Here is a 57,671-nt window from a genome sequence, read left to right as displayed (position 1 = left end):
GTCCCCACCACATGAGGCAGATTTATGAAGGTGTTTGACATGCCTCCGCCTTTGTAATCAATTAGCATAAAGGCCAGATCATGAGGATGGAACTCTGCCGCAAGCGAAGCTACGATGGATTGAAGGACTTCACTCTTACCCGATCCGGTCGTACCAGCGATCAGACCATGCGGACCATGACCTTGTCTCTCAATCTTGTCGTGCAGGTTGATCATTACAGGCTTGCCGCCAGCTCTGACTCCCATTGGCACTGGCAGCGTATCTGGATGTCTGGTCTCCTGCCAACGCTCCAGCACACTCAGCTCCTCCACTCTAACAACACCAAGCATATCGAATAGCGGCAAAATCGCTGGAATGTCCGAGGCGGAGGAACGCTTGAGGCGGATGGGTGCCATGAAGCGGGCAGCTGCTTCTGCCTCTTCTAATGAGAAGCGATCCAGTGCGAACTTTTGCTGCACTACAGCAGCAGAGTCAGATTTGAGCGTCGACACGCCCGATTCAGAATCCACCTCTACGATCAGTTGACACTGCATCGGGAGCGCCTCCTTACGTGAGGCGAGAACAATGGTACAGGAGTCGATGGCATCTGCTTCCTCCAGCAGCAAGGGCAGTAATGGCTCTTCTTCAATAATCTGACCGTCAGACAGCAGCGTAATGTAGCATGGAAGCTCCATCTTGCGATTGCTTCGTTCTGAACGATTGCCCTTGCGACGATTCAGCACAGCAAACAGGCTGTCTGCCAACTGGTGTGCACTGCTGCTGCGATCAGACAGCATTCGCTGCGAACGCTCATCATCCCACACATGGGGCATCCAACGCATCCAGCTCCATTCCTGCTGCTCGCGCTCCTCGTAGAAGGCAGCGATCTTCACCTCATCTGGTGAGTGCCGCACAGTCACCTGGGCAATCATAACGCGCAATGCGGCAAGCACATGCTTGCGCTCGCCAACGATGCCGATGACCTTGGATTTGAACAACGGTAGTGTAATGGAAGCCTTGGATACCGTCTGAAAATCATGGGCCAGCTCATGTGCTGCCTCAATAAGCGGCTCCTTTTCGTAACCGTCGGCCCTTGGAACCTGCACCTGAATATGAAAAGGAACCTCCCCGGTTCCAATTCTTACATCGAGAAAATCTTCGTCCTCGGGAGACCGTTCCCACAAAGAACTGCTGCGGCTTTTGACAACCTGGGCGCACAGCTGAGGATCACCATGTATATCATACAGGATTCGTACCTGCTCCTGTCGCTTCTCTTCCAGTTCTGCGCGATGCTTGTCCAGCTGCTCACGATACATCCGTTCACGCTCCTCTAGTCGCTGCCGATATTCCTTCTTATTATGAAGGTATACGAAGAAGGGAATGGTGTAGGAGCTAAGCATCATGAAAATAGTCACCATCTGAAACATTAAATAGTTGCTGTTAGCCATTTTACCGGTTCTGCTCATATAAATGTAGAAGCCGACAGTTACAGCCGTCATAATTACTGGGATAATAATAGAAATAATCGAAAAGGTTGGTTTGCTTGGCTCGGACGGCGGCCGCAGAATCTCCAGTTTCTCATCCTTTAGAGCAGGGCGAAGACGCGGGGATCGTTGATAAAGTGCATTCACGCCAAAAGTCCCCTTTCTATAAACTGATCAATTTGACCTCGTTTGAAGTCACTAGATATGGGTGTATTTACCCATTTTTTTGTTTTTGAAACAGAGTCCTTCGTCCATAAATCGGAGCCTCATCCTCTGTCGTAGAGAAGGTCCGTTGAATCCGGATCGTACAGCCCTCTCGCAGGCCTGCGTCCATCAGCAATTGCCTGTCATCCACCAGGAACCACAGACCATCCGGAAACTTGGCTTCCATCATATATTGCATCCCCTCACTCGGGGCCTCTCCAAATATTCGAATTCCGAGCATCAGCTTCAAATGCTGCACAGAATACTCATCATCGACATCAATATCGAACCAGTCACTTTCCTCTCTTCCTGAGAGTACGGTCAAAATCATCCCATGGCCTCCGCATCTGTTAAGGATTGTGTATGGGGTCTGGAGGAACTCCATCTATTTATTTAATTGCATTCTACTATTACCTATTATATAGAAGCTCCACATTCATGGATTAGCAGCAGTCCCATATAACTGATTGGCAGCTAATCCAGTCAAGAGCTATGTGATCATTAGCATGTTAGATTAAATCTTGTGGCTTCCTTATAAGCTATACCTGCAAAATCAGTCTGGATTATATGTGCTTTCTATTATATATACTGTATGAACGTTAATCTGTTGCGCAAAGACTTGGACAGCCTCTAAATCCCGTCTTTTCCCACTCACTCCAGTTGCCTGGCAGCTCTCAGCCTGAACAATTAAGTGTAATACCACCTGAAGAACCCGCTAAAACGCTAATGTAACTGTACCCTAGCCCTATGAATCTGTCAATTTGTTACAAAATACCCATAGACCCTTATAAAATGAGTCTCAGGTAGTCTTTTTTATCCGGGAGAAGTGTCTAGCGATGCGATTAATCACACTTCGTTTGTAGGAGATAGATTGCTCTTTGCTTGTTCAACGAACGCGCTTTACTTGTAGTTCAAGGAGTCGTGAGCGCAATCGACAAAAGTCCCCTAACAGATAGTTGATTGTGATTTCATTCAATTGTGAACAATTTGAAAACTTTTAATAGCTTTATGTTTTTATAAGGTGCTTTTAAGGTAATTTTAAGCAACGGCTTTTAGAATAAATACCATGAAATAACTCTAGCGAGGTGATTTCTTATGAAAACATTAATTACATTCCAAGACAAAAAAATCCCTGTGTACTTTACTCAAGAAAATAAACAGCCTATGCAAAAAACCTTAAAGCTTCTCTCCAATACATTGGAGAATAAAATTAGCACTGGCAAACGTACTCTGCAAAAGTATTTGAATTCCTTGATCAGTATCGAAATTGTAGGTAGCGAAGCTATTCTGCACAGCATTAATGAGAATGATTCGCTCGCATTGTCCCTCTACTAATCTTAATCAGTAATCGAACATGCACGCAGTGACATAGACCACCCCCTAACTTCGCTGAAGTCTAGGGGGTGGTCTTATTGAATACATTATTGGTCATTATTGATATATTAGCTTCATATAGATTATAAATTCAATCTGATCAATTTACCATTGTACATCCGCTGCATTAGTTAGAGCAATCCTAGATTTGATAAGCATAAATGCTCAGCTCCTGATCATCCAGGGTGTAACCTGTACCTGTGTGACTCCACCCCGTTCTCTCATAGTAGCCCTCAAGATCTGTGCACAGGAACAACCGTGAATAGCCCATCTCGCGCGCTTCTTTCACAGCATGATTTTGTAGTAAATCTCCAATTCTTCTGCCTCGATGTGAAGATTCCACATGAAGACAGGCCATCCATGGAGATAAATCCTGTCTACTATTAAGATCACTTCTGAGTAATGCATACGAACCAATAATCTGTTCATCCTCCATCGCTAGATAAAATCTGGGTACTTCACTATCCGTACTGCAGGACTGAATAATACAATCTTTATAAAAGTTAAAATTAGATCCCGTTCCCCAATGCGTCCAGAAATATTGAACAGCCTGCTCAAGCAAGTCAGCATGATTACGAACATTAACGATTGCAATCATCTTGATCTCCTTTGCATATAAGTTTCGTCTATAGAATAGCACAATATGAAAATAGAGACCCGGATGGGTCTCTTCAAAAAGTTGTTGTTGTTACATACCCTACAGCTTTCCTTACACTTTCCCCTTCATATGTCTGTGTGAGGACTGCACCTTGGCTCGCTCAATGCGAATCCTGAACAGCTGCAGCAGATTATGTCTAGTGTGCACATCCCGGCAGTTGTCCAGTTTTCGCAAGATAAACCGATCAATGGACATTAGACTCGATGCTCCTTTACAGCGTTCTCTGCCGCTCAGGTAAGTACAACCATCTGCGGTAATTATACCTTACCCAATATATGCCATTCCAAACCGTGTCTACAGTCAAGAACCCGTGCTGTCAACATCCAAGGAACACTTACGTAAGAGAGTCCGTTTCCGGATTGAGCATCGTACAATCCAAAGCCATCGGCCTTCTCTTTCGATTCTGAGCTTAAGCAAATCCATGAACAAGAACTGCCCTGGAGGTCAGGGGCGGATTGTCACCGAGGTTCCAATGGGTACTAGCCCCGCGAGTTCAACTACATCGTCGTTGTACATTCTTATGCAGCCATGTGATACAGCCTGCCCAATCAGCCAAGGCTCGTTGGTACCATGAATGCCGTAATGCGGCTTAGATAGTCCCATCCAGAACGCACCGTAAGGTCCGCCTGGGTTGGCCTGTTTGTTCACAATGGTAAATTGCCCGTGAGGAGTCTGTGTTGCCAATTTTCCAACCCCAATGGGATAACCTCTGACGACCTTGCCATCCTGAATGAGATACAAGCGGAAGTCGGATAGGTCAATAATAATGCTGTACATATATCGCATCCCTCCTGCTAATCAATGTATGCAGATGAGGTTCACGATATCGCAAAGCACGGTATACAGAACTCCACGCTGGCAGCGACTACACTACCAGCCCAAATCCCGACGCCAGCCCGTCTCCCTGCGACTAGCCGCAGAGCCACCACTTTGTCTCTTGCGCTCCTTTTGCGCCTCCTTACGTGCCTGGTACTCCAGCTCCCGGCGCATTTTCTTGAAGCTCTCTATTCTCTGCTGAGGGATCTGACCATTCTGTACTGCTTCTTTCACTGCACAGCCTGCTTCATTCTCATGACGGCAATCCCGATAGCGACAATTCCCTGCCACTTCATCAATATCTTCAAATGCTGCCGTTACGTCCGCACCATCGTCCCACAGCGTAAGCTCCCGCATCCCAGGAGTATCGATCAGCACAGCCCGGCTGGCAAGTGGTAGCAGATGCCGATGTGTGGTCGTATGTCGCCCTTTGCTATCATCCTCACGAATGCCCTGAGTCACCTGCTGCTCGGAGCCTGTTAGCCAATTGGCCATGGTTGATTTGCCACAACCTGACGAGCCGACCAGAGCAATCGTGTGCCCAGGCTGAAGGTAGCTTTCCAACTCCTCCATACCTTGCTCCATTTTGGCACTGATCACGGCTACTGGCACACCAATGGCGACACTACTAATCTCGGCCACGAACGGAGTGGGATCCTCGCATAGATCACTTTTGCTCAGTACTACTACGGGATTCGTGCCGCTATTCCATGCCATAGTCAGATACCGCTCCATTCTGCGCACATTATAGTCTCCATTCAGAGCCTGCACCAGAAAGAGTGTATCGACGTTCGCTGCAATCAGCTGTTCCTTCGTCTCCATCCCCGCTGCCTGCCTGGATATTCGGCTTCGACGCGGGAGCACCTGATGAATTACGGCATCATCCACAAGACCAGTGCGGGTGATCATTACCCAATCGCCAACAGCAGGAAAATCAGACTGGCGTTCTGTCTGATGCCTGAATTTGCCGGAGACCCCGCCCCAACACTCTCCTTCCTTGGTTACTAGCTTTAATTTTTGACCGAAATCCGCAATCACTCTGGCAGGCTGTGAGTTCTCCTTGAATTCCGCCGCCTGTCTTTCAGACGCTTCTGCTTGCGCTAGCAGCATCCCATTCCATACTTCTTTCCAGTCTTCTGTCCAACCATATTGGCTAAGATCTGTTACTTGATTATTCATTATTGTTCATGCTCCTAATCGTGTATTTAAATGTGTACTCTACCCATAACGACGACCATACGTAATTTGCCAGCCCGGAGAAGCCTGAAGCCTTGATCTTTTACCGAAAATTGTGCTTTCAAGCTTCATTCGCGAGCTGCCTCCCGCTGCGGAACAACGCAAAAAATCCGCAGGGATATCCCTGCGGAGACTGCGCTGTGTATTGTACATACACGGCAACCAGAACCAATGCGTTCCACTTCAAACCTCATCAGGATAGACGACGCTTGGGACACAGTAATTCCAGTTATTACAAAATCGGAGACTCTTTAAAGAGACCTCCCCAATTCTGTAATGCAAAAACCGCAGGGAATTCTCCCTGCGGCTCAGCATTATAAACAGCTCAGACTGCCAATATTACAGTCTTACTGCTCGCTACTATTCCGTACGGGAGGCGATATTTACAATCTGAGCAATTCTATTCAGCTTCATCATAGTTACCGCCTCCTTCTTAAATTTAACTGGATTATACTTGTAATTGAACTGCTTTGTCAACCATGAACTTCCAAATACAGACCACAGATCCGCTTCCCCTTATATTCGTCCGTACTGATCACCGCTATAGAAGATGAGACAGCACTAATGGACCTGCTCCCAATTGGTCCACATTTCTGGCGGATTCAACTCATAGACATCATTCTCCCGATACATGAATTGATGCATAATGAATTCCCGTCTGATCGTGGCAAAGTCATCATGGAAGTGCTTGATCCAGACATTCAACTCTCGCTCCTCGTATTTGCGCCCAGGCTCCAGCTGCTCGGCAAGCAGCTTCAGCACGATTAACTTTTTCTTATATTGAGCCGGGATCTGGCGAAGTCGTCCATCCTTTGCAAAAAAATTACGTTTCACAGAAGCCTCCATCCCCTCATTCACCTCCGGGTTCATCGCTGTATCATCCCCTTTTCCAAAAATAAACTGCACCGTTGCGGCCGCATGCTGCTTGATCAGTTCGGCATCTAAGCGAAAGTACACTGTATTTCGTTCCCTACGTTCCTTAATCAGCCCAGCTACTCTGAGCTTAGCAGCGTGATGCGTTACTGTAGGCTGAGATAAGTTGAGCTTCTCTGCCAAAGTCTGTCCATTCAGCTCCCCCTGTGAGAGCATAAGCAGCATTCTCATTCGAGTAGGATCAGCTAGCGCTTTATGGTAATTGATCATTTTATCCAGCTGCACTAATTTCACAACCTTTTAATTAGATATATATCTAATATATAAACATTGCTTCTCTCTTGTCAATTCTCGCTCCGAAAATTCATTCCTCGAGAAGCCAACAACTGCTCTTCCGCTGCAATCTCAGCTTAACTAGTAGCCTCCTCACGCAAATTCGGGGTAAACCCGGAGTTTTTTGGGAGCTTCGCTGGAAATCCGGCCATGATTGCGGTAGGATGGTAATGCTCTGGTATGAATAAAATAGTCTGTATATCAGGAGGTTGTACCCATCATGCAAGACATTATCATTATTGGCGGTGGACCATGTGGTCTATCCGCAGCTATAGAATGTGGCCGTAGAGGCCTGAAGTCACTCATTATTGAAAAGCATAACATTGTTCAGTCCATCTATCTGTACCCCACTAATATGCAATTCTTTAGTACAGCAGAGCTGCTAGAGATCGGAGACATTCCATTCAGCTCATCTAATGAGAAGCCCTTCCGTCACGAAGCATTGGCTTATTACCGTAAGGTCGCAGAGCATTATGATCTACTAGTGAAGCCATATGAGGAAGCACATACCATCGAGAAGCAACCAGACGGCACATTCGTAGTACATACACTGAATCGACGCGGCGAAGCGCAAGCTTACGCTACACGATATGTGGTCGTAGCAACAGGCTACTTCGATCATCCCAACTATCTGGGTATTCCTGGCGAGGATCTGGACAAGGTTACCCACTATTTCCGTGAAGCGCACCCTTATACCAGAACACGGACAGCCATTATCGGCGGGAGTAATTCAGCTGTAGATGCTGCCATGGAATTGGTGCGTGTAGGCGCTGAGATTGATATGGTCTATCGCGGAGACGAGCTCTCCACTCACATCAAGCCGTGGGTACGCCCGTTATTCGAAAGTCTTGTGAACAAGGGAAAGGTGCGACTCTATCTGGCCTCCCGTGTCACTGATATTCGTCCCCAAGAAATTACGGTCACTCCGACTCAGGGGGAGCCATTCGTTCTGCCTAATGATTTTGTACTGGCTATGACAGGCTTCCGTCCGGATCGCAAGCTCTTGGAATCAGCAGGTGTACAGATGAATGATGACCTGAACAAGCCTGTCCTGAATCCCGAGACGATGGAGACGAATGTACCAGGCGTTTACGTGGCAGGGGTTATTGCTTCTGGAAGTAATGCTAACGAGGTGTTCATCGAGACAGGCCGCTGGCACGGAAAACTTATTGCTGAGCATATTATAGGCTAGTCGCAGGGAACTCTAGACTACAGATGTGCCCTATTGCTCTACCAGACTACTCACGAAAAATAGTTCTGCTAGAGAACCAAGTATTTAAATCACGTTACTAACTTGAAATTGGAGGGTGAACTGCTATGGATATCACCTCATTGCTGCTCCTCCTACTCGCTGCGTTAGGCATCCTGAGCGGGAATGCAACAGTCACAATCCCGATGCTCATCTTGTTGCTGCTGCGAATAGCCCATGTGAATCAGGCCTTCCCCTGGCTGGAGAAATACGGGCTGACTATAGGCATCATTATTCTGACGATTGGCGTGATGACTCCACTCGCTAGTGGGAAGATCAGCATGAATCAAGTGCTCGAATCCTTCACACACTGGAAATCACTACTTGCGATCGTGATCGGCATACTTGTTGCATATTTGGGGGGACGGGGAGCTTCTCTTATGTCAAGTCAGCCTACAATCGTGACCGGGCTGCTGATCGGTACCGTTATCGGCGTCGCGCTCTTCAAGGGCGTTCCCGTCGGCCCACTTATTGCTGCAGGGTTGTTGTCACTGTTGATCGGAAAAGTGTAGTTTGAAGCTACACCCCTATGATGCTATACTGCTCAGATTCACTTGCCCGGCTTATACTTATTTATACACAACAAGGGTCCTCGCGCAGCCTATTACAGGATGCCGAGGACCCTTGTCTTACAGATCTGTCTCATCTGTCCATAGCTAGTGTGTATGTTCTGGAAGCTGCTGGATATTGTACAGCCGGGCGTAATCTCCCTCACGCTGCAGTAACTGCTCATGTGTACCCTCTTCGGTGATCCTCCCCTCCTGAATGACAATGATCCGGTCTGCATGGGTAATCGTGGACAGACGATGTGCAACGATGATCGTCGTCCTCCCTTCAGAGAGGCGTAATAGTGATTCCTGAATCTGATGCTCCGCTTCCAGATCCAATGCGGAGGTAGCCTCATCCAGGATGAGTACAGCAGGATTCTTCAGAAATACACGTGCAATCGCAATTCGCTGCTTCTGTCCACCCGACAGCTTGACTCCGCGTTCACCAATTTCGGTCTCGTAGCCTTGAGGCAATTGCTCGATGAAGACATCTGCGTTGGCTGCTCGAGCGGCAGCTCGCACCGCTTCCTCATCTGCGTCAGGGTTGCCAACTCGGATGTTATCATGGACCGATCCGCTGAACAGGAAATGATCCTGCAGCACCATTCCCATTTGGGAACGCAGACTGCTGAGTGTCCACTCTCGCACATCCAGTCCATTCACCAGCACGGCACCTTCCTGCACATCATAGAATCTCGGCAGCAGACTGATCAAGGAGGATTTGCCGCCCCCACTCATTCCCACCAATGCTATGGTCTCGCCACTACGGATATGTAGCTGAATATTCTGCAAAATCCATGAACTGGATGTCTCATACTTGAAGGAGACCTGCCGTAATTCTATGTCCTGGATCGGTTCCTTGAGTTCCTTGGCCTGCGGAGCATCACGAATATCGTAAGGCTCCTCCATAAGCTCCATGACTCTTTCCAGCGAAGCGGAAGCCTGTGTCAATACCGTTGAAGCATTCACCAGGCGCCTTAGCGGATTATACATTCGTTCCAGATAGCCGAAGAATGCCACGAACGTTCCCAGCGTCACCTCACCCTGAATAACAGCGTAGCCGCCATAGCCAATGACCAGCAAGGGCGCAATGTCAGTCAAAGTATTGATAATCGCGAAGGTCATGGCATTCCAGCGTGTCTGGCTCAGTGCCTTTTGCAGAAATTGCTGATTGACCTGACCAAATTGCTCACGCTCATAGCGTTCAAGTGTGAAGCTGCGAATGACAGCAATGCCCTGAATACGTTCAGTCAAATAGGCCTGAATTCCGGCTAGCGCCTTTGAGCGATCCTTCGTAAGCTGCTTCAGTCGTTTATACAGTATTTTCACAGAGATCGCATACAGAGGCAGGACAACAAAAGCCGCAATCGTCAGCTTGAAATCCATATAAATCATGAATCCCAATGCCAGCAGTAGGGAGAAAAGATCCAGCCAGACGTTCATCATGCCGACCTCGACGATGTTTTTGGTCTGCTCGACATCGTTGATGAACCGTGAGATCGTGTCGCCCGTCTTCCGGTTATGATAGAAACGCAGTGACAATCGCTGTAGATGATCGTACATGCGATTGCGTATATCGAACAACACGCTGCTCGTAATCCATTGTGCAAGGTACTGCCGTGCAAATTCCACTGGGCCTCGCAGCACAACGAATACCACGGCAGCCCCGCCAAGCAGCCAGAATAATTGGCTGATCTTCTTCTCCGCACTTATGCTATCCTCCAGCAACAGATGATCCACCGTATACTGGATCAATAGCGGCAATAGTAGCGGAATGCTGAACTTGATAACACCAATGGATAATGCTGCTACAATACGTAGTCGATAGGGCTTGATAAAGCCCAAATACCATTTCAAATCCTTCATGCTTCCCCCTTCTTATCCATTCCTTGCTCGGGCGGCAATCTCCAAGGCATATTTATCCAGCCGCGCTGCCATCAGGGTAGTGGTCATCGGAAGCCCCAAATCAAGCCAGCCCTTGTGCACCTCTAGCGGGTCTGTTACAAAGTCAGTGAGCGCATTCATATCCCAATAGGGATGGCTTGCTTCCTGCAATCCCCCAGCGTTAAGGTAGCTATTCATGAAGGAATCTGCTATCATTTCCCCTCCAAGAATGGCGAGATTCACCCGGCAGTGGCCTGTATCCGCTCCAGCAGGTCCCATACAAGCGTTCACCCAATCAACGACCCCACTAATTTTCCCTTGATCCCAGAGCAGGTTGCCAGGATGGTAATCACGGTGGATGAATACAGGCTGATAAGCAGGCGACCCCTGCTGTACATGATCAATAATGAACTGCCAAGCCTCAGGCTCACGGCTCCAGCTCGGTACCCGAAGCTCTGCGGCTGGCGTATACCTGGAATAGCTCCAGGCTAGGCTGGCGCTAGAGGCGTGTAACAACGCTAATACTCTCCCCATCTCTCCAACCCACAAATGGCAAGGCAACTCTGGCGGAGCAGGCTGAACATAAGGCTTTCCTGGCAAAAAGGACATAAGCACAGCTGGCATTCCAGCTATACTACCATCTGTATCTCGTGCGATCGCAAAAGGTACAGGAAGTCCTGTAGTCGCCGCCGCTCGTAGTGCTTCACTCTCGTGAACGGGCAGATCAGGCTCCTGCTGCAGCCACGCCGCGTCTGTAAAAAGCCTCATTACCACCGCCTGATATGCCGGTCGCCTGTTCGCATCAACAGTAGAATCCGAGATATTGTCAGGTCGAGGACCCGCATACTGTGTCAGATCGCTTGGGCCAACGCTCCATTTCAGCATTTGTGCCGAGGCACCACCCTTCAGTTCTCTGGACTGCAGTGGGACCCCAACATCTATCTCCAGCACTTGTCGCAGCCAGTTCGTGGCAAGACCACCAGTTGGCCGTGTTCGTTCATAATCTCGCTCCAAAGGATATCCCCCTTGCTCTCAGGAACAGAATGTCCGCACCTGCCAAGCTGTATTTCAAGCGTGAGTATGTTATACTCAAGTCGATTTACACCGTTAGCAGGAGGAAATGCTATGTCCCGACAGTTTGTAACCGAGGCCGTAATGCTCGCCATCTACGGTCAGTTGCTCTCAGCAGCCGAGCCTGTAGAATATATTGTACCCTATACCTCGTTTTTGGAATTATATGAGCTGCAGGAGACGTCCGATCCCCTGATGGACAATACCGCGGATGATGAGTATGTGAAGAAGAAGATCCGGGAGCTGGTCGGATACCTGGAGGAACCGCTGAATCAGAAAAAAATCAGGCGTGCTCTGCTGATGCCCTGGGGCGTCAGCGCTCCGATCCTGGTCGGTGATACTACCGCAGTGACGATTGTCAATGCCGTGGATGCTGCACAATTCGGGGATGATTTTGATCCGATCGAGACCGAGCTTGTGCTTACGGCCCAGCGCAGACAGCTCCCTCTGTTGACAGACCAGATTGAATGGATTCAGCGCCTGCTGGAGCATACCATTCCCGTGCAGGTCTATGATATCGAAGATTTCGAATTCGCGCTGGAGGACCCGATGTTGCATCAGCCTTAGGAGATTATGTACTTCCCTTGAGACCCAAAAGCGGCGCAAGGTGCACGGAGTAGGTCTTCCGTGGCCCTGCAGCCGCTCTTTTTGCATGTAATCTGAATCAATTTCACAATACCTTTAGCTCCTTCAAGCAGGACTACTACAGTCACAAAAATCAACTTGAATGAGCTCTGTCATTGATTCGCTCTAATTAACCCTCGGATTCCTCCGCGTAGTTGTACACAATGTCGTCATGCTCTTGCAGATAATTCACTTCCACCCGGTGTCCCTTCAAATACCAAGAGTCCTGATCCTCCATATAGAAAGTAAGCCCCCCGGCGGTATTCTCCATGACAGGACGCTGTGGGGATTCCACTGATATACCCAGTGAAAATCCGGGATGCAGGCCACCACCTGAGCTGTAGCGGGCAAATAAACGAATGCTATCTCCATCCTTCAGCCCCAGCTCCTTCTTGTACCAAGCTGCTGCCTGTTCAGTCACATGGATACTCATATGCTGCCGTTCATCTCCTTATCCTATCTCTAATGCTTAATTTGATTGCATACTCGTATTCTATCATAACACCGCTTCGACGATTAGACCAACCAGTTGATAAACGGAAGTACGAGAAGCGCACTTGAATTTTTTGTGAAAAAGGTTTGACAGTCGCCAAAGCCTAGTGATAAGATTCAACCATAACGAGATCAAATTCAAATTTATGACAGCATCGAATCATCCGTTCGGGGATAATGCTCTGGACACCGATGGTCAAGATGACTGACAAGAAAGGGGAATCCGGTAATGATGATTGTATTTACATTTACTACTCAACCAGCAGGTCATTCATTACAATTGCATACCGGAGTAACCGAACTGTCGTCGTCAGAGGAGTCCTGCCAGTAGGTCTGATCCTTTAGCGTACATAATTGCGTCAGGTAGTTAACGGTTACTCACGTCTACACCTGAGCACGCCATATGACATGCATCCAAGGCATATCGTTTGCACACGGTATGTCTTTTTTGTTGTCTTTTAAGCATGATTTCTCATGGCGACAGGTTCACTTTTCGTGAAAGGAAGCGATTTTACATGTTCTCAGTATTAAAGAATTTGGGATGGTTTTTCAGGCAAGAGAAAAAACGCTATACCGTTGGCCTCATCTTCCTCATTGTCGTTGGCGTATTGGAGCTCATCCCCCCACGTCTGCTCGGCACCACAATTGACGAGATCAGCAACGGCTCGGTCACCTGGAATTCATTAACTCAGACAATCCTGCTCATTCTAGGCATGCTCGTATTAATCTACTACATCACCTACATATGGATGCATAGATTATTCGGTGGTGCCAATCTGGTTGAGAGCTTACTGCGCAGCCGCTTCATGCGACACCTGCTCAGCATGACCCCGCCCTTCTTCGAGAAGAATCGGACAGGAGATCTCATGGCGCGAGCCACGAACGATCTACGTTCAGTAGCAGCTACAGCCGGATTCGGCATGTTGACCCTGACGGACTCCACAGTCTATTTGGCCACTGTACTGATTGCCATGTGTACTTTGATCAGTTGGAAGCTTACACTTGCGGCCATTATTCCCCTGCCATTCATCGCCCTCGCCATGAGCATATATGGCAAGGCCATCCATCAGCGTTATACGCTGGCGCAGGACGCCTTCGGAGATATGAACGATCAGGTACTGGAATCGGTCGCTGGGATTCGGGTCATTCGAGCCTATGTGCAGGAGCGGCATGATGAGCGCAGATTTGCCCATATTACAGACGATGTCTACCAGAAAAACTTGGCCGTCGCCCGCATGGATGCACTGTTCGAGCCGACCATTCGTCTATGTGTAGGACTCAGTTACGTCATCGGGCTTGGCTATGGGATTCATCTTGTATTTCGCAATGAAATCACACTGGGTGATCTGGTCTCCTTCAACATGTATCTCGGGATGATGATCTGGCCTATGTTCGCCATCGGCGAGCTCATCAATCTGATGCAGCGCGGCAATGCTTCTCTCGATCGCGTCAACGAGACGACCTCTTATCAGCCTGATGTCAAGGATGCTAAACATCCCGTTCAGGTCAGCCATCCCGAATCCATTGTGATGAAGGACGTGACCTTCCGTTACCCATCGTCAACGATGGATAACCTCAAGGATGTCCAGCTTAGGCTGAAGCGTGGGGAGACACTTGGCGTAGTAGGCCGTACAGGTAGTGGCAAGACGACGCTGCTGAAGCAGCTTCTACATGAATATCCTACAGGCAAGGGTGAGATTCTGATCTCGGATACACCTATGGAGAGTATTGCAGTAGATCAGCTTCATAGCTGGCTTGGCTACGTGCCGCAGGAGCAGATTTTGTTCTCCAAATCCGTCCGTGACAATATTCGGTTCGGTAAGCCTGGTGCAACGGATGATGACATTATGGAAGCCATTCGCACCGCCGCCTTTGAGCGTGATATTGTGAATTTAACAGACGGACTGGATACGCTTGTAGGGGAAAAAGGCATTGCACTATCCGGCGGGCAGAAGCAGCGTGTATCCCTAGCGCGAGCCTTCATCGCGGACCCTGAAATTCTCATCCTTGATGACGCCTTGTCTGCAGTAGATGCCCGTACCGAGGCTCGCATTATTGAGAATATTCGAAGCAAGCGCGCCGGTAAAACAACGCTGATCTCCACACACCGTCTGTCCGCTGTAGAGCACGCAGACCATATTGTAGTGCTGGAGCAAGGCCGAATTATTGAGGAAGGAACACACGAGGAGCTGCTGCGTGAGCAAGGCTGGTATCATGAGCAATATTTACGCCAGCAGCTGGAATCGGACCTTTCCTCCAAGGAGGTTAAGTAATTGAAGCAGAACATAGGCAGGAGATTATTCCAATACGCCTTGACGACTAAATATACATTCATTGTAGCCCTCATCGCCCTGGCGATCGGTGTGGCTGCCGAGCTGGCGGGGCCATTCCTTGCCAAGTCCATGATTGACAATCATATGCTGGCTATCGAGAAGCCTTTTTATCAGACCAACGATACCCATGAAGCAGCCTCCTACAAGGGAGAACATTTCAAACGAAGTGATCGCTTTACACCGGAAGAGCCTCGCGGCCGCGAGGTACGTATTCTACAGGCTGGCTCTTCCTTCGTATTCGTCAATGAGGTTGTATCCATCGCGGAGGGCGAGCGCAGCTTCAGCGACGGGATATTAACGATTACCCGTGGCGGCGAGACATTCCGTTACCCAGCTCAGTTGCTATCCACAGGCGAGTTGTATGCTTTTTACCAACCGGAATTGCCGGGAATCTACCAATTGATTATGTGGTACTTCGTATTCCTCGTTATCTCTATTTTCGCTGAATTCGGCAAGACCTACTGGCTTCAATCCGGTGCAAATCGGGTAATCCAGAAGCTTCGACTCGATCTGTATGCGCAGATTCAGCGTTTGCCAGTGAACTTTTTTGACAACCTGCCTGCAGGGAAGGTCGTATCCAGAGTTACCAATGATACCGAAGCGATCAAGGACCTGTTCGTAGCGGTGCTGGCGAATTTCAGTTCAGGCATCGTGACCATCGCAGGAATCTATGTGGCACTGTTCATTCTGGATCTTCGTCTCGGATTGATCTGTCTCTTCCTTGTGCCGATTCTCGTCCTGTGGGTGGTGCTATACCGCAAAGTGGCTACACGCTACAATACCATCATCCGCTCCCGACTAAGTGAGATTAATGCCATTATTAATGAGTCCATTCAGGGGATGTCTATCATCCGAATTTTCCGTCGGCAGCAGCAAACGCTGGATGAATTCGAGACGCTGAATAAAGATTACATGAAGCATCAGAATAAGATGCTGAATCTGAATGCGCTCACCTCCCACAATCTGGTGAATGTGCTGCGGAATTTCTCGTTTGCCATTGTACTGTGGTACTTCGGCGCAGGAACACTGACTGGCTCCTCGGCGATCTCGCTCGGTGTACTCTATGCGTTCGTAGACGTACTAAGTCGGCTATTCCATCCGATTACAGGCATGATGAACCAACTTGCGGCTCTGGATACATCCATTGTATCTGCCGGGAGGGTATTCAAGCTTATGGATGAAGACGGAGAGCCTGTCACAGATGGCTCCATGCCACGCTATAAGGGACATGTGGAGTTCAAGGATGTGTCCTTCGCCTACAAGAATGACTATGTACTAAAGAACATCTCCTTCACTGCCAAGCAGGGGCAGACAGTCGCTCTCGTCGGACATACCGGCTCTGGCAAAAGCTCGATCATCAACCTGCTCTTTCGCTTCTACGATCCGCAGAAGGGAAGCATCACGATTGATGGTCAGAATATACGAGAGCTTCCCAGACAGTGGGTGCGAAGCCACATGGGAATCGTGCTGCAGGACCCTTACCTGTTCACAGGAACAATTGCCTCCAATATCAGTCTGGACGATGAACGGATTACCCGTGAGCAGATCGAGAAGGCTCTGCAGGATGTAGGCGCAAGCAAGCTCTTGCAGCATTTGCCGCAGGGCTTCGATGAACCTGTCCTGGAGAAGGGGAGTACGCTATCCGCAGGGGAGCGTCAATTGATCTCCTTCGCCAGAGCGCTCGCCTTCGACCCAGCCATTCTCATTCTGGATGAAGCGACCGCGAACATTGATACCGAGACCGAAGCCATCATCCAGGCAGCACTTGAGGTGCTGAAGAAGGGGCGTACGACCTTCATCATCGCTCACAGACTCTCTACCATTCGGAATGCAGATCAGATTCTGGTCCTGCATCAAGGTGAAATTGTGGAGCAAGGTACTCATGATGAGCTGCTTGCCGGTCAAGGTCGCTATCGCCAAATGTATGAGCTGCAACAAGGAAATGTAGGCGGTACAGTCCAAGATGTGAACCCGTCAGCTCTTGAAGCTGACGGCACTCATACGAAGGAGCAGCAAAGCGAGAAAGTTACCGCTGGAGCTATCCAGGGCTCTGGTGGGCTGAGACCCTCGACCTCAGGCGGCACAGCCTGAGCTGCAGTGAATGCAGAGTGACTCGAAGCAAAGTTCAGATTCAGTAACTGCTGGCTGATTAAGGCGGAAATGTAAATCTAACCGTTTAGTAGTGATATCCCCTTCTAGTAGACATGAGAAAAAAGACATCTGGTAAGATGGATTTAATCTTGTTGAACGGAGGGGATTTTTGTATGAATAAGAGCTTACTTTGCGGGAATACGCCTTTCAGGAAAAGACTAGACTTAACTGCGTTGCTAGCGCTGTGTTGCTCCTGTACCCATCCATTATTCCATTATTCCATCCTTCCATCCTTCTGCGGCAGCAATGCTTTGATTCGGAATGCCATGCGAAGACGCAACGTTTCCTCCGGGTCCTTCAGGCTGCGACCGATAATTTCCTCACATTTTTCCAACCTATAGATCACTGTATTCCGATGAATGTACAGTCTCTTTGCCGTCTCGGCAAGTTGGCAATGGGCCTCCAAATAAACGGATAGCGTCTGGATTAACATATGATGATCCTTGAGCGTCTCATCCTCGAAGCCCTGCATCGTATCGGCGTAAAATTTCCGTAGGTGCTCAAGAGGGATCATACGCAAAATCTCCGGCACTTCCTTCGGATGATACATCTCGATAAACCGAGTCTTACCTGCCATGCCGCCGAAGTAAAGGGCTTCGTTCGCCTCTTTGTAGGAGACAGGGATCTGGGCGAGTGGCTGTGCATAGCTGCTGAAGCCAAACGACAACTCCGAACCGAAATACGTAGCAATTTTCCCCTGAAGGTGTTCCAGCAGCGCAAAAAAAGAAGGTTTGAGTGTTTTCCATTCCTCGACCATTGGCATGAGCAATACGTAGGCGCGATCGTGAGTGAACAGATGTAGCGGATAGCGAAAATGGACCAACTCCCCTTCCAGATGCTCAGCGATCCGGTCTTGTTCGGCTTTATACTGCATAAATGAGCTCGTTTTATCTCTGCCGTCGAGTTTGCCGACTGCACAAAGATAGCGGTGTTCAATGGATAGACCGAATTCCCTTCCTCGGCTGGCGATCTCCTCGCTGCTTGAAAATGCCCCTCCGATAAAATTGGTAAAGAACTCATTCTGGATACGCCGGCGATTTTGCTTGAGCGCATTGTCCTTCATCAGCTCGAAAGCAATCACGTTGGTTGCCTGTTCAATAGTCAGAATACTAGAACGTTCCGCTGGCGAAACAAATCCTTCAATACAGAGGTAGTGTAGTTGTCTGTGGGTATAGACGGGAAATAACGTCAGTGTCTCCCCTTCTCCGCCCAGCAGGGAAAAAGCAGTGAAATTGGATGTCTCCACATGAAAACGACCGCCGGCCGATAACAACGCTTCGAGCCGCGTGGCGGTGGAGGCGGTGCAACGACCAGATATCCGTTGAAGGTAAGGACCCAGTAAAAGGACAGGTAATCTCAACAAGGAGGACAACTGATCCAATAGCTTCGGGATGCCCTGGCCGCTCATGATATGCTGGGTGAACTGTCGGTGTGTCTGCATAGCGTTGTGCAGCTCGGTTGTCCGCACATCAAGGATATGGCTCAGCGACTTGTTGACAATATCGCCGAGCGAAGGCTCGACGGGCAGCTCCATTAACGGTAGGTCTAACTGGTCAGCAAGCGTGATCGCCGATTCGGGAATGCTGCCGAGGAACCGCTTGCTTTTGATGCCTAAAGCCGCGCAGTTCTGGCGGCTCATCTCCCGAATCAATTCCAACAGCGCTGGCAGATCATCCTTTAAGTGAAAAGCGGTCGTAATGAGTAATTCATTGCTTTTAAGGTATGGAATGATATCTGGGGCGTCCATCATATTGACCGTGTGAACTTCCCGATTCAAGCCCTTTGCTCCCGCGACGATCGTTGTTCCGTCAAATACGGGTAATTTCAGCAGATCATCCATTTTCATCATTCTCACGCCCCCTTTAGTTAACATGACCAACAATTACTCTGATTCTTCTACATTTTCGTGAATGATTTCCCTTTTGTTTTATTTTACGATTAATGAATAGCATTGCCAAGTTAAACAATATAACATCGATTGGAAAGCTTGGGCTGCCAGATTGGGGGAGATTACATTGATGATCAAACAACCGAAGCCGTCCGCCTTATTCGAACAGGTCGAACATATGATTGAATGGCTGGCTTCGCATGGGGAAGAACAAAGTGGCGGAGTAACACGGTTGCTGTATGACCCGGCTTGGAGCGCGGCCCAGCGGGCGATCGAGGGAAAAATGAAAGAAATTGGACTAACCACACACTACGACGATGCCGGGAACCTGTTTGGACGTGTCTCTGGACGTGATCCAAAAGCGCAGGTCGTACTGACAGGATCGCATGTAGATACAGTGACCGGAGGCGGAAAATACGACGGAGCCTATGGCATCGTCGCTGCACTAATCGCCGTGCAATATTTGCTTACACATTACGGCCAGCCACTCAAGCCAATTGAGGTTGTGTCCCTATGCGAAGAAGAAGGAAGCCGCTTCCCGATGACCTACTGGGGTTCCGGTAATATTACGGGGGCGAAGAGCCGCGAGGCGGTTCACAACATCAAGGACGCAAAAGGCGTATCGTTCGAACAGGCGATGCGCGATGCCGGGTTCGGAACAGGTCAACACCCGAAGCCAAAGCGCAAAGACCTGGAATGCTTTATCGAATTGCATATTGAGCAAGGCCAAGTGCTGGAACGGGAAGGCAAGTCGATCGGCGTCGTCAGCCACATCGTTGGACAACGCCGTTATGATATTACAGTCCATGGCGAGAGCAATCATGCCGGCACGACTCCAATGCAGTGGCGCCGAGATGCCATGGCTACGGCTGCCGAGCTAATTCGAATACTAACGCATCGAGCCAAAGCAGATGAGAGCGGACTCGTGGCTACCGTGGGTCGAATGGACGTTCACCCCAATGTCGGTAATGTCATTGCACGCGAGGTCACCTTTAGCCTGGACGTGCGCCACAGGGATGCAGAGACGATTCGGAACTTCTGCGAGGAATGCTTCAGGGAATTCGAAATGGTTGCGGCCGAACAAGGAACTCGCGTCGTGTGCTACAAATGGATGGATGAGCCTCCGGTAGCAATGGATCCTGCTCTAAACGCGACTGCTGAGGACATTTTAAAGCGTGAAGGCATTTCGTACAAAACAATGACTAGCGGGGCGGGACACGATTCGCAGATATTCGGAACGTATTGTCCAACCGCACTGTTCTTTGTACCAAGTCGGGACGGCATTAGCCACTCACCCGCAGAATTTACGGATACGGAAGATTTGCAGCGCGGCGTGCGCTTGCTGATCGACATGCTGCACAAGTTGGCTTATTGAAGAACACTGAGGAGGCGGTTACGAGATGACGAAGTACCGGGAAATTCATGCACCTTTGAGAACAATCATGACACCAGGGCCAGTTGAGGTCGACCCTAGAGTTCTGCGAGCAATGGCAACGCCGATTCTAGGCCAATTTGATCCGGAATTCACGCGAATGATGAACGAAACTATGGAAATGTTAAGACAAACATTCCAGACGACGAACCAGTGGGCCTTCCCTGTCGACGGTACTTCTCGCTCTGGCTTGGAAGCGGTACTGTGCAGTCTGATCGAACCGGGTGACAAAGTACTAGTGCCCATCTTCGGCCGCTTCGGCCATCTGCTGACCGAGATTGCCGAACGCCATGGTGCAGAGCTTCATCTAATGGAATGTCCTTGGGGAGAAGTATTCGACCAACAGGCGGTCATCAACGAGATTGAGCGAGTACAGCCGAAAATCCTGGCGATTGTGCATGGGGAGACTTCGACGGGCTGTATGCAGCCGTTGGACAAGATCGGCCCGGCCTGCCGCAAGCTCGGCGTATTGACGGTGGTCGATGCCGTCGCTTCAATCGGTGGCACCCCAGTCAAAGTGGATGAATGGCAGCTTGATGCGGTTATCGGCGGTACACAGAAGTGCATTTCCGTACCTTCTGGCATGGCACCCATCACATACAACGAGCGGGTTGAGCGCATTCTGGCGAGCCGAAAAAAAGTCGAGCGCGGTGTCGCAATTGAAAGCGACCATCGGGACGTGGCGCAGCCGATTCGCAGCAACTACTTTGATCTAAGCCAGCTACAGGATTACTGGGGGCCGCGTCGTCTGAACCATCATACGGAAGCAACGTCTATGCTGTATGCGTTGCGCGAAGGCCTGCGCATCCTGCTTGACGAAGGGCTTGAAGAACGCTTCGAACGGCACAAGTTGCATGAAAAGGCGCTGATGTCCGGTATCCGTGGTATGGGGCTAGAGCTATTCAACGATGTGGCATGGAAGCTGCCAGTCGTGACGTGCGTGAAGATTCCGGAAGGTGTTGACGGCGAGTCCGTACGAACAATGCTTCTGAATCAGTTCGGTATCGAGATCGCAAGCTCATTCGGCCCGCTACATGGGCAGATTTGGCGAATCGGCACGATGGGCTACAGTTGTCGCAAGGAGAACGTGCTATTCGTTCTGTCCGCGCTGGAAGCTGTGCTGATCCGACATCATGCCCCGATCGTGATTGGGCGCGGAGTGCAAGAGGCACTGGACGTGTATGAGCAGGCCTAATCAGGTACGGCCGTTCTCGCCCAAGTGTGACCATGGTGTAGAAGATGTAGCCCAAAGGCCTCTTGCTGTCGCACTTGTATTTTAGGGAAAGATAAGGATTCCGGGAATTTCCGGAATCCTTTTGTATAAACTCAGCTTTGTTCAAGGAACCCCGGGTGCGTAATAAATCTGCTCGGATACCATCTCAACGAAGCTCCAAGCGGAGTGTGAAATATGAACAAAATCAACTGGCTGCGCTCAGGACTCGCAGGGCTGCAGTGGCTTTTCTTCTTATTTACCAACACGGTAGTCATTCCAATCACGGTCGGAGCAGCGTTCGGGCTACCGCAGGAGAAGATTCAATTTCTAATTCAATGCTCGTTTGTCCTAACAGGGCTCGCTTGCGTAATTCAGGCAGGACTCGGACATAAAAGAGCCGTCATGGAAGGACAGTCTGGCTTGTGGTGGGGTGTCATTCTAAGCCTTAGTGCGGCTGCACCGTCACTGGGCATTTCGCTGACGGAACTGGGCGGTAGCCTGGCCGTTGGAATCTTGATCTCGGGTGTGGTCACCATTCTGATCGGTGTCTGCGGCCTAGCTGCTCCATTGTCGAAACTATTTACGCCGGGAGTGATGGCTGTGTTCATGTTCCTGCTCGGCTGCAGGCTGAACATGATTTTTCTCGAAGGCATGCTCGGCATTTCATCTGGGTCATCGTCTGAAGCCACAGCAATTCAGCCAGCCGTGTTCCTGTTGGCTGCTGCCGTTGCCTTTTTTGCCGCAGTCTTGTCAGTAAAAGCCCGGCCCGCGATCGGGCAGTATGCACTGCTGATTGGTATTTTGGGCGGATGGGCGCTATATGCGCTTAGCTTCGGCAGAGACGACGGAGCATCCAATGTTGGAAGTATAGACATGGGCTGGTTTCCGCTCGGTGGGCCTACAGACGGACTGAACGCCGGTGTGGTAGCGATTGCCGTTATCGCCGGGCTCATCAACGCCTCCAATACGTTCGGCGCACTGAAAGGAACGGATAGTATTTACGAGCAGGAAGCATCAGGAAGGCAATACAGACGCTCCTTCACGATCAGCGGTGCGCTCGCAGTTGCCTCGGGATTACTGGGACTTGTCCCCTACGCTCCCTACGTTTCCTCTGTAGGCTTCCTCCAGCAGACTCGTATCCGGGATCGGCTTCCGTTTGTAATCGGTGGTCTTTTGTTCGCGGGCATCGGCCTAATTAAGGCGATCAGCGGCGTATTGACGCAACTCCCGCTCAGCATCGGAAGCGCTGTGCTTCTCGTGACGTATCTGCGATTGCTAGGCTCCTCCCTGCAATATTTCGGGCAAATTCGTATGGATGCCGCCAACCTGTACCGAACAGCAGCACCTTTATTCGTAGGGATCATCATTATGGGATTGCCTTCCGAATCGTTCACTTCACTGCCCGCCCTACTGCGGCCGCTACTTGGAAACGGTCTGCTGGTCGGCATTTTACTCGCATTACTATTAGACCGGCTTCGGATCAGCTCTCCCCCACAAGATCAGGCGACTACCTTGAGGAAGGTTCAAATCCCTGATACGGTAAAGTCTCATCGTTCCCGTAGCACGCTTACTACGAATTTGAAACCGAAAGGAGAACAGCAATGAGTACGAAAAATGCGAATCAAACGGAGGGATTCCAACTCCACACAAAGTCGAAGATGGTGTCACCCATGTCCGACCAATGGAGAGCTTTCGTAGATACTTCCATGAAGCGACCTGCCAACGGAACAGGCTTACTCACTGGACTAACGTTCGCAGTGAAGGACGTCTTCGATATCAAGGGCGCTACAAGCGGAGCCGGCAACCCGGATTGGCTTCGCACGCATGAGCCTTCGGAATCTACAGCTCCTTCAATATTGGCATTACTAGCAAACGGCGCGAGGTTTGAAGGCACGACGCAGACGGACGAATTGATGTACAGCCTGAACGGAGAAAACGCCCATTACGGCACGCCGATTAACCCCCACGCACCAGATCGAATTCCCGGGGGCTCGTCAAGCGGCTCGGCCGTAGCTGCTGCTGCAGGACTGGTCGATTTCGCCGTAGGAACGGACACAGGCGGTTCGGTGCGCATTCCATCATCGTATTGTGGCCTATACGGCTTCCGTCCGACGCATGGAGCCATATCTGCGGAAGGGGTCATTCCGCTGGCGCGAAGTTTCGATACGGTTGGCTGGATGAGTCGGTCTGCAAAAATCTTGCTCGACGTGGGCAGGGTCCTGCTGGAACATAATTCAGCTAATTCTGATGGTGAGTCGAGCTTAAGCGTCGAGAGTGAACACGACATAGATCACCTATTCAATATCAGTACATCCCCATTCACCCGCTTTCTCACGGCGGAAGAAGCCTGGAGCCTGCCCGAACCGGATGACCGTTCGATCCTCCTTGCGAAGCTACATGGTCTCGGCGACTGGGAGGATAACCACACGGCTATCCGATTAACTGAGCCTGAAGAGAGCCTGGCAGACTGGTCGGCGGCGTTCCGTGTTCTTCAAGGGCTAGAGATCGCACGTGAACATAGCGAATGGATCGCAAAAGAACATCCGACATTTGGGCCGGGCATTGCGGAACGCTTCGAATGGGCCTGTACACTGGAGGAATCCGCAAGCGCGGTTGAAGCAGCTTTACGTGCTCGTGTACAGCGCGCGCTTGTGGAACTACTAGGTGAAGGCGGAATTCTGGCCATACCCACTGCACCTGGCCCAGCTCCGCTGTTAGGATTACAAGGTCCAAAAGCTGAGGAATACCGAGCGAAAACAATGCAGCTCTCCTGTATTGCAGGACTTTCCGGTCTGCCTCAGGTTACCGTGCCAGTAATCCGTCAGGACGGACTACCGATCGGACTATCTTTTATCGGCGGTTTGAATACGGATCTCCAGTTGCTGTATTGGGTGACTAAACATTTTACAGAAGAGGTGCATGGATGAAACTCGTGACGATTGCGCACAAGGGACGGGAGCAAGTTGCTTTTTTGACGGATCGGGGCATGATCCCCCTGGCTTGGCTGAATGAACAGGAAGGCACGGCTTGGAACACAGACCTCTTCACGCTACTGCAACAAGAACGACTGAATTCGCTGCGCCACTGGTATATCAGCGGTGGTCAGGAGCACCTCGACAGGGCCCCTGCCCTGCTCGCAGGCGAAGTTTCTTACCGCGCACTTTACAGACAGCCGGGCAAAATCATCGGCGTCGGCATGAACTATCTGGCAAAGGCGATAGAGCTGTCCGGGCGTCCTCCTGAGGATGAGCCAGTTATTTTCCTCAAGCCGGATACATTACTGATTGGCCCTGGTGAAGCGATCCATCTCCCCACTGGAGCCGGACAGATCACCGCAGAAGCGGAGCTAGCCATCGTCATCGGACACACGTGCAAGAAGCTCCGTGAAGAGGAAGCGATGAGCGTCGTAGCTGGATATACGACAGCACTCGATATGACCGCCAAGGATATCCACGCTCGCAATCCTCGGTTTATGCAGCGTGCCAAAAGCTTTGACACGTTCCTGAGCCTTGGCTCCTCCCTATCCACACCTGACGAATATGACGATCTACCTAATCTTGAGATCGAGACCATACTCAACGGCCAAGTCACTCACAGCAATTCTGTTAGCCGAATGATCTTTTCCCCCGCATACCTGATCTCCTTCCTGTCACATGTGATGACGCTGCAACCGGGAGATGTCATTTTGACGGGGACACCGGGGTCGGTCGTTATTGAGCCAGGAGACGAGGTAGGATGTCGGATTGCAGGGCTGGAGACGCTGAACAATTCGGTAGAGCCAACTCCACCTCTGTAATTTTCATTCAAAAGATTGTTCCAAAAACAATAACTAACATATATATAACATTATATGAAATATTTTTTTGTTCAAATCCAACAAAAAACCTGATTATAATTTACGTTTTTGTCAATGCATTGTGAAACCAAGGTGATAAAATAAGAATCAGTAATCACGAGATAGAATACATTACATATTAAAGTTATGTTATCTAACGATGATTCAATCACCTGTGGTGTATGCAAGGAACTGGCAGAACGACTTAAGTAATCTTGAAGGCGATCAGTTCAGCCTGCGCACCCCATAAAAAAGAGGGAGTGGAGCCGAATATGTCTATGAATTTGACAAGTCGTGTGTTGGAGGAGACACCATTGCAAGAAAATATCAGTGTGGACGACTCCCTAAAACCAAAGCGGGAGAGCGACAGAACGATTGGATCGGTCTCTTACATGTTTATGTGGATTGGGGACGGTGTAAATCTCGGTAACATGACACTCGGCGCGAGCCTGATTGCTGCTGGCATCGCAACGCTTAATCTCTTCCAGACTGTTGTAGCAGCGATCATTGCAATTGGCATCATTTCCGTGCTCTTCGCCTTGAACGACCGCTTCGGCTACCGGACGGGTATACCTTATGTGGTCCAGTTACGGATGTCTTTCGGCATTAAAGGGTCCATCATCTCCTCGTTCCTGCGCGGTGTCCCTGCTATCGTCTGGTATGGCTTCCAAAGTTGGGTCGGAGCAACTGCACTGAACGAGATCGTCAAGGTGCTGAGTAGCGGAAGCTTCGATAGCATCCCGATTTGTTTCGTGGTATTGCAGGCGGCTCAGATTGTCCTTTCGCTTTATGGCTTTCATGCGATCAAGTGGGTGGAGACGCTTGCCTCTGTCGTCATCATGCTAGCACTTGTCTATGTATTCGGCATACTACTCAATTCCCACAGTGCCGCGATTACCGAAAATTGGGTAAATGCACAAGGGACATGGGGACTCCCGTTCTTCGCCTTCATCATGGTGTTCCTCGGCAACTATGCAGCGATCTTCCTGAGTGCAGGTGACTATTCCCGTGAGCTCAAGAGCGGTATTAGCAACAAAAAACGCAGCATGCTGTATTTCTTCCCCATCATTATTGCTTATGGCTTCGTCCTGACCATCGGAGTCATGATGGCTGCTGCGACAGGCATCTCAAATCCGGTCAAAGCATTTGCGGTCATCGTCGACAATCCTTATATCACCGTCGGTGTATCGGCCTTCATCGTCATTGGTGCAGTTGCCGTCAACATGGTCGCCAACATCGTGCCGCCAGCTTACGTTATTTCACTCGTCACTAAGCTTAAATACAAAGCTTCTGTCATTGTAACCGGATTGCTTGCACTCTGCTCCTTCCCGTGGGTTCTCGTGCAGGATTCCTCCGCTAAAGGCTTGAATACATTCATCCTGATTTACTCTGCTTTCTTAGGCCCGATTGTCGCCATTATGTTGGTCGAATACTACATCCTTCGCAAACAGAAGATCGACACGACAGAGCTGTACCTAGAGAATGGCTCCTTCAAAGGCTACAATCCAAGCGCCATGCTAGCCATGCTCATCGGAGCTGGTGCGGCCTTCCTGCTGGTCGACATCGGCTGGATCATCGGATTTACCGTTGCAGGTATCGCATATCTTTTGCTAAGCAAGCTAGCATTCAAAGGCTCATCTTTCAAGAAGGGTACGATTTTTGAAGAATCTGTCTGAACAATACATTAACACCACCTAATGAGGAGAGATGTGCATGGAACGTTATGATCTGATCGTACGTGGCGGCAGCGTGGTGCTGCCGGATGGCGTCACGAAAGTTGATGTCGGCGTCAAAGACGGAAAAATTGCAGCGATTGCCGCCAAGCTAGTGGGCGAAACGGAGCACGAGTGGGACGCAACTGGATTCCATGTACTTCCTGGTATGATCGATGTGCACGTCCATTTCAGCGAACCAGGCCGTGAGCACTGGGAAGGCTTCACGACTGGATCAGCCATGATGGCTGCCGGGGGCTGCACCACGTTCTTCGACATGCCTCTAAACGGTATTCCATCAACGGTAGATCAGGAGGCGCTGCTCGACAAGGCACGTCTTGGAAACGAAAAGTCGCTCGTCGATTTCGGTCTGTGGGGTGGACTCGTGCCAGGCAACGAAGACGATCTGCAGCCATTGACGGAATCCGGTGTAATCGGATTCAAAGCGTTCCTGTCCACGACCGGCAACAAGGAATTTGAAGCGGTCGACGATATAACACTGCTGACTGGCATGAAAAAGATTGCAGCACTCGGCAAGGTACTGGCCCTGCATTCCGAGAGCGCAGCAATCACCAACTGGCTGAAAGCAGAAAAAGAAGCAGCGGGACTCGTGAGCGCCGACGACTATCTAGAGACACGCCCGATCCTGGCCGAAGTTGAAGCCGTGGAACGCGCACTCTACTATTCAGAGATAACTGGTTGCGCGCTGCACTTTGTTCATATCAGCTCGGCAGCGGCTGTAGGTAAAATCGAGGCGGCTAAGGCTCGCGGCATGAATGTAACGGTTGAGACATGCCCGCATTATCTGCTCTTTAACCACGACAGCCTACGCGAAAAAGGTAGCCTCGCCAAGTGCGCACCTCCCCTGCGAGAAGCAGACGAACAACAACGGCTGATTTCCCTGCTAGCGGAAGGAAAATTCGATATGCTATCGTCAGACCATTCGCCGTGCCCATACGATATGAAGGACCCGAAGGACTATAATCTCTTCCAGGCATGGGGCGGCATTAGCGGCGGTCAGTTCACATTATTGTCAGCGCTGGAACTGGCACAAGCACAAGACATTCCGCTGGAGCAGGTCGCCGCTTGGACAGCTTCGAATCCGGCGGAGCGCTTCGGTCTTGCAGAGCGCAAAGGTCGTATCGCCATCGGAATGGATGCGGATTTCGCCATCGTTGACCTGAACCAAGCGTTTACTGTAACGGAAGAGAACTATTATGCTAAGCATAAACAGAGCCTGTATATCGGACATACATTCCCGTGTAGTGTAATGGGCACGATCGTTCGTGGTCATATCATCGTTCGCGGCGGCGAAGTGGCGACTGCTACGGCGAAAGGTAGGTGGCAAAAGCCAGTCTAGGCGAACATCAAGAGACCTGAATTTATCATTTCGCTCCTGAAAAATAGACAGCATAAAAACTCCCATCATGCGTAGCCATAGAAGTTTTTGCTTCTTCTACTTCTACTATGATGGGAGTATCCTTGGGCCTTCAGAACAGCCCAGCCTTAGTAACGTACGGTACCCAGGCTCGGTTGAGGTAGCTTGGTTCCTGCTACTGGCTTGATGGTTACTTTATACTTACTGTCCACCAGCGTGCTGGTTTGTGTATCGGTGATGACCTGGATATTCATCTCCCCAGGCTTCGGACTCAGCAGCTTGTAGTAGACCACAGCCTCTGTATCATTCACATACTCGATATGATCAACTGCAATCCCATAGCCTGGGTTCGGTGCATCCTTACGTGTCAAAATGACCTTATTCTGCTGATCGTTTTGCTTCTCGATACTCAGCTCAACTCGCTCCTGAATGACTGGCTCTTCAGGCTCAGGCTGTGGCTGTGGCTCATTCTCTACAGGCTGGTTCATTCGATCTACGAATTCTATCGCATTATAGACCATTTGAGCAGCTTCCATACGAGTGACTCGCTGCTGTGGCAGGAAGTTCTGGTTCTCATCCAGACTGGTAATCTTCGTCAGCAACAGGAATTGAATTGCCTCCATACTGTTCGGGTTCATTTGCTTCTCGTCAGCAGCCTGGATGTACATTTTAATCGTTGGATACTGTCCAGTTGCATTGATCCCCTCATATAGAGCCTTGGCAAATTGCTCCTTGGTCAGCACTGTAGCAGGCTTCGCATCGGACAACGCAATACCATTCGCCTTGGCGATCTCATAAGCATCCGCATACCATGTCTTGTCATTCTTAGCAACGATAGCTTGGTCAGTCCCCTCTACCTGCAGCTTCAGAGCATTCACGATCATTTGTAGCCCCTGAGCCGCTGTCAACGAGCCCGAAGGGGCAAATTGCTGTTCATTCACACCGGATACAACTCCTTGCTGTTGGAGTGCTTGGACAATTTTTGCGTTTTGCGGGTTGCTAATATCGCTGAATGCCGCCGCCGCTGTGGCAGCTGTTAATGAGCAAGTAACCACCAGGGCCATTACCGTTTTTTTTGTATGCTTCATATTCATACCTCCAGATCTTCTCTTTATTATGGATAGATTTCTCAAAATGATGTTCTCTATTCTTACAGACGACATGGAAGACGAATATGTTTCAGTTCATTCGCAAAAGCATCTGCTCCCTCCAACGGCTAGAGGAATAGCAGCCTAGCACCACCCACAACTGTACTCGGTCAAAGTACCACTAATCCAAGCCACTACATCCGCTCAGGTGCCTGAATACCTAGCAGCTTCAACGTACGGGACAGCAACATTGCAGTCACACTCGTCAATTCCCTTCTCCAGACCCCACCACCATCTATTCGCTCCTGGTGGTAGAAGCGGTTGAAGGCCTGAGCCGTATCAAGCGCGAATCTCGCTAGCTGCGAGGGCTCCAGCCGTACAGCAGCCCGCTCAAGCGCGGCCTGATAGGTAGCTAATTGCTTCAGCAAGCTCCATCCAGCCTCACCTAATGTCGGAGCTGATTCCTGTGCATCATTGTTACCCATGCTTGCATTTGCAAGGCCATCTCCACTCGAATCAGAAGCTCGTGCAGACTCTGCCGCTGCAGCTTCAAGCTTGCGAAGAACACTTTGTGTACGAGCGTACGTGTATTGGAGATACGGACCCGTCTCCCCATCGAACTGAACCGCTTCCTCAAGCGAGAAATCAATCTCATTAGTCCGATGATGCTTCAGATCACCGAATATAATAGCTCCTACTCCGACTGCTTCTGCGATAAGCTCGCGCTCAGGTAGCTGAGGGCTCTTTTCTTCAATCACCGCAAGCGCCCGCGCAGCCGCTTCATTCAGAACCTCCTCCAGCTTGAGCACCTTACCACGCCGAGTGGACATTTTCTTACCTTCCATCTTCATCAAGCCAAAAGGTACATGCTCGCAAGCCTGTGCCCAATCATATCCCATTCGCTCCAGAACGGTGAATACTTGACGGAAATGCAGCTGCTGCTCGGCGCCCACCACATACAGCAGGCGATCAGCCTCCATGTTATCATGTCGGTATATAGCGGTCGCCAGGTCCCTTGTTGGATAGATGGTCGTTCCATCCTTCTTCAGAATCAGGCACGGTGGCAGCTCCAGATCATCGAGCCGGACCACCAGCGCCCCGTCGCTTTCCTCCAACAGACCTTTCTCCTTGAGGGCCTCGACTACAGCACCCATCTTGTCATTATAGAAGCTCTCGCCGAGCACATGGTCAAAGGTAATACCAAGGCGGTCATACATCCGATTGAATTCCTTCATACTAATGGTCACAAAATAGTGCCACAGCCGCTGTGCCTCAGGATCACCCTGCTCCAGACGTCGGAACCAGTCCCGGGCCTCGTCTTCTAGCTCAGGCTGATGCTCCACTTCCTCATGAAAGCGAACATATAGCTGCAGGGAAGCACCGATCGGATCAGCTTCCAGCAGTTCATCAACCCCCCACCGCTTATAGGCTACAATCTGCTTGCCGAACTGGGTGCCCCAATCCCCCAGATGATTGACACTAACGGTCTCATACCCGACAGCTCGCAAAATGCGATAGAGGGCTGCACCGATAACTGTCGATCTCAGGTGTCCGATCCCGAAGGGCTTGGCAATATTGGGCGAGGACATGTCAATAACGACTCGCTGACCTTTACCCAGTTGAAGGGACCCATAGCTTTCCTGAGACATCTGCTCCAGTAGCTTAGGAATATAGGCACTCCGCTCAAATGTCAGATTAAGATAAGCTCCTTCAGCCGAGGCGGATAATCCCCCTTCATTCTCTTCCTCGTTCAGTCTTTCGGCCAGCTCCGCTGCGATCCGCTGTGGCGCAAGCCGCAGCCTCTTCGCGAATCGAAAACATGGCAAGGACACGTCGCCCCATTCCGGGCGAGGGGGCGTCTCCAGCAGGTGGATCAATTCCTCCTGCGACTCCTCTACGTACTTGGATAACAGTTGTGCAGCAGCTTGTATCAACATGACAGGTTCCCCCTTTTTTTTATAAAAGCAAATTTATTGCTTCGCAACCAAAAAAGCCCTCGTCTCTATAAAAGAGACGAGAGCCTAAGTTCCCGCGGTACCACTCTTCGTGAAGAACGAATGCACAGAATCGTTCCTTCCACTCAAACAACGCATAACGTGCGCCAACCGTTCAGACCTGCCTGTATGACGACACTCCATCCCAAATGCGGCATAGACGACGAGCATACACTGAATCTGACGTCTCCCAAGTGCGCTTCACCATGTTTCCCATACCGGCTCCCACCTTCCCGGCTCGCTACAATGGGGATTCACCTGGCTACTCTCCCGTTCCCAGACGTTGGATATTCATATAATGACTCACATTATAGAACAGTTCTGTTGCCAAAAGCAACCTCTAAATTGCTATTAACGAGAGGCCGGTAGCTATCGGCCATCCATACCACCAATGTCATAAGTTGACATGGAGTCGAAGAATCAAGCAACGCTCATGATGCGGCAGGCTTCGGCACAACGGAGGCAAGCTTCAGCGCATGCCTGGCAATGCTCGTGATTATGCTTACCGCACTCCCTGGCACAGGCCTCACAAGCCTTGGCACACAGCTCGCAAATCTCTGCCGCGAATTCCGTTCCACGACCAAGAGACTGTGCGGCAAATGAACAAATATCGGCGCATTCTCTTGTCAGTCGCAGGCAGTCCCGCAGCAAGGCCAGATCGTATTCCTTCAGACTCGATACATAGCAGAGATTGCATGCGTTCATGGCTTCCAGACATGCCTCAATGCTTTTATGATAAGAATGATTCATTACACTACCTCCTGGTCGATAAAATACTGTATACCTTTTTACCCATCAGGTACAGAGACTAATCACCCCTTCGGGCTTTCATTCCTGATACTATGCAATTCATAACAGCTTATCAATGTGCACGCGATCCGGCATGTACGCTATCATGATTTCTCCATATACCCACTTACCCCGTGCCCCGATTGCCGTCACACCAGTCGCTTCAAGCTCTGCACTAGCTGCTCCTTATCAAAATGCTCACCAATAAATACAGCAACGTCTCTGATTTGTCCCTGCGGCTCGACCTTCATAAAATCAGATTCTCGGTAAGCGTACTGGAACATGAACCGTCCACTCGTGTCACTAAAGGTCAGAATCCCCTTGGCTCTATAGATATCTCGCGGCAGATTGCGCAGCAGCTCCTCAAAATGCACGCTATTCACCGACTTATCAAAATAATGCGTATACACCATCACATGCTCATGCGATTGGTGGCTATGCTCGGATAATGGCTGGGCATGCTCATGCTTTTGTCCATGCTGATGTCCATGCTGATGTCCATGCTTATGATTATCGTCATGATTGTGCTTAGGCTCAAGATCATGTGTATGCACATCATTATGCGAGTGATCCTCGTGCTCGTGCATATCCTCCTGATGCAGCTCAGCATTCGACTCCTCCGAAGAAGGCGTATGGAAGAGAATTGCTGGGGAGACTTCGCAATGCTGGGCCGGAACGATCAGAGCATGCGCATTCCACTGCCTTAGTAGCCTTTCCAGTTGTTCCTGCACCGAAGCGTCAATGCGGTCCGTCTTATTCAAGATTAGAAGGGATGCGCAGCGAATCTGCTCCTGCATCAATCTGTAGGTTCTGCCTTTCTGCTGTTCGTACAGATCGTGTAAATGGATAGCGTCCACTACAGTAATAAGCTGTTGTAGGGCCAGTGGCGTGTATAGCGAGACCTCAGCCACTGCATCCAGAATCTCCATCGGATTTGCTGCTCCGGTAGCCTCGATAATGATCAGCTCAGGGGACTCCGTACTGACCAGACTAGCCAACTGAGTCGTCAAATCATTGCGATAAGAGCAGCAGATACAGCCGCCCAGAATCTCTGCCATTGGGATGTCGCTTGCAATCGTTTGTCCATCCAGGTTCACATCCCCAAGCTCATTCATTACGACTGCTGGACGCTTACCTTCACGCTGAGCCTCCGTCAGCATCCGGGCAAGCAGTGTTGTCTTGCCGCTACCCAGAAATCCGGATAGGACGTATACAGGTATTGATTGTGTCATCATGTTCCTCCAACATATCTAATATGCAATTTGTATGTTTCTATTTATATTGAAGCAAAAAAACAACCTGGATACGAGGGTCCAGGCTGCTACCTATGCAACCTATTCAACCATTAATGGTGTAAAGTATGTGACATCTGTTCCCATTTTAGCATGAGAGAATGTAAAATGAAACATAACATCTCAAGCTCAAACACTATCATACCTGAAAGGGAGATTATTCAAATGGCTGACCTATCACCATCCCAACCCACAACACGCTCTGTCGATGAGCATCGCGCAGAAGCACCGCAGCAAGTAGCCTGCATGGTCATTACCGTATCAGACACGCGCACGGAAGAGACGGATACAGGCGGACAGCTAATGATGCAGCTGCTACGTGAGCATGGCTATGCGATTAGTAAGTATACCATCGTCAAGGACGAACCGGAGGTTATTCGCCAGTTGCTGGTAGACGCTGCAGCTGATCCTTCCATCGAGGCAGTTCTTCTCACGGGCGGAACCGGCATCGCTCCTCGTGATGGCACCTATGAAGCCGTAGCTTCCCTGCTTGAGAAGACACTACCAGGCTTCGGCGAGATCTTCCGCATGATCAGCTATCAAGAGGACATCGGACCTGCAGCGATGCTTAGTCGAGCAATCGCTGGAAGCATCGGCACAACGGCCATCTTTTCCATGCCAGGCTCCAGAGGGGCCGTCAAGCTGGCGATGGAACGCCTCATTTTGCCTGAATTAAGGCATGTTATGCGCGAGCTGTACAAGAAATAAAGGAACGCCGGCACTTGTAGCTTGTCTAAATCTGTTCGAATTTGCTACTTCCTGCGCTTTCCCGAGAAATAATTACTTGTTGATACACACAAGCATACATGAGGAACAAGCCATTGATGCAGATAAGGGCCTGCCCCATTTCATGCGGAGCAGGCCCTTATCTTGTGCTATCATACTCGATTCATTTTCAATGCCTATCCATATCCTAATGCTCGTCGTTCTCTGTGGACATATAGCTGTCAATCATCTTCTGCTTCATCTCCCAGATCTTCTCGCTCAGATTGACCCGGTAAATCTCAGGATTCAGCTTCCGCAAATACTGCGGCCAGAAGAGCTGCAGCTGCTCACGATGGTAATCACGAATTCCCTCCAGAGATGGCAGCTCATATACCTGCTTGCCTTCTACGAAGATCGGCTCCAACATAGGAATCGCCTCATAATGCTCTACATATTTCTTAAGGTAAGAATGCACAGGATTGAACAGTTTGAGTCGTTTGCCGTTACGAGGGCGCTCCTCATCCGGGAAAAAGATGTAATCAGCGATCGCCTTCTTCTGCTTCGGATCGACGATCCGGTATACTTCCTTCTTGCCTGGGGTTGATACCTTCTCCGGGTTGCTGGAGATTTTGATCGTCGGCACCATCACACCTTCAACCTCTCGCTCTACCAGCTTATATACGCCTCCTAGAGACGGCTGGTCTGAAGCGGTAATGAGCTGAGTGCCCACGCCCCAGGTATCAATGCGCGCTCCCTGAGCCTTCAGATTAAAGATCGTATTCTCGTCCAGATCATTCGAAGCGACAATCTGCACATAATCCAGACCAGCAGCATCCAGCATCTCGCGTGCCTGAATGGACAAATATGCTAAGTCGCCGCTGTCCAGACGAATCGCATTCATCCGCTTGCCCTGCGACTCCAGCCATTTGGCTGTCTGAATCGCATGCGGGATGCCGCTTTCCAGTGTATCGAACGTATCGACCAGCAGAGTCACCTGATCTGGCAACACTTTGGCATAGATATCGAAGGCCTCCTGCTCGGACATAAAAGTCTGTACCCAGGAATGCGCGTGCGTACCTTTGGTCGGGATGCCGAACCGTTCACCCGCCAGCATGTTGGAGGTCGCGTCGAATCCAGCAATGTAGGCTGCGCGTGCTCCCCATACTGCCGCATCTGCCTCCTGCGCTCTGCGAGTACCGAACTCAAGCAGGATATCCCCTTTGGCCACTTGCTTAATGCGAGAAGCCTTGGTCGCGATGAGGGTCTGATAGTTCATGAAGTTAAGCAATGCGGTCTCCACCAGCTGTGCCTCCATGATGGTCCCTTCTACCCGGACAAGCGGCTCATTCGGGAACACCAATGCCCCTTCCTTCATCGAGTACAGATCGCCGCGGAATGAGAAATGACGAAGCTCCTCCAGGAAGCGGGGATCGTAATTCTCCTCCTGCTTGGCCAAATACTGAATATCCTGTTCTTCAAATCGAAGGCTCGCAATATAATTCACAATCCGTTCCAGACCTGCGAACACAGCATAGCCGTTACCGAAAGGAAGCTTCCGAAAGTAGGCCTCAAACACCGCCTTGCGTTGGTGCGTTCCATTCGCCCAATGGGCATACATCATATTAATCTGGTATTTGTCCGTATGTAGCGCGAGACTACTTTGCATCGTAATCATCCTTTCTGCCATGCCGCTTCGGCATCCGTTCACCATGAACCATGAACTTGAGTCTGTAGGAGTGGAGCCACGTTGCGGTTCCACTCGTTTATTGCTGTATGTCGATAGCCACTTAGAGCCCTGTGATGTAAACGTCCCAGTAAGTCTTTATACTACGTATAATGGTACGTCGTATACCAGCTACACCGTGAAGATTATGTTGCCAGGACAGTATCCTCAGCGCGCTCTACCTTAGCCCCTAAGCTACCACTGAAGTGTCCGAGCGCCCACTGGTGCCCCGCCTCATTAAAGCTGGCGACCGCATCCTCGTATACGGTGATGGCAAAGCCCTTATTGTAAGCATCTACCGCTGTATGCAGCACACAGATGTCTGTGCACACGCCAACCAGATGCACCTCTGTAATGCCCCGCTCACGCAGCTTCAGCTCCAGATTCGTGCCACTGAAGGCGCTGTACCTTGTTTTGTCCATCCAATAGATACCGTGCCCCAGTTCCATGTACACCGTCGCCAGCTCGCCATACAGCTCACGACCTGCCGTCCCACGAACATTATGAGGCGGGAACAGTGTCGTTTCTGGATGATAGGCATCCTCTCGCTCATGCAGGTCTACCGCCATGACGACGAAATCCCCTTGCGCCACGAAAGCCCGGGTCACAGCAGCAATACGCTCATTCAGGTCGACGGCTGGCTGGCCGACGGGCAGGCTTCCGGTTACAAAATCTTGAGTGTAGTCAATGACAATCAGAGCCTTCATACTCCCATCTCCTTTACGATATCTCAGGTATAGATCGACAAACGCGGAATGCGGTCACTAAAACGATATAGCTGTGCAGGCCGCTGCGAATACTGATTCGAGCTAAGAGGTGTGCCGTCCTCATCCCGAACCTCCTCCAGAATCCCCTGCCTGCTGCGTGTAGACGTTATTTTGCGGATAAAATTAGGCTCCTCAAAGTCAGGCACGACCGTCTGAATAACCTGATATAGCTCACCTAGCGTGAAGTGTGGCGGCAAAAATTGCTTCGCTATCGTTGTCTGCAGCATCTGAATCTGAATCTGGCGATAAGCGTCTGTGATGATCTCCTTGTGGTCGAAGGCAAGCTCCAGCTCCTCCAGAGCCTCCTGCACCGTGAACAGTCCAACCTCGGATGCATCATCTGCAGCCTGCCGCTCCTCCAGCATCCATTCCTCTACAAGCGCAAAGAAGGCATGTGATATAATCCATCCGCGTGGATCACGACCAGGCTTACTGTATACTCCAAGGTACTCCAGATGACCGCCGTCGACCCCAGTCTCCTCCATCAGCTCACGCTTGGCCGCATCATACATGGATTCCTCCTCCTGACAGAATCCCCCTGGTAAGGCCCATCCGCCTTCATAAGGCCAGCGACGACGCTTGATCAGCATCACCTTCAGCTCACGTAGCGGCAAGGTCTTGGTTACGGTCTTGCGCTCACGCTTCGTTAACGTAAACATGACGATATCGGCGGGCGCTCCGTCAGGTGTACGGTATTTCTTTACATCGTAAGCATCCTTCTGTCTCTGTTCATGATCATGATTCTTATTTGAACTCATTCTCATCACCATATTATATCATTTTGATATTTTCATTATGACAAGATTACAGGAAAAGTCAACCCTTCTCCTGCAATCTGCTCTGTGGGATCGACCGGAAAGTTGCTGTAGCAATGGCTCCCACGGTGTCGGCACTGTCCCTGATCTCTGCTTCCGTTGTTAGTGTCCGTCCCCCTTCATGCACGACACGAGCCGTTATAATGAGCTCGCCCTCCTTCATGGCAGAGAGAAAATGAACATTCAGATTGGTCGTTACACAGGCCCCCTGTGGACGCAGGGCAAGTGCTGCCATCCCCATCGCCTGATCCATCAAGGATGTCAGTACACCTCCATGAATTATGCCCATCGAATTCGTATGCTGGAGCCCAGCCTTCATGGCCAGACGCACACGTTCACCGTCATACCCAAGAAATTTACAGCCCAGCAGACCCCAAAATCGGTGGTCTCCATCTTCAATCATGTTGCGTAGAACCTCTTCCATGCCGGAAACCCCCTTCTCTTGCTAAATAGTCGATATTGCACACAACCTGAGTCCAAAAAAAGTACGGAAGCAGCCTCGCTTCCGCACTTGCCTGTTACCTGTACTGCTCTATCCTTTAATCGCCGCAGCTGGATGGAGGAGCTTCGCTCCCCGTCTCAACATGAACCTTCTCGGATACCGTGTCCCGAATGGCCGACATCACCGATTGGAGAATATCATTAATCTCGACCTGACTCTGCTGGAACTCCGTCACGATCGGAATGTTGTCCAATTGTTCCTGCAGCTCCTCCAGCTCCTGCTCGATCTTGGCGACCATCGTCTGATTCCGCAGTGATTCAAAGGCAACAATCTCCTTTTGCTTCTTCTTCATGGCAGAGATCAGCTGCTGAATCTGTGGATGCTTCTGCACCTTCTCTTCGGCCTGACGGAAATGCTGGACCTCCTCGCTGCTCTGCAGCAAGCGTGCAATCTCCCCAGCCTTTTTCAATATATCTTCACGAACGACAGGGTGCGCCTGGCCGTTTGAGTTCTGATGAGGCTCTTCCGCCCCATGCTCCAACCGTTCTTCTGACACAGTCGATCGCTCCTTTACGATGTATTAGCTAATATTGTTCTGCTGAAATGCATAGACCTGCTGGTAGACACCATTATAGCGCTACAGGTGTTGCTACAAGATTACCCTTGATGTACCAAGTCAGTGCATCTGTAATCTCCACTTGCACGAAGGTACCGATCAGATCGGCGGCTCCTTCAAAATGCACCAGCTTATTCGTGCGTGTCCGGCCTGCCAGAACCTGTGCATTATTCTTGCTCTCGCCTTCGACCAGTACCTCTACGATCTGCCCCCGCATCTTGTCATTGCTATCTTTGCTATATTCCTTGATGGTATCGTTCAGGCGCTGCAGGCGTTCCTTCTTGATCTCCATCGGTACATTATCCTCCATGATCGCCGCAGGCGTACCCTCACGTGGAGAATAAATATACGTATATGCCATGTCATATCCGACCTCTCGTACCAGTGACAGTGTATCCTCGAATTGCTCATCTGTCTCCCCGGGGAAGCCCACAATGATGTCTGTGGTCAGGACGACATTCGGTATAGCCTGCTTGATTTTGTACGCCAGCTCCAGATAATGTTCTCTAGTGTATTTGCGGCTCATCTTCTTCAGTACGGCACTGCTGCCAGACTGCACAGGCAGATGGATATGCTCCACCAGATTTCCGCCTTTAGCAAGGACATGGATCAGATGATCGTCGAAGTCTCGCGGATGCGACGTCATAAAACGAATACGCGGAATATTGATCTTACGCATATCATCCATCAGATCCCCGAAGGTGTATGCCATATCCGTAAAATCCTTACCGTAGGCATTGACATTTTGACCAAGCAACGTAATTTCCTTGAAGCCTTGACGGGCCAGCTCCCGCACCTCCGCAATGACATCCTCGGGGCGACGACTTCGCTCTTTCCCCCGTGTAAATGGTACAATACAATACGTACAGAACTTGTCGCAGCCGTACATGATATTCACCCATGCCCGCATGCCTTCCCGCTTCTTGGGCAGGTTCTCGATGATATCGCCTTCCTTCGACCATACCTCGACGACCATTTCCTTGCTAAATAAGGAGTCCTTGATCAACTGCGGCAGACGGTGGATGTTATGTGTACCGAAGATCATGTCCACGAAGGCATGCTTCTGAAGAATACGATTCACAACGTTCTCTTCCTGCGACATGCAGCCACAGACGCCCAACAGCATATCTGGCTTTTCCAGCTTCAGATGCTTCAGATGTCCCAGCTCTCCGAATACCTTATCCTCTGCATTCTCACGAATAGCACAAGTATTCAGCAGAATAATGTCGGCAAGCTTGCGATCCTCGGTTGGTTGATAGCCCATTTGCTCCAAGAGACCCTTGATCGTCTCTGTATCATGCTCATTCATCTGACATCCATAAGTATAGACCAGATAATGCTTATCCTTACCGAGGTGCTTCAGTTCATCAGGCACTGCATTCTCATACAGGACCCGAACGTCCTCCTTGCCCCGCTTTTTCTCATCTCTATGATTGGGTGTAGCATTGATCTGTATGTTACGTCCCTTGATTCGATAGGTTGTTTTGCCGTCAGTCTCACTGATGACCTTGGCATCGGAGAAATCAAAATATTTGGAATAGTCCTTCGTATGGTCAGACATAGATATCTCACTTCCTTTTCTTTCAGGGTACCTTTTTTTAGCCTATATTCGAAGAACACGATCGTATTGACTACAATAAAGCTCTAATCAAAAATTATAGCACAAACCCCTTGACTATTCCATGAATGCCCGCATAAACGAAGCTTTATACAGTAATACCAGCTCTCTTTCTACTGCACGCATCTTACCTCCTACATACTTTTCACTCTGCATTTAAATACACAGGCTTCATCTGTACTTTTGTACTATTAATGTAGGCCTCAGATAAGGTAGCCTCAGATGGAATTCCATACTTGAACCGTGAAAAAGCCGCCCCCAACGATACCTTTGGGTGACGGCTGCAGCCTAAGCTAGCTGTATTCTAATTATAAATAATTTTCTCCGAGCGAGAAGTACGCACCTTCAGGTAATATAAGAACACTTAGGTGCCCTAGGCACCTGGAGGTTCCTTGGGAGTTATTGAAGCTATTGAAGCTATTGAAGCTATTGGAGCTATTGGAGTCCTTGGGGTCATTTGAGTTTTGGAGTTTTTGGGCTTGGGGTTGGCAAAAAAAAGAACGAGCGAGCTGCGCCGCAGTATTCCTGATATAACGCAAAAGGTGCTCACCTAGCAATTACGGGATCTTGAAAAAGACGGCATCATACATCGTATCATTTATCAGCAAATCTCTCCCCAGGTGGAGTATGAGATTCGCGAGTATGGCATGACACTGCATGGGCTGCTTAACAGCATCTGCGAATGGGGAAAGCAACATTTGGATCGCATGTATGGGGATAAACGCAAGGTCTTGGCCTATCGTTTCAACAGTGAGGATATGTATCTATAGCACCAAGGGGCGATCTCGACAAGCTCAAGCTTGCGGAATCGCCCCTTAGTACACCTGCGGCTACTCTCCACAGGCAGCTCACCTGTATAAATGACAGTGAGCATGGTTCATTTAATTATTATTCTACGATCTCAGCAGTATCACCGTTGTTAATGCCTGCTGCATTCGCTTCATCTGTATCAATGTGCATGTCCAATGCAAAATCAGGAGATACACGAGCAATGACATTCTCGAATACTACACCACGCTCACCGTTAAATCGTACCTTCAACAGCTGCTTGTCTTGAATGCCCCAATTCTCTGCAACTGAAGTATGGAAATGGATATGGCGAGCAGCAATGATTACGCCCTCCTCCAGATCTACTTCTCCAGCAGGTCCTTTTACTTTGACCCCTGGTGTGCCGTCAATCTTACCCGATTCACGGACAGGCGCTTTTACACCGATCGCAAAGGAATCTGTACGGGAAATTTCAAGCTGGGAAGCTGGACGTGCTGGTCCCAAAATACGAACCTTCTCGAAGGAACCTTTTGAGCCAATTACAGCTACAGTTTCATTAGCTGCAAATTGTCCTGGTTGGGACAATGGTTTGAATTCTGTGAGTTGATATCCTGCTCCGAACAGAGCCTCGATATGCTCTTGAGTCAGGTGAATATGACGTGCGGATACGCCGACTGGTACGATTTTGCTCATCGTAAAGGTCACTCCTTCTTCTCTATACACGCTTATGCGTCATGGACCATTATACTCCTATTTGTAAGGGAATGAAAACCTTCCTGTCGGATGTTCGTAAAAATGTCGAAAACAACGCGTTAAAATGGCAGTCACCATAGCTTAATCTGCTGACCTGACCATTGAACACCAAATATGCATTGTATACTTAGACGATCATACCCGTAATACACAGACTAAAATACATTGCAGCACACTGGCATGGACCGACACGGCATCGGCCACATCCCACATTTCTTACACCTTCGTGCTCGATATCGGTGCTTGAGGTAAATGCTTGGCCAGATATCCAAGAGCATTGCCAGCGAGCCAGCCACGAACGAGACCCTCCGGGTAGTGCTTGAGCAACAGCCCTGCCCAGGCTGGATAATCTCCCGGATGCGACAGTCCACGGACATGCTGGTCCATCCCGTCAAAGTCCGAGCCCAGCATAATCTGTCCAGCTCCCCCTAGTGAACATATATGCTCGATATGCGGCAACAAATCCTCAGCACGTACATCTGCTCCATCCTTTACGAATGGTGGATAGAACACAAGCCCAATACGTCCATCTCTCGCAATCAGGGCACGAATTTGCTCATCAAGCAGGTTCCTTACATGATCCTGAACATGCCGTGCGTTCGAATGAGAAGCGACCGGCGGTGTATCACTTTGCTCCATGACCTCCCAAAAGCCGGACTCACTCAGATGTGACACATCCAGCAACATCCCCAGCTTATTGCAGTACCGGATCATTTCCCGCCCCTTGTTGGTCAATCCAGCATTACGCTGCTCCAGCACACCATCACCTGCCCAATTGGCATAATTCCAGGTGATTCCGATGAGACGAATACCCAGCTCATAGCTCAAGCGGATATATTCCAGGTTCCCCTCCAGTGCGTCAGCCCCTTCCAGTGACAAGAGACCCCACGCTGGGGCTTCCACGACTGCTTTTTGCAGCTTCGCCCCATCCTTCTCTGGTGTAATACCAGCTTGCCTGAACAACTGCGCTGCCTCTTCACGCCACCGTAGCGTGCTGAGCCCACCATCCGGATAAGCAATATGCTCACGGAACAACTCGACCTGTCTGACAATATGCTCGAACCGCTGACTCCCCACTTGCTGCGGAATGAAGATGGCGAAGGTCTGGAGGCCTACTCCTCCCTCCTTCATTCGGCTACGGGTCACATCCAGCGCCGAATCCTCGAAGCTCAGCGCGTGCCCCAGATGCATTTTGTATAGTACGTCACAATGGAAGTCGATTACAGGCCAGTTCGGTTGCACTGACGTCATTTTATCCCTCCTGTCCTCAAATGCAAGAAATGCAAAAAGACCCGTTTACCGAATGTAAACAGGTCTATGCTATTTAAGTGCTTTATCTTTTATCCCTCACCTGGGCTCCACAATCAGCTTAATAGCTGTGCGGTCCTCGCCGTCAATAACAATATCCGTGAAAGCTGGAATGCAAATCAAATCCACGCCGCTTGGCGCTACAAATCCCCGGGCAATGGCTACAGCTTTGATAGCTTGGTTCAATGCACCTGCTCCAATCGCCTGCAATTCAGCTGCTCCGCGTTCACGCAGAACTCCGGCCAAAGCGCCGGCAACAGAATTGGGATTGGATTTTGCTGATACTTTTAATACTTCCATAGTAAGTACCTCCCCTGGGAATAAGTAATGGCTTGATTCTCCACTAGTAGATGTTATTCGAGGATGGGCAAAAAATTCCTGCTTTTTGGTAATATTATTATTTCAAATCTCAACAATTGAAGCTTACTCCATTGTCCATTCGTCCTCACGCAGCCGAATCTTCTGGATTCGTTCTGCCCGGCCCGTCTGATCATTCAGCTCGACAACAACCGCATGGAAGTGCCACTTGCCCGTATCCACCTGGAACCGAACAGGAAGCTGCGTCTTGAACTTCCGCAGAACAGCCTCTCGTTCCATACCGAGTATGCCTTCCCGCGGTCCTACCATGCCCACATCCGTCATGTAAGCCGTGCCTTGCGGCAGAATGATGTCATCATTACTCTGAACATGGGTATGAGTTCCAACGACGATAGAGGCTCTACCGTCCAAGTGCCAGCCCATAGCGATCTTCTCGGAGGTTGCTTCTGCATGGAAGTCCACCAGAATATGCTTCACCTTCTTGCGCATGCTGTCCACAATATCATCCGCAGCCCGGAATGGACAATCGATCGGGGGGAGAAAGGTTCTCCCTTGCAAATTGACGATACCCAGCTCCTTACCGTTCGCCTTGATGATGGTATGTCCACGTCCCGGAGTATCTGGCGGAAAATTCGCCGGGCGAATCATACGCTGCTCATCATCAATGAAATCGAAAATTTCTTTGTTATCCCACGTATGATTCCCCATTGTAATGCCATGCACGCCCAGATCAAACAGGTCTTTTACGATCGGCGCCGTAATCCCTCTACCTGAAGCTGCATTTTCTCCATTTGCAATGATGATGTGGGGGTTATGCTTACGCTTGAGCTCTGGCAGATTGTGCTGTATAGCTTTTCTGCCGACACTCCCGACAATATCGCCAATAAATAAAACCTTGATATGAATTCCTCCTAAATTACCGTGCTCTACCTTTAGCATAATACACTCTACCCGATATTACAAAAAGGCTGCTCGTTTGTACATCGGGTCAAGCCATATCATGATATTGTATGAATTAACTTGGTTTCCAAATGGCTCCTATGCTTTCTTAAGTCTTACGGCATTCTATAAACTGAATGAAAAATGGCCCCTTCGCAGGTGGCCACTTTTCATTGATCATTCTATTGTGTATGCACAACCGATATACCTAAGCGGTAAATCTACTTCGCATACTCGACAGCTCGCGTCTCCCTAATGACAGTTACTTTGATGTGTCCAGGATAATCAAGCTCATTCTCGATCGTTTTGGTAATATCGCGTGCCAAGCGGAAAGCATCTGCATCATCAATCTTCTCAGGCTGCACCATGACACGAATTTCGCGTCCGGCTTGAATCGCATAGGATTTCTCTACACCCTCGAAGGATTCCGATATCGCTTCCAGCTTTTCCAGACGCTTGATGTAAGTCTCCAGCGTCTCTCTGCGAGCTCCCGGTCTAGCTGCTGATAATGCATCTGCAGCTCCTACCAGCATTGCAATTACAGAGGTCGCCTCGCAATCGCCGTGGTGAGAAGCAATACTGTTAATGACAACAGGATGCTCCTTGTATTTCTTCGCCAGCTCCACGCCAATTTCGACGTGTGATCCTTCCACTTCATGATCCAGCGCTTTACCAATGTCATGCAGCAAGCCTGCGCGCCGTGCCAAAACTACATCTTCACCCAGTTCTCCGGCCATGAGTCCAGCCAGATAAGCAACTTCCATGGAATGCTTCAGTACATTTTGACCATAGCTGGTACGGAATTTGAGTCGACCCAGTATCTTGATGAGATCCGGGTGCAGACCGTGTACGCCCACTTCAAAGGTAGCTTGCTCTCCATATTCACGGATACGCTCATCTACTTCGCGACGGGATTTCTCTACCATCTCTTCAATCCGTGCTGGGTGAATTCGGCCATCTGCCACTAGCTTCTCTAGAGCAGTACGAGCGATTTCACGACGGATCGGATCGAAGCCGGACAAGATAACAGCTTCCGGTGTATCATCGATAATGAGATCAATCCCTGTCAGGGTCTCCAGTGCACGGATATTACGACCTTCACGTCCAATAATCCGGCCCTTCATTTCCTCGTTAGGCAGAGTTACTACAGATACCGTAGTCTCAGCCACGTGATCGGCGGCACAGCGTTGGATCGCTAGCGTAATGATTTCACGGGATTTCTTATCCGCTTCCTCCTTCGCCTGTTGCTCGATATCCTTGATCATCTGAGCCGTCTCGTGTCGAACCTCCTGCTCTACATTAGAGAGGATAATACTTCTTGCATCTTCCATAGTCAGATTGGAGATACGCTCCAGTTCCGTAACCTGACTCTTGTAGATCGATTCAATTTGTTGCTGGGTTTCATCAATTCGTTTCTCTTTGTTAGCCACTTGTTCTTCTTTACGTTCCAGCGATTCTATTTTTTTATCCAGTGACTCTTCCTTTTGCAGCAATCGTCGTTCCTGCCGTTGAATTTCATTCCGACGTTCACGAGTTTCTTTTTCAGCCTCGTTACGGATGCGGTGGACTTCGTCCTTCGCTTCCAGTACCGTTTCTTTTTTCAGTGCCTCTGCCTCTTTTTTAGCGTTTTCTACAATTTGAGCGGCAGCGTGTTCTGCACTGGAAATCTTAGCTTCTGCAAGAGATTTCCGAATAAAATAACCGATCACGAACCCAAAGAATAATGCGGCTACAACGAGAATGATCGACAAGATCGTAGTAGGATCCATACTGTTCACCTCCTCGTTGGTTCCTCCAAGGCATTCCTTGGGATTTGCAGTTGTCAGTTTTGCTCATCAATCATTAAGCAAGAATAACGGCAGCATGCCGTTTCATTTCAGATGTACACGTGTACAGATGTCCACTTGTACAGGACCGCTCCAGCGGCATCACTTATGAATAGCAGTGAATCAGACCGTCGTGACACTTTTTTGGAAGGAAAAAGCGATCATCTGGCAGTACAGATTCATGTCCATTTTATTATTTGGCAATTGTCATTGTCAAGAGAATGACATATTGAATCACATGTCAATGATTTATAGACTCAACCAAAAGCATAGACTCGTCATACTCCATCATACTCATCCTCATCAAGGCTGGCTTCTTCATGCTCCAATATTTGCTTGAGCACTCCCCTCACCATTTCACCGGAAAACCCACGCCGCAGTAGATAAGCATACGTCTTGTTCCTTCTGTCCCGCAATTCACCACGAGTCTGCTTCCATTTCTTCATACCGGCTGCCAAAGCACTGTCCAGCTCCAGCTCATCCTCGACCTCGGCTAGCGCCTCTGCAATGGTGTGCTTCGCAATTCCCTTTTGCTGTAGCTCCTGCCGCACCCATAGCTTGCCTTTGTACTGCTGCGAAATGCGTTGCTGCACCCACTGTCTGGCATATAGCTCATCATCAATCAGCTTTTCGTTGCCAAGCCGTATCAGGATCTCTTCAATGATGTCGGGAGCAATATCCTTTTGCAGCAAACGCTGGGTGATCTCCATTTGAGTTCGAGGCTTGTGTGCCAGTGTCCGAAGTGCATGAATGTAGGCCTGCTGCTTCTCATCCGCGAGTACAATTTCCTCCAGATCGGCCTTGGTGAATGTAGCGCCCTTGGTCATACGGTATTTGATCATGACATCTTCCAGTACAGACAGGATATGCTGACCAAAATGGATCATGTACCGTCCTCGATCCCGCCGTTTGCCAGGCTCTACACGTGTGATCTCCAATGTCACCCCTTCAGGCAAGTAGGATATACCGATTAAGTTCGTAGTTGGCGTAGAATTGTCACTCGCTTCCAATTCCTCTAGCTCGTCACCTTCCATTCCATCCTTGCTGGTATCGTTATTTCTACCAGGATTTCGTCCCGCCCCATATCGGTTGGTTCTCTTCCAGTTCATGAATTAAGCTCCTCACTTCCATCCGTTCCCCTACTTTGCCAGAAAAGCAGTCTACAGATAAAATAATGCCCTGCAATATCATGCAGGGCATAATGATCATCATATTAAGATTCATTTAAGTCCTTTGGTTCCTGGATAATACTGGGTAATACTAGATGGTGCTTAGGTAGTACAGGAAAACACTATTCAAGCTCCAGCAGTTCCTGCTCTTCCTTCGCTTCCTTAGCAGCCTGCTCTGCGGAAGGAGGTGCAACGGTTGTAACCAGATTGCTGACTGCGCGGATCTTTTGCTCAATAGTATCTGCGATAGCAGGGTTCTCTTTCAAGAACTGTTTCGCATTCTCACGGCCTTGTCCAAGACGCTCACCTTCGTACGAGTACCAGGCACCGCTCTTGTCGACAATGTCATGCTCCGTGCCCATGTCAATCAAGCTGCCTTCCTTGGAGATCCCTTCTCCATACATAATATCTACCTCAGCTTGCTTGAAAGGAGGAGCAACCTTGTTCTTCACTACTTTAATACGAGTACGGTTACCCACGATGTCATTGCCCATTTTCAAGCTCTCAATACGACGCACATCCAGACGTACAGTCGAGTAGAACTTCAAAGCACGTCCACCTGGAGTTGTCTCCGGATTACCGAACATAACGCCTACCTTCTCACGCAACTGGTTAATGAAGATCGCAATGGTCTTGGACTTGTTGATAGCACCAGACAACTTACGTAGCGCTTGAGACATCAGACGGGCCTGAAGACCCACGTGAGAGTCTCCCATCTCCCCTTCAATTTCAGCCTTTGGAACGAGTGCAGCAACGGAGTCTACAACAATGATATCTACAGCACCACTGCGTACCAGCGCTTCAGCAATTTCCAGTGCCTGCTCACCAGTGTCAGGCTGGGACAACAGCAACTCATCAATGTTCACGCCCAGCTTGCTAGCATATGAAGGGTCAAGTGCATGCTCTGCATCAATAAAAGCAGCTTGTCCACCCGTTCTCTGTACCTCAGCAATCGCATGAAGTGCGACCGTCGTCTTACCTGAAGATTCTGGTCCATATATTTCAATAATCCGTCCTCTTGGGAACCCGCCAGTTCCCAGAGCGATATCTAATGCAATCGATCCACTGGGAACAGTTTCCACCTGCATGTGGGTAGATTCTCCGAGCTTCATGATTGAACCTTTACCAAATTGCTTTTCTATCTGACGGAGCGCCATATCCAGCGCAGCACGACGATCTGACAATTAGCTCACATCCTTCATGGTCAGCGTTTGCCTCGTGACTTCACTCAGCCCAACGCTCTATTTATACATACATCATACCTCGTTTGGAGACGTTTGCCAAGCATTTTTTCGAACATACATTCGTTTTTTTACGTCCCAAAACAGCAAAAGAACCGTCGGCCATTTGACCACGGTTCTTCCGTCTTTCTCCATTATAGCATTGTCCTGCCTCCAAAACAACGGCCCAGCACTGGCAAAATAGGTCACCTATCCCCATCTCTCGTGCCCAGCTGCCGCTAATGTCACAAGCAGTTCATACTCTGGATATGGGGATCAGACAGCATGTCAGAGACCACTCATGCTTCCTGATTCGCCACTAGGCATCTCCAGAGTCGATATAGAATGGACTTCACCGACCGCAGACGAATCGTCTCACGGTTACCGTTCAGCCTCAACTCATAGATCTGCGTTTCTTGTTCTCGCTGTGCAATGGCAATATACACCAGACCTACTGGCTTATGCTCAGAAAATGCCGGACCAGCGACACCGGTAATCGACAAGCCATAATCACTATCCGTAATCATACGGACTTGCTCAGCCAGTACCTGGGCCACCTCTCGGCTGACTGCTCCAGGACTGTTCTCACCCTCCAGATAATGATGCGGCACGTTCAGGAGCTTCTCCTTCATCTCATTGGAGTAGCATACTATGCCGCCCTTTAGGACAGAACCGCTCCCTGGTACAGAGGTAATATGCTCCATCAGCATCCCGCCAGTGCAGCTCTCTGCTGCACTCAACGTCAAGCCATCTCTGATCATCCAGTCGACCAGTGTCTTCTCCAGCGGTACATCCTCACTCGCATATAGATACTCAGCCAAGCGCTGCTGAATCTGTACCTCAGTCGAGTTCAACCGGACCATAGCCTCACTTTCGCTTGAAGCCTTGGTGGATAGGCGAATTGTCACCTCTCCCTCCTTGGCATAAGGAGCAATTGTAGGGTCCGTCTGACTGTCAATGAGATCAAGTAGCTTGGTCTCTAGTGCCGACTCACCAATACCAGCGAACTTGAGCATTTTGGAGTACAGGGCCAACTGCTCACCCTGCAATGCATGCTGCAGCAGCCATGGACGTGCCTCCGTCTCGAACATGGGAATCAACTCTTTAGGAGGTCCAGGCAGTACTACATAATACTTTCCATCCTGCTCCAGGCCATTCCCCACAGCGAGTCCTGTCTCATTCGCCAGAGGCGTCGCTCCTTCCAATGTAAGCGCCTGGCGGCGGTTATTGTCAGTCATCTCGACACCACGATTACGGAAGAAGCCTTCAATCTTGTCCATCGACAGTCGATCCTCATGAAGCTCCCGTCCAAGCACAGCAGCCAACGCATCCTTGGTCAGATCATCCTGAGTCGGGCCCAGACCGCCAGTCAAGAGCACCACATCAGCCCGTCCACTAGCAAGGCGAATGGCCTCCTGCAAGCGGTTCATATTATCGCCTACTACGGTCTGAAAATACACATCAATTCCGATCGCTGCCAGTTCCTGTGACAAATACTGCGCATTCGTGTTCACAATTTGACCGAGCAGCAGCTCCGTACCTACTGCAATGATTTCTGCTCTCATATTCTCGCCCTCCGTTAATTCTTGCCCTAATTATGCGATTACTAGGTCCAATATATGGATCACTGCACACATCTGAAATGAAAAAGCAATAGGTAGCGCCCTATTGCAATTTATTTAACGCCTACTTATCAGGATTGACACACTTACGAATGAAAGCCACATAACTTACAGTCCAGTCTTTCAGCTATAAGGAGCAGAATGACCCGGGATCGCCCGAGTCATTCATACACCGTCTACACATTGGAAGAACGGATTAAATGCATGTTCTTCGCGAAATAGTCATAGCCCGAATACAGTGTCACGATCGCTGCAGCCCACACCGCAATCTGATCGAACGGGATACCGAAAAATATAAAAGGGAAGTTGTTAATTAGCAGGGCGACAATGGCTACGATCTGTATGATTGTCTTCAATTTACCCCAGTTGCTGGCTGCTACAACAGAGCCATCCAGCAATGCAATTTGGCGCAAGCCCGTTACAGCGAATTCGCGGCTGATAATAATGACTGCAATCCAAGAATCCATCTTACCCAGCTCAACCAGCGAGATGAAAATGGCTGTAACCAGCAGCTTATCAGCGAGCGGGTCCAGCAGTTTGCCCAGATTAGTCACCATGTTATGCTTGCGAGCCAGGTAGCCATCAATACCATCCGTGCTAGCCGCAATAATGAAGATTAATGCGGCGAGCAACTGATTAAATGGAAGATGAAATGTTCCCCAGCGAATCGGGTCCGGGTAAAATTCAAAATCCACAAGAAGGCATACCATCATTACCGGAATGAGGCCTATGCGCGCCAATGTAATTTTGTTGGGTAAATTCACGATACACTCTCCCCTATATTCTTTCATCTAATTTCTAATTATGTACAGAAAGCTACCTCATACTATTCTGAAGAAGTATCATGCTATCCGCTATTCAGTATAATACACGCCCGAAATGCATGTCAAAGACGCTTCTCCCCAGCATTTGGACGATTTCCCTCCCGTGCAGTCTCCTGGAACCCCCCACGGAAGCTACTCGGTGATTCACCCGTCCAGCGCTTGAACTGGCGGCTGAAATGGGCAATGCTCTGATAGCCCAGCCTACGCGACACCTGCTCCACGGTGAGCTCCGGGTCCATTAGGAGCAGCTTGGACTTCTTGAGCATCAGCATAGTCATGTACTGCCGTGGAGATAGTCCGTACACACGATTGAACATTCGATTAATTGCGGACGTACTGTAGCCAACCTCGGAAGCAATTCGTGTAATTGTCTCTGTCTCGCGGTATGCACCGTTAACGGACGTATGATCCTCGACGGATCGTTCGATTCGCTCCGCAACACGTGCTGCAGCTTGTGTCATGCGTATATGCCCTGCCCCAATCGCCTGCACAGAGAGCGAGCCGCTAAGCGCAGCAAACAGTTCAAAGAGAGCAGACAACACATTCATGCGCACCTCCAGGCTAGGCGTAGGGGCATCTTGTGTCAGTTCGATCAGCTTGTCCAGCGCAGGGCGAATTGCTGCAGCAAGCTCACTCGAGGCTGCATGGAAGCAATGAGGATTGCGGTTCAGCAATTCGCGAAAGGATACATCATCTACATCAAAATGAAGACAATAGTAGGTCATATCATGCCCTTCAGCGACCCGACTCTCGTGCTCATCATCGGGCCGAAGCAGCAGCAAATCCCCAGGCTCTTGTACATACCTTTGGCGATTCACAACGCTCTCCTGCACTCCCGACAGTACCAGGTTAACCTCGAACAACGGATGTCTGTGACTTTCGTATGTCCATTGCTTCTCTACTGTTCGTAGATGGGCCCCAAACACGCGAAATGTGGAATCCATGTCCGGCAGCATACGTTCTGATCTTGTATATCTTTCATTGATCTGTCCCATTTCCCTTGATCCCTCCGGTACAGTTATCTTCTGAACCACCTTGAACGATTTGGATAAACATGAACCTGCTATGGATATGTATAGCGTGGACTCTCATTGCTATGATAACATTACCGACCCATCTTTTTAAAGTTACAGAATGGGTAAATCATCCGTCATACTTATTTCATAACAAGGAGTGTATAATCTATGGCTAGCATTCAAAATCCAATCCTGACCGGCTTCAACCCTGATCCGAGCATTTGCAGGGCTGGCGACGATTACTACATTGCAGTGTCTACCTTCGAATGGTTCCCGGGTGTAGGAATCTATCACTCCAAGGATCTGAAGCATTGGCGTCTTGTCTCACGGCCTCTATCCCGATTAAGTCAGCTGAATATGACCGGCAGCCCCGATTCAGGCGGTGTCTGGGCTCCACAGCTATCCTACAGCGATAATCAATTCTGGCTCATCTACACAGATGTCAAAGTAACAGAGGGCCCCTGGAAGGACTGCCACAACTATCTGGTTACTTGTGAGACGATCGACGGCGAGTGGAGCGAGCCTATTCATATGAACAGCTCTGGGTTTGACCCCTCGTTATTTCATGATGAGGACGGCAGAACCTATTTCGTCAACATGGTGTGGGACCATCGTGCAGAGCAGCACTCCTTCTATGGCATTGTATTGCAGGAATACAGCGCATCCGAGGGCAAGCTGATCGGGCCGAAGGAAATCATATTCAAGGGCACTGACATCAAGCTAACCGAGGCTCCACATCTGTACAAAATCGGAAATTACTATTACTTGCTAACCGCAGAGGGTGGCACAAGGTATCACCATCAGTCCACGATTGCCCGGTCCAAAAATATACACGGTCCTTACGAGGTACATCCACACAATCCGCTGCTATCCTCCTTCGGAGCACCGCGTAACCCTTTGCAAAAAGCCGGACACTCCTCGATTGTGAAAACGCATACAGATGAGTGGTTTCTTGTGCATCTCACTGGAAGACCGTTGCCGAGAGAGAATGAACCCCTATTAGATCCTCGCGGCTATTGTCCACTGGGGAGAGAGACTGCCATTCAACGGCTGGAATGGAAAGAGGATTGGCCCTATGTTGTTGGAGGCCATGCACCATCGTTGCACATTGAAGGACCTAACATCCCTGATGCTCCCTGGGAGCCTGATATTGCGGAGAAGGATGATTTTGACAGCAATCAACTGAATCTTCATTTCCAGACCTTACGCATTCCTCTGGGCAATGACATTGTATCCTTGACGGATAATCCTGGGCATCTGCGTCTGTATGGCAGAGAATCCCTGACCTCACGTTTTACACAGGCATTTGTCGCGAGACGCTGGCAGCATTTTTACTTCACGGCAGAGACGAAGCTGCGCTTCGAGCCCACAACTTTTCAACAAGCAGCCGGCCTTGTCAATTATTATAACACCGAGAACTGGACCGCCTGTCAGGTTACATGGGATGAGGAGAAGGGACGAATTCTGGACATTTCAGTCAATGATAATCTTAGCTTTTCACAACCTCTGCAGAATCAGAAGATCATCCTCCCGCCAACGTCAGAATACGTATATATGCGTGTAGAGGTAAACCTTGACATCTATAGATACTCTTATTCCTTGGACGGCAGCACCTGGGAGGCCATACCGATTGATTTCCCTTCCTATAAGCTGTCCGACGATTACATTCGCGGTGGCGGGTTCTTTACTGGAGCCTTTGTGGGCATGCAATGCCAGGATACATCAGGTCAAGGCCTGCATGCCGACTTTGACTACTTTACTTACAAGCCACGCTCATAATGCGAGCCATCATCGTCATTTGCACCCATTGTTAGACGCTTCAATGTACCACCAATATTGGGTAAGCTCAAATTTGCTAAGATAGTCATTCTACGTGCGATCCAGGCAGCAAAACTAAGGCATGCTGGCAGTAAAGTAATCTAGAGAGCATACAGCAAAGGCATCCTGTCAGGCCATAACCCTGAGGATGCCTTTCTTCATATCTTCATATTCTCTCATCCTGGTTGCTCAATTGTAGCGGCACCGCAAGAGGCTTAGCTGATTCTTGTCATTGCTGTTGTTAATTTGGCTGTTAATCTGTGTATTTTCTTCGTTCATTAAAACAGGCTAGAATCAGCCTTTGACCGAACCAGCTGCGATTCCTTCTACAATGCGGTCACTGAGAAAGAGAAACATAACAAGTATAGGCAGAATACTGATCATCAACGTCGCACCGATCGCTCCCCAATCCGTCGTATATTGACCAATGAAATTCTGCACGCCAACTGTCAGCGTTTTGAGCATATCCGAGCTAATGAAGGTATTCACGAAAATGAATTCATTCCAGTTATAAATCATGTTAATAATCGTGGTCGTCGCAAGCACCGAGCCAGTCATCGGCAGTACGACCTGAAAAAACACCCTATGTACCGAGCAGCCATCCATCACAGCGGCCTCCTCCACCTCTCTGGGAAGCGTGTAATAGAAGCCCAGCAGAATCAGGATCGTAATCGGCATATTGAAAGCCACATAGGCCAGAATCAGCGACAACGGATGATCCGTTAATCCAATTCGATTAAACATGCTAAATAAGGGAATCAATGTGGAATGAACGGGAATCATCATCGCCACCATGAATAAGCCAAGGACAAAGGAACTTCCCCGCCACTTCATTCTCGTAATGGCAAAGGTTACAAGACTCCCCAGTATTACCGTCAACAAGGTAGCCGTTATTGTAATCCACACACTGTTCAAAAAATATACACTGATATTCCCCGCGCTCCATACCTTGCCGTAATTCTCCCAGCGCAGCTCCCCAGGTAGAGACAACGGCGGAAGATTGAATACCTCCTGATTGTTTTTCAGTGAGAACAGCAGGAGCCACACGAGCGGGAACAACTGAAAGATAGCCACTGCGCACAAAATTAAATATAGCAGTACATAGCCGAGCTTTCGCAGGGGGCGAGAAATGAAGGTTGTACGCTTGGTCTGCGGCTTATACGCAGCTTCGAATCGCATGTAGCACACCTCCTGACTAGTTATTAAATTGCTGGAGTGGACCATTATATTGACAGTCTTCTAGATCTACGCGCTATAGATCCACGTGCTTTAGATTCACATTTCTACAGCTACGAGTACTGAATCGTTTCCTTGCTCGCCGTCGCCCGGCGAATGATCCATGTCACGATGAGACAGATCAGGAGCAGGAAAAAAGCGATAGCACTTCCATATCCAAAATCATAGGCTCGGAACGCTGTCAAATACATGTAAGATGCCATTACCTCACTCGCTCCATTTGGCCCACCGCCTGTCATGACATAGATGAGGTCAAAATATTTCAAGGAGCCGACGACGGCCAGCACGATCGTCACCTTGATAACCTCCAGCATGAGCGGGAGCCGGATGCGCAAGGCAATCTGCAAAGACGTTGCACCGTCTATTCGTGCGGCTTCCTCCAGCGTGGAGGGGATATTCTTCAGTCCAGCATAATAGATCAGAATATAAAAGCCCGCATATTGCCATAAAATCGGTACGAATAGCGCATACAGCACAAGATTAGGCTCGGCCAGCCATGCTGGTGGATTCGCGATCCCCATCGTCTCCAGCAGGCTGTTCACAATTCCGTTCGTCGGATGATACATGCGCAGCCAGAGCTGGGCAATAGCTACGGAGGACAGAAGCATCGGGATCAGATAGATTTTGCGAAATAGATTGGCCCCCTTAATCCGGGAGGCCAGTACCATGGCTACTACCAGGTAGATGATTAGACTTATTGCCGAGAATAATGCGAGCAGTAGCGAGTGCCATGCACTGGCCCAGAACTTGTCATCGGTGAGCAGTGCTGTATAATTCTCCATGCCGATAAAAGTCAGAGCTCCAATCCCGTTCCAGTCATGCAGCCCATAATACGCCGTGAGGAGGATCGGTATGTAGACGATTCCCAAAATGATGAGCAAGGCAGGAAGTACATACAAGGTAATGATCTTCTTGTTGGACATGACTTTATCCAATATACTCAGACTCCTTTCTCCGTGCTGGCCCTTGGCAGGTCGATATGGTGACCCTACTCCGCCAAGCGCGACCCGGCAACATGCCGGATCGGATGGCTCAGTCAGATCATAACCTCTCAAGTGTTGAACTGATTATTTCCACAGCAGAGCGATTGATATCAGGCGATTCTGGTGTTAAATATCAACGATGTCTAGAACAAAGACCGAATAGCGAGTTATTTCTGCCCGGAATTGCTCTTGGCCATCGCCGCATCATGCTCCTCGGAGAATTTCTCAGGGGTCGCCGCCTTGCCAAATAGGGCCTGAATCATATTCAGGTGTGTCTCAGCCGCATTGGCCTCCATCTGCACATCTGCAAACAATGTAATGCTGCTCGCCTGATTCATTTCCTCAAATAGCTCAATGTAAAGCGGAGGCAGCTCGAGCGTATCCGTATTTACCTTCGTGGCCGGGATGACGCCTGCACCTGTCACAGACTGCTCCCCCCACTCGCTCACGAAATACTCAACGAATTTCTTCGCTTCCTCCTTCACCTTCGAGTTCTCCGAGATGAACAGTCCGACACCTGGTCCGCCAACCCAGCTATTGATATTACCTTTGCCATCAGAGGCAGCTGGAAATTTGAAGAAGCCTACACTGTCACGGAATTGCTGTGGAATCTCTTCGTTCGTCGTAAAATTCGGCAGCTCCCAGGTGCCCATCATGTACATGGCTGTCTTGCCATTGAGGAACTCAGATTTGGCTTCTTCATTGGACAAACCGTTAAACCCTTTGACAAAAGCATTCATATCCACCAGCGTCTGTATCTCCGTAGCTGCCTGAAGTAATGCGGGGTCCTTGAAGCTATTTTTTCCTTGGATGGCACCTGCCAGTGTCTCCTGGCCACCAAGCCGGTCAGCCAAATACATATACCACAGTGAACCTGTCCAGCGATCCTTGTTACCCAACGCAATCGGAGCCATCCCCTGATCCGCCAACGTTTTCACTACATTCTTGAACTGGTCATACGTCTCGGGTACCTCCACACCATACTGTTCGAAGATTGCTTTGTTGTAATACACAGGTGCAATATTGAATTCCAACGGCAAGGCATACGTCTTGCCATCCACTGCATAAGCCTCTGTCGTGCCCGCTACGAACCTACCATTCAGCTCTCCAGCGAGCAGATCATCCATTGGTGTGAACAGGCCTCCTTCTACATATGGTTTCAGAAATCCAGCAGCCCAAGTGACTCCCACATCCGGCAGTTCATTTGAGGCGGAGAGCACCTTTAGCTTGTTCTTGTATTGCTCATTATCGAGCA

49 protein-coding genes and 1 pseudogene (2 of these 50 running past the window's edge) are annotated in these 57,671 nt (G+C 49.6%); 16 read left to right on the top strand and 34 right to left on the bottom strand.

From position 1 onward, the window contains the following. Window positions 1-1,610, bottom strand: partial view of a type VII secretion protein EssC gene (essC, locus tag MKX74_RS10485; RefSeq protein WP_341178298.1) — the start only. 2,386 nt of this gene lie to the left of the window's left edge; the window shows 1,610 of its 3,996 coding nt (coding positions 1-1,610); the start codon lies at window positions 1,608-1,610; the stop codon falls past the left edge of the window. A gap of 67 nt (window positions 1,611-1,677) precedes the next feature. Then, window positions 1,678-1,998 (bottom strand): hypothetical protein, encoded by a 321-nt coding sequence (locus MKX74_RS10480; RefSeq protein ID WP_018883275.1) that lies wholly within the window; start codon window positions 1,996-1,998, stop codon window positions 1,678-1,680. A gap of 764 nt (window positions 1,999-2,762) precedes the next feature. Between MKX74_RS10480 and MKX74_RS10475 the strand changes: the two genes are divergently transcribed. Further along, window positions 2,763-3,002: a hypothetical protein gene (locus MKX74_RS10475; protein ID WP_018883276.1), complete on the top strand. Its 240-nt coding sequence runs from the start codon at window positions 2,763-2,765 to the stop codon at window positions 3,000-3,002. Window positions 3,003-3,183: 181 nt separating this feature from the next. On the opposite strand, the gene MKX74_RS10470 is transcribed toward MKX74_RS10475, so the two are convergent. From MKX74_RS10470 to MKX74_RS10450, 5 genes are all read right to left on the bottom strand, one after another. Continuing rightward, complete coding sequence (locus tag MKX74_RS10470; protein ID WP_341178297.1) at window positions 3,184-3,639, bottom strand: GNAT family N-acetyltransferase; 456 nt, start codon at window positions 3,637-3,639, stop codon at window positions 3,184-3,186. Window positions 3,640-3,750: 111 nt separating this feature from the next. After that, window positions 3,751-3,894, bottom strand: a complete 144-nt coding sequence (locus tag MKX74_RS10465; protein WP_018883278.1) for a hypothetical protein — start codon at window positions 3,892-3,894, stop codon at window positions 3,751-3,753. A 249-nt stretch (window positions 3,895-4,143) separates the two neighbouring features. Further along, entirely contained in the window at window positions 4,144-4,476 is a 333-nt protein-coding gene (locus tag MKX74_RS10460) for a L,D-transpeptidase (RefSeq protein WP_018883279.1), read from the bottom strand. Window positions 4,477-4,569: 93 nt separating this feature from the next. Next, window positions 4,570-5,694, bottom strand: coding sequence for a ribosome small subunit-dependent GTPase A (gene rsgA / locus MKX74_RS10455; RefSeq protein ID WP_341178296.1), 1,125 nt, complete (start codon window positions 5,692-5,694; stop codon window positions 4,570-4,572). A gap of 618 nt (window positions 5,695-6,312) precedes the next feature. Beyond that, a complete protein-coding gene (locus tag MKX74_RS10450; RefSeq protein WP_341178295.1) occupies window positions 6,313-6,909 on the bottom strand; it encodes a DUF2087 domain-containing protein in 597 nt (198 codons plus the stop codon). A gap of 268 nt (window positions 6,910-7,177) precedes the next feature. Between MKX74_RS10450 and MKX74_RS10445 the strand changes: the two genes are divergently transcribed. Further along, complete coding sequence (locus MKX74_RS10445) at window positions 7,178-8,149, top strand: YpdA family putative bacillithiol disulfide reductase (protein WP_341178294.1); 972 nt, start codon at window positions 7,178-7,180, stop codon at window positions 8,147-8,149. A gap of 125 nt (window positions 8,150-8,274) precedes the next feature. Beyond that, on the top strand, window positions 8,275-8,718 hold the full coding sequence (locus MKX74_RS10440) for a DUF441 domain-containing protein (protein WP_018883284.1): 444 nt from the start codon (window positions 8,275-8,277) through the stop codon (window positions 8,716-8,718). Between the two features lie 144 nt (window positions 8,719-8,862). Here the strand turns inward: MKX74_RS10440 and MKX74_RS10435 are convergent, their stop codons facing one another. Then, window positions 8,863-10,620 carry an ABC transporter ATP-binding protein gene (locus tag MKX74_RS10435; RefSeq protein ID WP_341178293.1) on the bottom strand — a complete coding sequence of 586 codons (1,758 nt, stop codon included), beginning with the start codon at window positions 10,618-10,620 and terminating at the stop codon, window positions 8,863-8,865. Between the two features lie 12 nt (window positions 10,621-10,632). After that, the gene (locus tag MKX74_RS10430; protein WP_341178292.1) at window positions 10,633-11,652 is read right to left on the bottom strand and encodes an aminoglycoside phosphotransferase family protein; all 1,020 of its coding nucleotides are present in this window, start codon (window positions 11,650-11,652) and stop codon (window positions 10,633-10,635) included. Between the two features lie 111 nt (window positions 11,653-11,763). Between MKX74_RS10430 and MKX74_RS10425 the strand changes: the two genes are divergently transcribed. After that, the gene (locus tag MKX74_RS10425) at window positions 11,764-12,276 is read left to right on the top strand and encodes a hypothetical protein (RefSeq protein WP_018883287.1); all 513 of its coding nucleotides are present in this window, start codon (window positions 11,764-11,766) and stop codon (window positions 12,274-12,276) included. 187 nt (window positions 12,277-12,463) lie between these two features. Here MKX74_RS10425 and MKX74_RS10420 read toward each other — a convergent pair whose 3' ends face one another. Next, complete coding sequence (locus tag MKX74_RS10420; protein ID WP_018883288.1) at window positions 12,464-12,766, bottom strand: HesB/YadR/YfhF family protein; 303 nt, start codon at window positions 12,764-12,766, stop codon at window positions 12,464-12,466. 574 nt (window positions 12,767-13,340) lie between these two features. On the opposite strand from MKX74_RS10420, the gene MKX74_RS10415 reads away from it, so the two are divergent. Both MKX74_RS10415 and MKX74_RS10410 read left to right on the top strand, forming a co-directional pair. Beyond that, entirely contained in the window at window positions 13,341-15,098 is a 1,758-nt protein-coding gene (locus MKX74_RS10415; protein ID WP_018883289.1) for an ABC transporter ATP-binding protein, read from the top strand. Next, on the top strand, window positions 15,099-17,249 hold the full coding sequence (locus MKX74_RS10410) for an ABC transporter ATP-binding protein (RefSeq protein ID WP_341178291.1): 2,151 nt from the start codon (window positions 15,099-15,101) through the stop codon (window positions 17,247-17,249). A 274-nt stretch (window positions 17,250-17,523) separates the two neighbouring features. On the opposite strand, the gene MKX74_RS10405 is transcribed toward MKX74_RS10410, so the two are convergent. Next, the gene (locus tag MKX74_RS10405) at window positions 17,524-19,158 is read right to left on the bottom strand and encodes a PucR family transcriptional regulator (protein ID WP_341178290.1); all 1,635 of its coding nucleotides are present in this window, start codon (window positions 19,156-19,158) and stop codon (window positions 17,524-17,526) included. A 169-nt stretch (window positions 19,159-19,327) separates the two neighbouring features. Here MKX74_RS10405 and allC point away from each other — a divergent pair, with 169 nt between their 5' ends. The 7 genes from allC to MKX74_RS10370 all read left to right on the top strand — a co-directional run bounded on the left by allC (window position 19,328) and on the right by MKX74_RS10370 (window position 28,749). Then, window positions 19,328-20,572, top strand: coding sequence for an allantoate deiminase (allC, locus tag MKX74_RS10400; RefSeq protein ID WP_341178289.1), 1,245 nt, complete (start codon window positions 19,328-19,330; stop codon window positions 20,570-20,572). 25 nt (window positions 20,573-20,597) lie between these two features. Continuing rightward, window positions 20,598-21,824: a pyridoxal-phosphate-dependent aminotransferase family protein gene (locus MKX74_RS10395; protein ID WP_341178288.1), complete on the top strand. Its 1,227-nt coding sequence runs from the start codon at window positions 20,598-20,600 to the stop codon at window positions 21,822-21,824. A 213-nt stretch (window positions 21,825-22,037) separates the two neighbouring features. Beyond that, window positions 22,038-23,447 (top strand): uracil/xanthine transporter, encoded by a 1,410-nt coding sequence (locus MKX74_RS10390; protein WP_341178287.1) that lies wholly within the window; start codon window positions 22,038-22,040, stop codon window positions 23,445-23,447. A gap of 65 nt (window positions 23,448-23,512) precedes the next feature. Beyond that, window positions 23,513-24,769 (top strand): amidase family protein, encoded by a 1,257-nt coding sequence (locus MKX74_RS10385; protein WP_341180556.1) that lies wholly within the window; start codon window positions 23,513-23,515, stop codon window positions 24,767-24,769. Further along, window positions 24,766-25,638 (top strand): fumarylacetoacetate hydrolase family protein, encoded by an 873-nt coding sequence (locus MKX74_RS10380; protein ID WP_341178286.1) that lies wholly within the window; start codon window positions 24,766-24,768, stop codon window positions 25,636-25,638. The genes MKX74_RS10385 and MKX74_RS10380 overlap by 4 nt, the downstream gene beginning before the upstream one ends. Before the next feature lie 311 nt (window positions 25,639-25,949). Then, window positions 25,950-27,353, top strand: coding sequence for an NCS1 family transporter (locus tag MKX74_RS10375; RefSeq protein ID WP_341178285.1), 1,404 nt, complete (start codon window positions 25,950-25,952; stop codon window positions 27,351-27,353). A 37-nt stretch (window positions 27,354-27,390) separates the two neighbouring features. Beyond that, window positions 27,391-28,749 (top strand): allantoinase, encoded by a 1,359-nt coding sequence (locus MKX74_RS10370; protein ID WP_341178284.1) that lies wholly within the window; start codon window positions 27,391-27,393, stop codon window positions 28,747-28,749. Between the two features lie 146 nt (window positions 28,750-28,895). On the opposite strand, the gene MKX74_RS10365 is transcribed toward MKX74_RS10370, so the two are convergent. The 4 genes from MKX74_RS10365 to MKX74_RS10350 all read right to left on the bottom strand — a co-directional run bounded on the left by MKX74_RS10365 (window position 28,896) and on the right by MKX74_RS10350 (window position 33,870). Then, a complete protein-coding gene (locus tag MKX74_RS10365) occupies window positions 28,896-29,855 on the bottom strand; it encodes an S-layer homology domain-containing protein (RefSeq protein ID WP_341178283.1) in 960 nt (319 codons plus the stop codon). Window positions 29,856-30,049: 194 nt separating this feature from the next. Next, window positions 30,050-31,792: an arginine--tRNA ligase gene (gene argS, locus MKX74_RS10360; RefSeq protein ID WP_341178282.1), complete on the bottom strand. Its 1,743-nt coding sequence runs from the start codon at window positions 31,790-31,792 to the stop codon at window positions 30,050-30,052. 477 nt (window positions 31,793-32,269) lie between these two features. Further along, a complete protein-coding gene (locus MKX74_RS10355) occupies window positions 32,270-32,599 on the bottom strand; it encodes a four-helix bundle copper-binding protein (protein WP_018883301.1) in 330 nt (109 codons plus the stop codon). Between the two features lie 188 nt (window positions 32,600-32,787). Further along, the gene (locus MKX74_RS10350) at window positions 32,788-33,870 is read right to left on the bottom strand and encodes a CobW family GTP-binding protein (RefSeq protein WP_341178281.1); all 1,083 of its coding nucleotides are present in this window, start codon (window positions 33,868-33,870) and stop codon (window positions 32,788-32,790) included. 225 nt (window positions 33,871-34,095) lie between these two features. Between MKX74_RS10350 and MKX74_RS10345 the strand changes: the two genes are divergently transcribed. Next, window positions 34,096-34,638 (top strand): MogA/MoaB family molybdenum cofactor biosynthesis protein, encoded by a 543-nt coding sequence (locus MKX74_RS10345; RefSeq protein ID WP_018883303.1) that lies wholly within the window; start codon window positions 34,096-34,098, stop codon window positions 34,636-34,638. A gap of 205 nt (window positions 34,639-34,843) precedes the next feature. Here MKX74_RS10345 and MKX74_RS10340 read toward each other — a convergent pair whose 3' ends face one another. The 6 genes from MKX74_RS10340 to miaB form a co-directional block, all read right to left on the bottom strand. After that, on the bottom strand, window positions 34,844-36,301 hold the full coding sequence (locus tag MKX74_RS10340; RefSeq protein ID WP_025679805.1) for a nicotinate phosphoribosyltransferase: 1,458 nt from the start codon (window positions 36,299-36,301) through the stop codon (window positions 34,844-34,846). Window positions 36,302-36,504: 203 nt separating this feature from the next. Next, window positions 36,505-37,065, bottom strand: coding sequence for a cysteine hydrolase family protein (locus tag MKX74_RS10335; protein ID WP_025679806.1), 561 nt, complete (start codon window positions 37,063-37,065; stop codon window positions 36,505-36,507). Window positions 37,066-37,088: 23 nt separating this feature from the next. Continuing rightward, window positions 37,089-37,883 (bottom strand): NUDIX domain-containing protein, encoded by a 795-nt coding sequence (locus MKX74_RS10330; protein ID WP_445667264.1) that lies wholly within the window; start codon window positions 37,881-37,883, stop codon window positions 37,089-37,091. Between the two features lie 58 nt (window positions 37,884-37,941). Beyond that, window positions 37,942-38,364 (bottom strand): PaaI family thioesterase, encoded by a 423-nt coding sequence (locus MKX74_RS10325; RefSeq protein WP_341178279.1) that lies wholly within the window; start codon window positions 38,362-38,364, stop codon window positions 37,942-37,944. A gap of 115 nt (window positions 38,365-38,479) precedes the next feature. Further along, window positions 38,480-38,938: a RicAFT regulatory complex protein RicA family protein gene (locus MKX74_RS10320; protein WP_445667263.1), complete on the bottom strand. Its 459-nt coding sequence runs from the start codon at window positions 38,936-38,938 to the stop codon at window positions 38,480-38,482. Between the two features lie 73 nt (window positions 38,939-39,011). Continuing rightward, the gene (gene miaB / locus MKX74_RS10315) at window positions 39,012-40,559 is read right to left on the bottom strand and encodes a tRNA (N6-isopentenyl adenosine(37)-C2)-methylthiotransferase MiaB (RefSeq protein ID WP_341178278.1); all 1,548 of its coding nucleotides are present in this window, start codon (window positions 40,557-40,559) and stop codon (window positions 39,012-39,014) included. 548 nt (window positions 40,560-41,107) lie between these two features. On the opposite strand from miaB, the pseudogene MKX74_RS10310 reads away from it, so the two are divergent. Continuing rightward, window positions 41,108-41,386 (top strand): annotated as a pseudogene (locus MKX74_RS10310) (winged helix-turn-helix transcriptional regulator); the annotation flags it as partial. A gap of 118 nt (window positions 41,387-41,504) precedes the next feature. Here the strand turns inward: MKX74_RS10310 and MKX74_RS10305 are convergent. The 10 genes from MKX74_RS10305 to MKX74_RS10260 form a co-directional block, all read right to left on the bottom strand. Further along, entirely contained in the window at window positions 41,505-42,077 is a 573-nt protein-coding gene (locus MKX74_RS10305) for a phosphate propanoyltransferase (protein ID WP_341178277.1), read from the bottom strand. Window positions 42,078-42,353: 276 nt separating this feature from the next. Then, on the bottom strand, window positions 42,354-43,388 hold the full coding sequence (locus MKX74_RS10300) for a dipeptidase (protein ID WP_341178276.1): 1,035 nt from the start codon (window positions 43,386-43,388) through the stop codon (window positions 42,354-42,356). Window positions 43,389-43,484: 96 nt separating this feature from the next. After that, window positions 43,485-43,745, bottom strand: coding sequence for a stage V sporulation protein S (locus MKX74_RS10295; RefSeq protein WP_006286829.1), 261 nt, complete (start codon window positions 43,743-43,745; stop codon window positions 43,485-43,487). Window positions 43,746-43,868: 123 nt separating this feature from the next. After that, complete coding sequence (locus tag MKX74_RS10290; protein ID WP_341178275.1) at window positions 43,869-44,702, bottom strand: TIGR00282 family metallophosphoesterase; 834 nt, start codon at window positions 44,700-44,702, stop codon at window positions 43,869-43,871. A 221-nt stretch (window positions 44,703-44,923) separates the two neighbouring features. Continuing rightward, on the bottom strand, window positions 44,924-46,471 hold the full coding sequence (rny, locus tag MKX74_RS10285) for a ribonuclease Y (protein ID WP_018883313.1): 1,548 nt from the start codon (window positions 46,469-46,471) through the stop codon (window positions 44,924-44,926). Window positions 46,472-46,806: 335 nt separating this feature from the next. After that, complete coding sequence (locus MKX74_RS10280; RefSeq protein WP_341178274.1) at window positions 46,807-47,637, bottom strand: regulatory protein RecX; 831 nt, start codon at window positions 47,635-47,637, stop codon at window positions 46,807-46,809. A 182-nt stretch (window positions 47,638-47,819) separates the two neighbouring features. Beyond that, a complete protein-coding gene (recA, locus tag MKX74_RS10275; protein ID WP_018883315.1) occupies window positions 47,820-48,881 on the bottom strand; it encodes a recombinase RecA in 1,062 nt (353 codons plus the stop codon). A 335-nt stretch (window positions 48,882-49,216) separates the two neighbouring features. Next, window positions 49,217-50,482, bottom strand: coding sequence for a competence/damage-inducible protein A (locus MKX74_RS10270; protein ID WP_341178273.1), 1,266 nt, complete (start codon window positions 50,480-50,482; stop codon window positions 49,217-49,219). 233 nt (window positions 50,483-50,715) lie between these two features. After that, window positions 50,716-51,303 carry a CDP-diacylglycerol--glycerol-3-phosphate 3-phosphatidyltransferase gene (gene pgsA, locus MKX74_RS10265; protein ID WP_018883317.1) on the bottom strand — a complete coding sequence of 196 codons (588 nt, stop codon included), beginning with the start codon at window positions 51,301-51,303 and terminating at the stop codon, window positions 50,716-50,718. 122 nt (window positions 51,304-51,425) lie between these two features. Beyond that, entirely contained in the window at window positions 51,426-52,358 is a 933-nt protein-coding gene (locus tag MKX74_RS10260) for an AraC family transcriptional regulator (protein WP_341178272.1), read from the bottom strand. Window positions 52,359-52,547: 189 nt separating this feature from the next. Between MKX74_RS10260 and MKX74_RS10255 the strand changes: the two genes are divergently transcribed. After that, complete coding sequence (locus tag MKX74_RS10255; protein WP_341178271.1) at window positions 52,548-54,158, top strand: glycoside hydrolase family 43 protein; 1,611 nt, start codon at window positions 52,548-52,550, stop codon at window positions 54,156-54,158. 333 nt (window positions 54,159-54,491) lie between these two features. Here the strand turns inward: MKX74_RS10255 and MKX74_RS10250 are convergent, their stop codons facing one another. The 3 genes from MKX74_RS10250 to MKX74_RS10240 all read right to left on the bottom strand — a co-directional run. Next, the gene (locus MKX74_RS10250; RefSeq protein WP_025679821.1) at window positions 54,492-55,376 is read right to left on the bottom strand and encodes a carbohydrate ABC transporter permease; all 885 of its coding nucleotides are present in this window, start codon (window positions 55,374-55,376) and stop codon (window positions 54,492-54,494) included. A gap of 110 nt (window positions 55,377-55,486) precedes the next feature. Next, the gene (locus tag MKX74_RS10245) at window positions 55,487-56,368 is read right to left on the bottom strand and encodes a carbohydrate ABC transporter permease (RefSeq protein WP_341180554.1); all 882 of its coding nucleotides are present in this window, start codon (window positions 56,366-56,368) and stop codon (window positions 55,487-55,489) included. A gap of 215 nt (window positions 56,369-56,583) precedes the next feature. Then, a protein-coding gene (locus MKX74_RS10240; RefSeq protein ID WP_341178270.1) for an extracellular solute-binding protein crosses the window boundary here: on the bottom strand, window positions 56,584-57,671 show its 3' portion. The gene runs 244 nt beyond the window's last position; the window shows 1,088 of its 1,332 coding nt (coding positions 245-1,332); its start codon lies off the right edge, out of view; the stop codon is at window positions 56,584-56,586.

This window comes from Paenibacillus sp. FSL K6-1230 (assembly GCF_038002385.1).
GTDB lineage: Bacteria > Bacillota > Bacilli > Paenibacillales > Paenibacillaceae > Paenibacillus > Paenibacillus massiliensis.
This window is presented reverse-complemented; position numbering and strand designations above follow the sequence as displayed.

Bases quoted from the DNA above. Each gene is read 5' to 3' on its own strand.
- MKX74_RS10480 (WP_018883275.1), bottom strand. From the start codon at position 1,998: ATGATTTTGACCGTACTCTCAGGAAGAGAGGAAAGTGACTGGTTCGAT.
- MKX74_RS10475 (WP_018883276.1), top strand. From the start codon at position 2,763: ATGAAAACATTAATTACATTCCAAGACAAAAAAATCCCTGTGTACTTT.
- MKX74_RS10470 (WP_341178297.1), bottom strand. From the start codon at position 3,639: ATGATTGCAATCGTTAATGTTCGTAATCATGCTGACTTGCTTGAGCAG.
- MKX74_RS10465 (WP_018883278.1), bottom strand. From the start codon at position 3,894: ATGTCCATTGATCGGTTTATCTTGCGAAAACTGGACAACTGCCGGGAT.
- MKX74_RS10460 (WP_018883279.1), bottom strand. From the start codon at position 4,476: ATGTACAGCATTATTATTGACCTATCCGACTTCCGCTTGTATCTCATT.
- rsgA (WP_341178296.1), bottom strand. From the start codon at position 5,694: ATGAATAATCAAGTAACAGATCTTAGCCAATATGGTTGGACAGAAGAC.
- MKX74_RS10445 (WP_341178294.1), top strand. From the start codon at position 7,178: ATGCAAGACATTATCATTATTGGCGGTGGACCATGTGGTCTATCCGCA.
- MKX74_RS10440 (WP_018883284.1), top strand. From the start codon at position 8,275: ATGGATATCACCTCATTGCTGCTCCTCCTACTCGCTGCGTTAGGCATC.
- MKX74_RS10435 (WP_341178293.1), bottom strand. From the start codon at position 10,620: ATGAAGGATTTGAAATGGTATTTGGGCTTTATCAAGCCCTATCGACTA.
- MKX74_RS10425 (WP_018883287.1), top strand. From the start codon at position 11,764: ATGTCCCGACAGTTTGTAACCGAGGCCGTAATGCTCGCCATCTACGGT.
- MKX74_RS10420 (WP_018883288.1), bottom strand. From the start codon at position 12,766: ATGAGTATCCATGTGACTGAACAGGCAGCAGCTTGGTACAAGAAGGAG.
- MKX74_RS10415 (WP_018883289.1), top strand. From the start codon at position 13,341: ATGTTCTCAGTATTAAAGAATTTGGGATGGTTTTTCAGGCAAGAGAAA.
- MKX74_RS10405 (WP_341178290.1), bottom strand. From the start codon at position 19,158: ATGATGAAAATGGATGATCTGCTGAAATTACCCGTATTTGACGGAACA.
- allC (WP_341178289.1), top strand. From the start codon at position 19,328: ATGATCAAACAACCGAAGCCGTCCGCCTTATTCGAACAGGTCGAACAT.
- MKX74_RS10395 (WP_341178288.1), top strand. From the start codon at position 20,598: ATGACGAAGTACCGGGAAATTCATGCACCTTTGAGAACAATCATGACA.
- MKX74_RS10390 (WP_341178287.1), top strand. From the start codon at position 22,038: ATGAACAAAATCAACTGGCTGCGCTCAGGACTCGCAGGGCTGCAGTGG.
- MKX74_RS10385 (WP_341180556.1), top strand. From the start codon at position 23,513: ATGTCCGACCAATGGAGAGCTTTCGTAGATACTTCCATGAAGCGACCT.
- MKX74_RS10380 (WP_341178286.1), top strand. From the start codon at position 24,766: ATGAAACTCGTGACGATTGCGCACAAGGGACGGGAGCAAGTTGCTTTT.
- MKX74_RS10375 (WP_341178285.1), top strand. From the start codon at position 25,950: ATGTCTATGAATTTGACAAGTCGTGTGTTGGAGGAGACACCATTGCAA.
- MKX74_RS10370 (WP_341178284.1), top strand. From the start codon at position 27,391: ATGGAACGTTATGATCTGATCGTACGTGGCGGCAGCGTGGTGCTGCCG.
- MKX74_RS10365 (WP_341178283.1), bottom strand. From the start codon at position 29,855: ATGAAGCATACAAAAAAAACGGTAATGGCCCTGGTGGTTACTTGCTCA.
- argS (WP_341178282.1), bottom strand. From the start codon at position 31,792: ATGTTGATACAAGCTGCTGCACAACTGTTATCCAAGTACGTAGAGGAG.
- MKX74_RS10355 (WP_018883301.1), bottom strand. From the start codon at position 32,599: ATGAATCATTCTTATCATAAAAGCATTGAGGCATGTCTGGAAGCCATG.
- MKX74_RS10350 (WP_341178281.1), bottom strand. From the start codon at position 33,870: ATGACACAATCAATACCTGTATACGTCCTATCCGGATTTCTGGGTAGC.
- MKX74_RS10345 (WP_018883303.1), top strand. From the start codon at position 34,096: ATGGCTGACCTATCACCATCCCAACCCACAACACGCTCTGTCGATGAG.
- MKX74_RS10340 (WP_025679805.1), bottom strand. From the start codon at position 36,301: ATGCAAAGTAGTCTCGCGCTACATACGGACAAATACCAGATTAATATG.
- MKX74_RS10335 (WP_025679806.1), bottom strand. From the start codon at position 37,065: ATGAAGGCTCTGATTGTCATTGACTACACTCAAGATTTTGTAACCGGA.
- MKX74_RS10330 (WP_445667264.1), bottom strand. From the start codon at position 37,883: ATGAGTTCAAATAAGAATCATGATCATGAACAGAGACAGAAGGATGCT.
- MKX74_RS10325 (WP_341178279.1), bottom strand. From the start codon at position 38,364: ATGGAAGAGGTTCTACGCAACATGATTGAAGATGGAGACCACCGATTT.
- miaB (WP_341178278.1), bottom strand. From the start codon at position 40,559: ATGTCTGACCATACGAAGGACTATTCCAAATATTTTGATTTCTCCGAT.
- MKX74_RS10305 (WP_341178277.1), bottom strand. From the start codon at position 42,077: ATGAGCAAAATCGTACCAGTCGGCGTATCCGCACGTCATATTCACCTG.
- MKX74_RS10300 (WP_341178276.1), bottom strand. From the start codon at position 43,388: ATGACGTCAGTGCAACCGAACTGGCCTGTAATCGACTTCCATTGTGAC.
- MKX74_RS10295 (WP_006286829.1), bottom strand. From the start codon at position 43,745: ATGGAAGTATTAAAAGTATCAGCAAAATCCAATCCCAATTCTGTTGCC.
- MKX74_RS10290 (WP_341178275.1), bottom strand. From the start codon at position 44,702: ATGCTAAAGGTAGAGCACGGTAATTTAGGAGGAATTCATATCAAGGTT.
- rny (WP_018883313.1), bottom strand. From the start codon at position 46,471: ATGGATCCTACTACGATCTTGTCGATCATTCTCGTTGTAGCCGCATTA.
- MKX74_RS10280 (WP_341178274.1), bottom strand. From the start codon at position 47,637: ATGAACTGGAAGAGAACCAACCGATATGGGGCGGGACGAAATCCTGGT.
- MKX74_RS10270 (WP_341178273.1), bottom strand. From the start codon at position 50,482: ATGAGAGCAGAAATCATTGCAGTAGGTACGGAGCTGCTGCTCGGTCAA.
- MKX74_RS10260 (WP_341178272.1), bottom strand. From the start codon at position 52,358: ATGGGACAGATCAATGAAAGATATACAAGATCAGAACGTATGCTGCCG.
- MKX74_RS10255 (WP_341178271.1), top strand. From the start codon at position 52,548: ATGGCTAGCATTCAAAATCCAATCCTGACCGGCTTCAACCCTGATCCG.
- MKX74_RS10250 (WP_025679821.1), bottom strand. From the start codon at position 55,376: ATGCGATTCGAAGCTGCGTATAAGCCGCAGACCAAGCGTACAACCTTC.